Origin of the sequence: Exiguobacterium sp. AB2 (assembly GCF_000696055.1) — a bacterium.
In the GTDB taxonomy this organism is placed as follows: domain Bacteria; phylum Bacillota; class Bacilli; order Exiguobacteriales; family Exiguobacteriaceae; genus Exiguobacterium; species Exiguobacterium alkaliphilum.
The window spans coordinates 1-49,839 of the sequence record NZ_JNAA01000029.1 but is presented as its reverse complement, the minus strand read 5'-3'; the positions used below and the strand labels follow the sequence as shown (position 1 = coordinate 49,839).

Sequence of the window (49,839 nt, the reverse complement as noted above, 5' to 3'; positions counted from 1 at the left end):
AAACAGTACGAGTACGAGCAGACGGATGAGTTCAAGGACTATCGCCGCAAGCGCTTCGCCATCGACGCGAAAAATAGTCAATTGAAGAACCCGCAAGGTCTGGCGCGCAACAAGACGTCAGACCTGAAAGGCATGACGTTACAGGGCGTGATGGCAATCATTGCGGTCAACCTGAAGCGAATCATCGCCCTTCGAAAAGAAAATACAGGATGAGGGCAAGGAAAAAAGAGGGATTGTCCCGACGTGAGTCGGTTCAATCCCCCTTTTTTCTTTTCACGCTCGGATAGAGCGGAGGTTTTTCAGTGCCCTCCACTATGCGGGGCGTCATTTTTGATTACCATCTCCGCTTTTGGCGGAACGACGGATATAAGTTGAAGTGACCGGTCGCATTCCGCTCTGCCGTTCGTTCGGAAATACGTTCTTGGCACGTTTGGCACATATACGTTTTGGCGGGTTTGTTGCGAAGCCGTTTCGCTTCAAACGACCACGAGTCAATCGTTTCGACTTTATCACAAAGAGAGCACTTTACGCGCATGGTCTCACCTTCCTCTTTCTTGATTATAGCATGATTTCACAATAGAAAAGCAGGGAATGAATGAGGTAAGGGCGAAAGCATTTCATATACCCGTGGAGGAGGGGAGTGTATGGCAAGTAAAGCGATGTTTGAGTTGACTGAAGCGCAACAGGGTGCGTTGAACGACATGCCGTTATCGATATTAGTCGCGTTCGACGAAGCGAAGCGATGGCCGACGACACATGCCATCAGTTGGGTGCAAACCCCGACGCGACAGACGATTCGGTTCGCCCTGACGAAAAACTCACATTTAATCACGCTATTGCGACAAGAAAAAACAGCGAGCCTCGTCTTTATCGAAGACGGCTCGGCGTACAACGCGACGTTATCTCCGGTCGCGGAGTTTGAACCTAGTATCGTTCCGGCGCTACACCTTCGCTTTTTCGAAGGGCGGATCGAGGAAGTTCGGAACATCTCGTTTTACGGCGCCATGTTCGGGCAACCGGAAATCATCAAGACGTACGATGTGGAAGCAGCAGAAAAGTTGGACCGTGAAGTCAAGGAAAGCTTGAACTCCTGATCACCAACAATTTGCGAGGGGCGGCAAAGTCTATGAAAAAAACATATGTGCTCGATACGAACGTACTCTTACACGATCCACTCTCTTTATTTCAATTTGATGAGCACGATGTCGTCATCCCGGCGATCGTCTTAGAGGAACTCGATGGGAAGAAGCGAAACATGGATGAGGTCGGTCGCAACGCCCGAGAGACGGCGCGTGTCCTCGACCAACTTCGGACGACCGCGAAACTGCACGACGGGGTGCCGCTCGAAAACGGAGGCCGGTTGTTCGTCGAGATCGGCCATGAACATTCGGTCGATTTTCCGTTCGACGTCATGACGAATGACAACCGGATCTTGACCGTCGCATTAGGACTTATGAAACAATACGAGCACGACCCGAACCGAAAAGTCGTGGTCGTGTCGAAAGATATACTCGTCCGTGTCAAAGCGGACGCCATCGGCATCGAAGCCGAGGACTATTTGACGGACCATATCGTCGATACGACGAACCTGTATGCCGGGTACCGCGAATTTGAGGTCGACCAAACGCTCATCGACGAATTCTATAAAGTGCGTCAATTGCCTGTGTCGGCCATTTCGAAAAATCAGCTGTATCCGAACTCGTTCGTCGTCTTGAAAAGCAACGTCTCGAAAGCGAGCGTTCTCGCCGTCGTCGACGCGTTGCAACCGATCATCCGGCCTTTATCGCTCGATGCCGACCATGTTTGGGGCATCCACCCGCGTAACGTCCAACAACGGATGGCACTCGATTTACTGCTCCGTGATGACATCCCGTTCGTCACGCTGCTCGGTAAAGCCGGGACCGGGAAGACGTTGCTCGCGCTCGCGGCGGGCCTCTCCCTCGTCGAGGACGAACATCGCTTCAACAAGCTCGTCGTCGCGCGGCCGGTCGTCCCGATGGGGAACGATATCGGGTATCTACCGGGCGAGATGGAAGAGAAACTCCGTCCGTGGATGCAACCGATTTATGATAACTTGGAATTTTTATTCAACGCCAATTCAAAAGACGAACTCGGCAATATCTTGGCCGGCATCAAATCGATTCAACTCGAGGCGCTCACGTATATTCGCGGACGCAGCATGCCGGACCAGTTCATCATCATCGATGAGGCGCAGAACTTGACGAAGCATGAGATTAAGACGATTTTAACCCGTGTCGGCGAAAACTCGAAAATCGTCCTCGTCGGCGATCCGTATCAAATCGACCATCCGTACTTGGATGAGTATTCGAACGGGTTGACGTATGCGGTCGAACGATTCAAAGGACAAAACGTGTTCGGTCACGTCCAACTCGTCAAAGGGGAGCGTTCGTCGCTCGCCCGGTTGGCCGCCGACTTGCTATAACAAAAAACGCCGAGCGCGCGCTCGGCGTTTTCAGCTTGTTGACTAACATCAATCGAATCGCTCGTCCTTCCGGCGCCCACGCTTTCCGCAGGCAATCCCGGAGCCGCATCGCGACTCGCGTCGCTGCTGGGTCTCCGTCGGATTGCTCTCCTGCAGGAGTCGGGTCGCCATCTGACGGCCGTTTTTCTATTTCTGTCGCCATGATATCCGAAACGAACGTCGACATCGTACGTCATCCATTCCGTGTCGGGGTGAGTAGATTGAACTCGTTGAACACAAAAAAGACGAATCAAATCGCAAGGGGCGATTTGGTTCGTCAACATCCTGCGCCGAGATAACGTTCGGCGTTTTATTTTGGCTTTGCAACAAGTGAACGAACGTTTGATTTCTCTAAAAATGCGTTCATCAACATGATGAGCCCGGTGACGACGAACAAAGCCGAAAATCCAAAATGGACGACGATTTGAGATCCGAACAACGGACCGAGCAAATTCCCCATAAACTGGGCGGACTGATTGTATGAGAAGATTCGACCTGTGGCGAAGCTCGGCGTATGTTGCCGCAGCAACGACTGTACGGACGGCAGGAGCGCCGCTGTCGCGAACCCGAGACCGAAGCGTAAGAAGACGAGCTGTGTCGTCGATGTGACGAACGCCTGTGGGATGAGGAGCGCGCTATAGACGATGAGCGCCCAAAACAAGATGCGTTCCGCGCCGAAACGGTCCGACCATTGGCCGAGCCGCGGCGCCGAAATCAGGGCGGCGACTCCCGGGGCCGAGGCGACGATTCCAGCAAGAAATGCAAGCGACGTCGTATACGGATTTAACTCCCGGACGTAAAGCGTCAATAACGGGCCGATCGACTGCGTGGAGAACGTGATTAAGAATGTCGTGACAAACAAGCTGAGTATCAGTTGCGGATGGCGAAGCGAGCGAATAATCGATTTCGTCGAATCGAGTTTTTCACGCGCCACGGGTACGAAGTCTTCTTTGACGAATACGAGTGTGATGAGAAACGTCAAGAAGAGCGCACTTCCTGTAAAGAGAAAAACGGATCGAAGCCCAACCCAGTCAGCGAGCAGTCCGCCAATTAGCGGACCGAGGAGACCACCGGTGATGCCACCGGTCGACAACGTACCGAGCGCCCAGCCACTTTTCTCTTTTGGTGTTTGTGAAGCGACAAGCGTGATGCCGGCCGAGATAAATCCGGAGACGGCACCCATTAAGAGCCGAAGCCCGACGAGTTGATAAATGTCTTGGACGAAACTGATGAGCGTCATGACCGTCGCCATCCCAAGACTCGCTCGGATGAGCATCAATTTACGCCCTTTTTGGTCCGCGAGCCTTCCCCATAGCGGGGAGACGAAGGCGGCGACGAGGAACGTGGCACCGAACGCGATGGCCGACCATGTGACGACATCGTCCGGGTCGTGCACACCCAGCTCTTCAATAAAGAGCGGAAGGAACGGCAACACGAGACTCATCGAGGCGGCCGTCAAGAAACTTCCGAGCCAAACGATGATTAAATTCTTTTTCCATAGTGGCACCGTGAGCGTCACTTCCTTTCGAATGAATCTACATAGGATATATCTTACACTTTATGAAGTAAAAAGTCTAAAAAAAGAGAAGGCAAAAGCCTCCTCATCCGTTGCTGCGGACGACGATATGGTCGACCGAGCGAATGCACTGATTGTCATAGAGCACATATACAGGCCCGTCTGTGAGCACTTTGCCGTCCTTTGAGAATTGAAGATAGACACTGCTCGCTTCAGCGAGCGAGAGCGTCAACGTCGTTTCCCCGTAAAAGCTAACGTGAGTCGCGGTCGCGAGCGGTTCGGCGTTTTGTAAAAACGGTGCGAACGGCATGGCGAACGAATCGCGGAGTGCCGCATCTTTATCGGCACGTGACATCGGTTTGTTATGGTCGATTCGAGCGCCTTGTGTCAGCCCCTCATCCCATGCCTTCCCCATTTTGGCATAATAAGCGTCCTGATCGCTTTCGAGTTCGGAATCAAGTGCCTCGACATTTCGCTTGCGCTCGTCAAAAATCCATACGGTCGGGTCGATTGTCAAAGCGTGACGTACAGCCCCGTCTAACGGAAAAATCATTGGTAGTCCCCCTTTATTCACGGTACACTGTTCATTATACAAGGTTTGGCATCAATTTGTGAACAAGACAGAAACTCGCCTTGAATCGCGACTGTACATTGAATTATGATGAATTATAATGTACAGTTGAGTTATGACAAACAGTCTGTCATTGTACGGAGGAGGGGTCGTAGTGGCGACAAATTTGGCTGCAGTCCAACGGGAGCAAGCGCTTCAATTACTTGAAGCCGATGCGGAGAAAATCCGTTGTTTGATTGAAGTGCAGTTAGAAAACCTAAAAATGCCGAAGTGCCCGCTTTATGAAGAGGTGCTTGATACACATATGTTCGGTCTATCACGCCAAATTGATTTTGCGGTCCGTCTTGGACTCATTTCAGACATTGAAGGTAAAGGACTGCTCGATTCATTGGAACAAAAGTTATCCGCGCTCGCGGAAGCTTCAGAACTATGAACCTTATACTCAAACTGTGCAAGCGGCGCTGTTTGAGTATTTTTTTATAATGGTCAATCGGATTGCTGTACATAAGGAAGTGAACAGATGAAAACGAGATTTCAGTATTTTGATTTTACGTTGTTTATCGCCGTGCTCATGCTCGTCGGCATCAGCTCGGTCATGATTTACAGTGCGAGTGTGTGGAACCGAGGGGATTATGCGAATAGTGGCCTATTTTATCGGCAGCTCATCTATGCCGGAATCGGCGTATTCGTTTATTTAGTGGCGACGCTCTTCCGTTATGAGAACTTTCGGAAGACACACATCTTATATGGTCTTTATGCGTTGACGGTCATCCTGTTGTTCGTCACATGGGCGATGCCACCGTTGAACGGTGCCCGGGCATGGCTCGTCGTCGGTGGTTTCACGATGCAACCGGTTGAGATCGCGAAGTTCGCGCTGATCTTATTGCTCGCGAACTACTATCACCGGCTCTGGAACCATGAGCTAAAAGGGCTACCGGGCCGAATCGGACGGGCCGCCATCGTCAAGAAAGGATGGCGTGCTCAAATCGGGGCGTTCTTCCTGATTCCAATCATTTATTATTTCCTCCCGTATGCCATCGCCATCAACGGGCAACCGGACCACGGGGGACTGTTCGTCCTTGGCGCCATCATGTTCATGATGTGGCTCGCGGTCGGGTCACCACTTCGCATCATCATCCCGGCAATTTTGGCAGGGGTCGGCTTCGTCTATGCGATGTATACGTTCGTCTTCACCGATAATCAGGTGAGTCGTGTCGACGTCGTGTTCAATCCGTTTATGGACCCGGAAGGTTACGGGCACCAGTTGCTCATGTCGATTATCTCCATCGTCCATGGCGGACTGACGGGCGTCGGACTCGGGAACAGTTATCAAAAGTATGGATACTTGCCGGAGCCGGAGACGGATTATATCATGTCCATCATCGCGGAAGAGCTCGGCTTCATCGGCGTCGTGACCGTCTTGACGTTACTGTTTTTCATCGCGTTCCGCGCCATCAACATCGCCAATCATACGGACAACCACTTCGCCATGTTCGTCTCCTTCGGGATCGCGGCGCAGTTGATGGTCCAAACGGCCATCAACATCGGGGCGATGTCGGGTTGGTTCCCGGGTACCGGCGTCACGCTTCCGCTCGTCAGTTACGGGGGGACGTCGCTCATCATGACGATGGGTATTCTCGGTGTACTGAGTAGCATCTCGATGCGGAATCGACATCGGGAAGCGACAAGACGGGCTGAAATTCGTGAAAAGTCAGCAGAAAACGTTCAAAGCTCGTCATTGCATGTAGTAAGGTAAGACTGAAAGGACTACTTTTATGGGGGGAATTCATTTGAAACCAATTAGCAAATTACTAGTAGCCAACCGTGGTGAGATTGCCATTCGTGTATTTCGTGCCGCCACAGAGCTCGGCATGCGCACCGTTGCCATCTATTCACAAGAAGATAGCGGATCGTTACACCGCTTCAAAGCCGACGAAGCGTATTTAGTCGGCTTGGATAAAAAGCCAATCGATGCGTATCTCGATATCGAGGACGTCATTCGAATCGCGAAGCAATCGGGAGCTGACGCGATTCACCCGGGCTACGGTTTCTTGTCAGAGAACATCGAACTAGCACGTCGTTGCCGCGAAGAAGGCATCATCTTTGTCGGGCCGAACGAATCCCACTTGCATGCGTTCGGGGACAAGGTTCGGGCCCGTCAAAACGCGATTGCGGCCGGCCTACCGGTCATCCCGGGTTCAGACGGTCCGCTCACATCGTATGAAGACGCCTTGGCGTTCTCAAACGAGCACGGATTCCCGCTCATGGTCAAAGCCGCGATGGGCGGCGGCGGACGCGGCATGCGCGTCATCCGTTCAGAAGCTGAGATGAAAGATTTGATTGAACGTGCCAAGTCAGAAGCGAAGCAAGCGTTCGGTTCGGACGAAGTGTACATAGAGAAACTGGTCGAACGACCAAAACATATCGAGGTCCAAATCCTCGGTGATGACCACGGTAACATCATCCACTTGTTCGAACGCGACTGCTCGGTCCAGCGCCGTCACCAAAAAGTTGTCGAAGTCGCACCGTGTGTGACGCTCTCGGAAGAGTCGCGCCAAGCGATTTGCGACGCGGCCGTCCAGCTGATGCGCCATGTCGGCTACGTGAACGCCGGGACGGTCGAGTTCCTCGTCACAGAAGACGAGTCGTTCTACTTCATCGAGGTCAACCCGCGCATCCAAGTCGAGCATACAATCACCGAGATGGTGACCGGATTCGATATCGTCCAGACGCAACTCATGATCGCGCAAGGCGAGTCGCTCCACGGTGAAATGATTCACATGCCGAAGCAAGAAGATATCAAGTTGCTCGGTTTCGCGATTCAATCGCGCGTCACGTCAGAAGACCCGGCCAACAGTTTCATGCCGGACACCGGGAAGATTATGGCGTATCGTTCACCGGGCGGGTTCGGGGTTCGCCTTGACGGCGGGAACGCTTATGTCGGGGCTGAAATCTCACCATATTATGACTCGCTCCTCGTCAAGTTGTCGACGCATGGGATGACGTTCGAACAAGCTGCTTCGAAGATGGTCCGTAACTTGAACGAGTTCCGGATTCGCGGCATCAAGACGAACATCCCGTTCTTGATTAACGTGATGAAGCACCAGAACTTTATTAGCGGTGACTATAACACGTCGTTCATCGATGAAACGCCGGAACTGTTCGTCTTCCCGAAACGGAAAGACCGTGGAACGAAGTTACTCAACTATATCGGCGACGTCACGGTGAACGGATTCCCGGGCGTCGGATTGAAAGACAAACCAATCAGTCGCTCGGTCCGGATTCCGCACGACCTTCCGGCCGAGGCGAAGCCGGGCTCGAAACAAATCTTGACGGAGCTCGGTCCGACCGGTCTCGCCGATTGGGTCAAACGTCAGCCTGAGCTGTTATTGACCGATACGACGATGCGCGACGCCCATCAGTCGCTCCTCGCGACCCGGATGCGCACGCAAGACATCTTAAATATCGCGGAGCCGACGAGCAAGCTTATGCCGGAACTGTTCTCGGTCGAGGCGTGGGGCGGGGCGACGTTCGATGTGGCGTACCGTTTCTTGTCAGAAGACCCATGGGTCCGACTCATGCGCCTGCGTGAACGGATGCCGAACGTCTTGATTCAAATGCTCTTACGTGGGGCGAACGCCGTCGGATACAAAAACTATGCCGATAACGTCATCGAGAAGTTCGTCCACGAGGCGGCGTATGCCGGTGTCGACGTCTTCCGAATCTTTGATAGTTTGAACAACGTCGAATCGATTCAATTGGCAATCGATGCGACGCTTCCGACAGGGAAAGTCGCCGAGGCGGCAATCTGTTATACAGGTGACTTATATGACGGCAACCGGCCGAAATATCACTTGCCGTATTACGTCGACTTGGCGAAGAAACTCGAAGCGAGCGGGGCCCACATCCTTGCCATCAAGGACATGGCCGGCCTGCTCAAACCGGAATCGGCGTATGCGCTCGTCTCGGCATTGAAAGATGCCGTTGACTTGCCGATCCACTTGCATACGCATGACGCTTCGGGCAACGGAATCTTCACGTACGCCCGGGCGACCGATGCGGGCGTCGATATCGTCGACGTGGCGGCGAGCTCGATGTCAGGGATGACGTCGCAGCCTTCAGGCGGCAGCTTGATTTATGCGCTTGACCATCACGCACGTCAACCGAAAATCGATGCGAAGCATTACGAGGTCATCAGCGACTACTGGCAAGATGTGCGTCATAACTACGAGCCGTTCGAGAGCGACATGCGCGCTTCGAACCCGTCGGTATATGAGCACGAGATGCCGGGCGGACAGTACTCGAACTTGCAGCAACAAGCGAAAGCGGTCGGATTGGGTGACCGTTGGAGCGAAGTGAAGGCGATGTATGCCCGCGTCAACATGTTGTTCGGAGATATCGTCAAAGTAACACCGTCGTCGAAAGTCGTCGGCGACATGGCGCTCTTCATGGTCCAACATAACTTGAGCGAACAAGATGTGATTGATCGCGGTCACCAACTCGACTTCCCGGATTCGGTCGTCGAGATGATGCGTGGCGAGCTCGGGACGCCTCCAGATGGTTTCCCGACCGATGTGCAACAAGCGATCTTGAAAGGGGAGAACCCGCTCGAGGTTCGTCCTGGCAAGTTGATTGAACCGTATAATTTCGAAGCGGCGCGGACGGAGCTGTTCGAGAAGTTCGAACGTCCGGTCACAGACTTCGAGTTGCTCGCCCATGCGCTTTATCCAAAAGTGTATGACGACTACGTCAAACATACGAACACGTACGGTGACGTCTCGGTGCTCGACACGTTGACGTTCTTCTACGGATTGAACGTCGGTGAGACGATTCAAGTCGAGATCGAGACAGGGAAAACGCTCATCATCAAGCTCGTCCAGGTGAGTGCGCCGAACGAGGATGGCATCCGTCTTGTCTCGTACGAGATGAACGGGGTACCGCGTGAAATCGAGATTAAAGACGTGAACGTGAAATCGGCGACGACGAGCCGTCCGAAAGTCGACCGGACGAACCCGAAACAAGTCGGAGCGTCGATGCCGGGCTCAGTGTTGAAAGTACTCGTCGAACCGGGTAGCCGTGTCCACCGCGGGGAGCAACTGCTTGTCACGGAAGCGATGAAGATGGAAACGACCGTCCAAGCCGCTCAGGACGGGGAGATTAAAGCGATCCACATCAAGGAAGGCGACACAATCCAAAGTGACGACTTGTTAATTGAGTTTGTATAATGGGAAGAAGCATAGCATGGCTATGCTTCTTTTTTAGATGGGAGAGGGAAAGATGAGACGAGTTTGTTGGTTCCGGTCCGATTTTCGGTTGCATGACAACCATATGTTGCATCGTGTCTTGAAAGACGCGGAGGAAGGCGATGAAGTGGCGTTCGTGTTTTGGCTGAATCCGAAATACTGCGACCCGTTCGATACGCGGCATGACTATTACTTCTCGACGATGAAGCGTTTCATGGACGAATTAGAAGAACGCGACCTCGGGCTTCATGTGATTGTGGCCGAGACGGAAGATGATTTTGTCGACCAACTCGGAGCGGTGGGGGCGCTTTACTTCAATGCGGAGTATGTCGAGCCGTTCAAACAGCGAGACGACAACGTCATCAAGTTACTCGGGGATGAGGTGCTCGTCGTCCGGTTGCTCGATCGACACTTGTTCGCACCGAACGCCTTCACGAAAAAAGACGGTGATCCCTATAAAGTGTACACTCCGTTCAAAAAGGCGGCCTATGAAGAGGTGCCGCCAAAACCGTATGAAGTGAGTCGTGACAGTTTGAAACGACTTGTGACGTCAAAAAACGAGGTACCGCCTGAACTGAAGAAACAGTTCGACCGGTGCGAGCGGGAATGGAAAGCGCTCGGGGAGACGGCTGCGAAACACCGGTTGACCGACTTCGTGAACGAACGGATCAACCAGTATGACGAGGACCGTGACGTTCCGTCCATCGCCGGGACGAGCCGTCTGTCCCCGTATTTACGGACCGGCGTCTTATCGATTCGGACCGTCGCCGACGCCGTCTTGTCGGCACCGAAGTCGAAAGGACGTGACACGTATTACGACGAACTGTTGTGGCGCGAGTTCTACTACATGATTATGGTCCAATTCCCAGGGCTGAAAGACCGGCCGTTCAACGACAAGTATAAACACCTCGACTGGGAGGACAACGACGAACAGTTCGACCGCTGGTGCCGAGGGGAGACCGGTTATCCGATCGTCGATGCGGCGATGCGCCAAATGAACGAGACGGGTTGGATGCACAACCGTTTACGGATGATTGTCGCCTCGTTCTTATCAAAACATTTGCTCATCGATTGGCGCAAAGGGGAGCGGTATTTCGAACGGAAGTTGATCGACTATGAGGCCGCCTCAAATATCGGGGGCTGGCAATGGGCCGCGTCGGTCGGAACGGATGCGGTTCCATACTTCCGCATCTTTAACCCGACGACGCAGTCGGAGAAGTTCGACAAAGACGGGACGTTCATCCGGAAGTTTGTGCCTGAGCTGGACCATCTCGACGCGAAGGCGATTCATTTCCCTGATGCAAGCGAACGGGACGGGTACGTCGACCCGGTCGTCGACCATAAAGAAGCACGGGCAAGGGCGCTCGAACGCTTTAAAGACGCGCAATAAAAAAGCCTCCCGAATAGACGGAAGGCCAGAGACGGACCAGGTCGCAAAAGCGACTTGGTCCGTTTTCGCATTAGCTGATGTTTTGTTTCGAGGCATCATGACTCGCTTGGGCCCGATACGCATGATACGCCAAGTAGGAGATAATCCCGAAATAGCACGTGATCAAGAAGGCGTGAAGGAGCGGCACGTAAGTCGCGTGCCCGCCGAGAACGATCCACGCCCCGGTGCCGACTTGGAGCATGATGAAGAAGAACGAGGCCCACATGCCACGCTCGACAAGACGGTTCGTCTCACGGCGAGCCAAGTAGAGGACGTAAAGCGTGTAGAAGACGAGCAACGCGGCCATGGCGCGGTGACCCATCTGGACCCACGATTCGAACGTCCATACCTCTTGCGCACAAATCGGCCAGCCGACGCAAGAGTACGTTGCGCCGAGGTGCCGGACGTATGCCCCGGTGTAGACGACGACCATCGTGTAAATCGTCAATCCGTACAGATGGATTTTCAATTTTTCAGACACGGTCTTATGCACCCGTTCTCCCTCGAATAAGAGAATCGTCAAGATAAGTAAGGATGCGAACGAGACGAGCGAGATGCCGAAATGGAGGGCGAGGATCGCGTCCGACTGTTGCCAAATGACGGCGCCGGCTCCGATAATCGACTGAATCAACATGAAGATGAACGCGAGGAACGCGAACACTTTGACGTCGAAGCGGTTTTTCACGACCGCGAACGTCCAAATCGTCAAGGCGATGATCAGCAGTCCTTCAATCCCGGAGACGACCCGGTGACTGTATTCGATCATCGTCTCGACGCTCGGGTTCGTCGGGATCAGTTTCCCGTGACAGAGCGGCCAGTCCGTGCCGCAGCCGTCACCCGAGTCCGTCTTCGTCACGGTTCCACCCATGATGAGGACGAGCATCATCCCGAGGGTGACAAACCCTGAGAATAGTGCGAGTTTTTTATGCATTCGTTACCACCTGCTTTTGAGAAAAATCACGACAATTGCGCCTTGTAAGTTCTTATTTTTTTCGCCATACTTATTATACGGGTTTCAATCCAAAAAACGAAACGGAAAAGCTTGCAATCGCTATCAAAATCGCTATTCTAGTATTAGTAATGGGTTTTTGGTGTGACAATTATCACACGTTCGTCACAAAAAACTCGCTATTTTACAAGCATAAACGACGTATTCTTTTTAAAAATATGGTATCTTTGTTATGAGTTAGGTGTACTTTGCTTATATTGTGTTTTTTTGTGAAAAGAATACGAGGATTTCGTGATTATGTGGGGGGGTCAGTATGACAAAAGTCAACCCAGGAATGACGGTAGAAGTAGAATATACAGAATCCGCCTCATTCCGTGACTATGTTGCTCTCGCAAAAATGGGAATCGTCCGCGCTAACTTATTGTTAGTGTTTGCCGGTTTCTTTGTAGCAGCAACATACCAGAGCGATACGCCCGTACTTTATTTATTTGAAGTATGGCCGCAGCTCTTATTAACCATGTTAGGCAGCGCACTCGTCATCTCCGGGAGTTGTTACCTAAACAACTTCGTGGACCGTGATATCGATTACTTGATGGGACGTACGGACAATCGACCGAGTGTCACCGGGAAAATTTCAGGAGAACGTATTTTACTCCTCGGATTGACGCAACTCGCGGTCGGGACATTCATGTTATTGATTGTGTCGTATGTGGCAGCAGTATTCGGTTTAATCGGGGCATTTTTTTATGTCGTCATCTATACGATGTGGCTGAAACGGACGCACACGTTGAACACGGTCGTCGGCAGTATTTCGGGAGCGGTTCCGCCGCTAATCGGATGGGCCGCAATCGACCCAGCGCTTCATATTGATGCGTGGCTCATGTTCCTCGTCATGTTCTTATGGCAACCGCCGCACTTCCTCGCGCTCGCGATGCGTCGCGTTGAAGAATATCGGGCAGCCGGCATTCCGATGCTTCCTGTCGTGAACGGTTTTGCCATTACGAAACGCCAAATCATTTGGTGGATCGCGACGCTCATTCCAGCATCGCTCCTGTTCATGCACTACGGTACAGTCTACGTGATTATCGCGGCCGTGCTCGGGGGGTACTGGTTGTATCTCGGTTTGAAAGGATTTAAAGCCGAGGACGAAATCAAGTGGGCCAACAAAATGTTCTTTTATTCATTGATTTATTTAGTCGTGTGGATTGTCGCTCTCATGTTGACGGCGTTGCCTTCGTCATGATGGCACGTTTAATCGCACTCACTATATAGATACTTTTGCACATCATTTTGGGAGAAAGTGGGGATTGTTGTGAAATCATTTAAGAAGCTTCTGTTTGGCATCGTCCCGATGATGATGTTTGCACTCCTGTTATCAGGGTGTGGCGTTGAGGGATTGTCTGTATTGCGGCCGATGGGAGAAGGAGCTGAGATTCAGCTTCGCATCATTCTCATCAGTTTGGCACTCATGCTCTTCGTACTCGTCATCGTTACGGTTATTTACGTGTACGTCCTTATAAAGTTCCGTCGGAAAGATGATTCGATTCCGAAGCAAGTGGAAGGAAGTAGTACGCTCGAATTGATTTGGACAGTCGTTCCAATCATCTTACTTATCATTCTCGCTGTACCGACGATTACGACGACCGTCGAGCTCGCGAAAGCGAAAGAAGCGAAAAAAGAAGAAGAAATCAACGTCACGGCGAACCTTTACTGGTGGGAGTTTGAATATCCGAACGCCGGTGTCGTCACAGGTCAAGAACTCGTCATTCCGACTGGTAAACGAGTCGGCATCAACTTGACGTCAAAAGATGTCATCCACTCGTTCTGGGTACCGGCCTTGTCTGGTAAGACCGATACGAACCCAGGACTCGATAATGAGATGTGGCTCCATGCGAACGAACCAGGTACGTTCTACGGGAAATGTGCCGAGCTTTGCGGTCCGTCACACGCCCTCATGGACTTCAAAGTCATCGCGCTCGACCAAGCGGATTACGATCAATGGCTTGAAGACATGAAAGCGAAGCAAGATGAAGACGCGGAACGCCTCACAGCGAACAACGAAAACCTCACAGTCGGCGAAGCCGTATACGTCGAGAGCTGCTTGAGCTGTCACGGTGGTGGGAAAGTTGCGCCGAGTTTGACGAACTATGGGGATCGCGAATGGTTGGCTGGCTACCTCGAGAACAACGAGGAAGAGTTGAAGCAATGGATTCGTGACCCGCAAAGCTTGAAACAAGGCGCGCTCATGCCTGGCTTCACGGAAGGCCAAATCAGTGATGAAGAGTTAGACGCACTCGTTGACTTCTTGTACGATCAGAAGATTGACTAACGGGAAAAGGGGGATTTCACGTGGCACAGACCACTGCATTGCAGCAATCGCGTAAATACAATGGCCTTATGGACTGGATTACGACGGTTGACCACAAAAAGATCGGTATTTTGTATTTGTTCTCAGGGATTTTCTTCCTCCTTCTCGGTGGAATTGAAGCGTTACTCATTCGTTGGCAACTCGTTCGTCCGATGAACGACTTCGTCAGCGGTGAGACGTTTAACCAATTGATCACAATGCACGGAACGACGATGATTTTCCTAGCGGCGATGCCGATGCTCTTCGGTTTCATGAACGCCGTCGTACCGCTTCAAATCGGGGCACGCGACGTCGCGTTCCCGTTCATTAACTCACTTGGATTCTGGTTGTTCTTCTTCGGTGGCGTCATGCTCAACTTGAGCTGGTTCTTCGGCGCTGCACCGAACGCAGGGTGGACGGCTTATGCGCCGCTCTCGACACAACCGGAAGCGACGGGCGTTGACTTCTATGCGCTCGGTCTTCAAATTTCAGGTTTTGGTTCACTCATGGCCGGGATTAACTTCCTCGTCACGATTTTGAACATGCGTGCACCGGGCATGAAGCTCATGCGCATGCCGCTCTTCACATGGACGACGTTCGTCGCTTCGGCTTTGATCGTCTTCGCATTCCCGCCACTTACGGTCGGATTGTTCATGTTGATGTTCGAACGACTGTTCGGAGCCGTTTACTTCAACCCGGCGATGGGCGGAAACGTCATCATCTGGGAACACCTCTTCTGGATTTTCGGTCACCCGGAAGTATACATTTTGATTTTACCGGCTTTCGGTATTTTCTCGGAAATCATCCCGACGTTCGCACGTAAACGCCTCTTCGGTTACACGACGATGGTATTTGCGACGATGCTCATCGGTTTCCTCGGATTCATGGTTTGGGTCCACCATATGTTCACAGTCGGTCTCGGACCGGTTGCCAACTCAATCTTCGCGGTCGCGACGATGGCGATCGCTGTCCCGACCGGGGTTAAAATCTTTAACTGGTTGTTCACGCTCTGGGGCGGCCAAATTAAGTTCAACGTCGCGATGCTTTATTCGGTCGCATTCATTCCATCGTTCCTCGTCGGAGGGATGACAGGGGTCATGCTCTCGGTTGCACCGGCGGATTATCAATACCATGATAGTTACTTCGTTGTCGCTCACTTCCACTACGTAATCGTAGGTGGGGTCGTCTACGGACTGTTTGCTGGACTTTACTACTGGTTCCCGCTCATGTTCGGTAAGGCACTCTCTGAGAAGCTCGGCTATTGGCAGTTCTGGTTGTTCTTTATTGGCTTCCACTTGACGTTCTTCCCTCAACACTTCCTCGGATTGTTCGGGATGCCACGCCGCGTCTTCACATACCTTCCGAACCAAGGGTTTGAAACGATGAACTTACTGTCGACAATCGGTGCCTTCTTCATGGGTGTGTCGACGATCATCTTGCTCGTCGCAGTCGTGAAAGCATTCATGTCGAAACAAGTTGTCAAACCAGACCATTGGGAAGACGGTCGTACATTGGAGTGGACACTTCCCGTACCGACGCCAGAGTACAACTTCGCGCAAACGCCACTCGTCAAAGGTCTCGATACGTTCTGGCTCGAGAAGATGGCTGGCAACAAACGGGTATCTGTCTCTGAACCGGTGACAGACATTCACATGCCGAACAACTCGTTGATTCCGTTCTTCATGTCACTTGGATTGTTCATCGCCGGTCTTGGCGCGATTTTCCAAAAGGACAACATGATCATCGGTTGGTCGCTCATCGCATTCGGTTTACTCATGACATTCGTATCGATGTTCCTCCGTTCATGGATCGACGATCACGGATACTACATTCCAAAATCACAAGTCGAAGCGGATTTGAAAGCGATTCGTGAGAAAGGAGAACAATAAATGGCACATGCAGTTGAAAAACACCTGGTAACCGGCCTTCCGGCCAATCCAGAGAAAGCCACGCTGGATGGGAAAAATAAATATGTGGCCTTCTGGTTCTTCCTTGGTGGAGAGACCGTTCTCTTCGCCTCGCTATTCGGAACGTATGTCGGCCTATTGAACTCTGGTGCGCCAGAGGAACTCCGCTCGTACAATATCTTTGAGATGGGGCTCGTCTTCTTCATGACGATGCTCCTCCTCACGAGTTCGCTTACGAGCGTGCTCGCGATGATGAATATGAAAGCGAACAACCCTGGCCGCATGAAGTTCTGGTTGATCGTCACGCTCGTTCTCGGTGCGGGCTTCCTTGCAGCTGAGATTTACGAGTTCATTCACTACTACCATATCGGTCATACGTTCACGTCGAGCGCGTTTGGTTCAGCGTTCTACACGCTCGTCGGATTCCACGGCGCGCACGTTACGTTCGGTCTGCTCTGGATTGGGACGCTTCTCATCCGGAACTGGAACCGTCCAATCGATGTGTACAACGCACCGAAGTTTTATGTGTCGAGCCTGTATTGGCACTTCATCGATGTCGTCTGGGTTTTCATCTTCTCGATCGTCTATCTCCTAGGGATGGTGAGCTAATATGGAAAAACGTCCAATGAACGAATCGCACAAGCAGTTAGAACTCGAAGTAAAAGCCGAGTCGAAACGCGAATATCAGCTCCAGTTGATCAGTTTCGCCATGATGATTTTACTCACATTCCTAGCGTTCGGCGCTGTGTACGCTGAACTCATGCCGGTGTGGGCGGCGGGTGGTTTCTTGATTATCCTCGCCATCATTCAAGTGTTCTTGCAGTTGTACATGTTCATGCATATGAACAACCGTGGTAACACATGGATCGTTGGGATGATGTGGCTCGGCATTTTTGTCGCCATCATCACGGTAGCGGCACTTCGTTTGCTCATTTGGTAAATGTGACAAAGGATTGAACATCTGTGGAAACACAGATGATTCGGTCCTTTTTGCTTTACTTCAAAAATAAAGGAATAGTAATCTTGAAGTGAACGGTTTCATCGGTTTGGGAGAGAGAAAAGGGGTGAAGGGATGCTCTGGAATACATCAGAGCTACTCAGGCAGTTCGATTGGATGACGCTTTGGAGTCCATTCTTCGGATTGCTCATGGTAGGACTGTACGTCCTGTACGCGGTCGTCACAGAGAAAATGGCGAAGCGGGGATATGAGTCGACCACGTTGTTGCAAAAGTTCAGTATGCTATTTGCCATCGTTTTGTATTACATCGGATTCGGAAGCCCGGTCGACGTGCTCGCGCACATCATCTTCTCGGTGCATATGTTCCAAATGGTGCTCGTCTACGTGCTCGCACCGGCGCTCGTCGTCTACGGGTTGCCGTATTGGGTATTTGAAAAATTATTTAGCTATAAAGTGATTGGGCCGACATTCAAGTTCATGACGAAGCCGCTCATCGCGCTCATCTTGTTCAACGCGTTATTCACGTTGTATCATATGCCATTCATCTTCGATTACGTGTTGACGAATTATGAAGTCCACCGTATTTTCCACGGTGCGCTCGTCGTCTTCAGTTTGACGATGTGGTATCCGGTGATCGCACCGTTCCTCTCAGAGGAAGAAGAAGGCATGTCCGATTTGAAACGGATGGTATACATCATCGCCAACGGGGTGCTTTTGACGCCCGCATGTGCGCTCATCATCTTTAGTCATAATATCCTTTACGATGCGTACACGGACGTCGAGACGTTCGCGACAGTACTCGGCTACTGTATGCCGAACGGCGACGTGTCAGGACTCGATTTGAACGCGCTCATGGGTGCGACGAATAGTGCGCTAGAAGACCAACGCTTCGGCGGGGTATTGATGAAGCTTGGTCAAGAACTCGTCTACGGCTTCTTCTTCGGTTGGACGTTCTTTGGCTGGGTTCGCCGCACGAAGTCGCTCGCGCTCGAGGAAGGCATGTCGTTCTCGCCGCAAGAGCAACAAGAGAAAAAATGAGTTAAGGCAAAGGGGAAACAACGATGAATTATCTTGCATTGATTAGTGTTTCATTCATTGTGCTCAGCGCGATTTTAGTCGCCATCGGCTGGGTCATCATCGCACGGGACCGCCGTGACATCGAGAAGCACAAAAAAGTCATGACGGCCGCAGCGGTGGCCGCCACGACGTTCTTCATTCTTTACGTGTCACGCACCATCTTCGTCGGCAACACGGCGTTCGGCGGTCCGGACAGCATCAAACCATATTATTTGGCGTTCATGATTTTCCATATCTTACTCGCGACGACGGGGGGCGTGCTCGGTTTGATCACGCTCTACCTCGGTTATAAAAACAAAGTCGCAAAACACCGCAAGATTGCCCCGAAAGCCTCGGTCGTCTGGTTCTTCACGGCGATTACCGGTGTCACGGTATACGTTCTCCTCTATGTCGCGTTCGAGCCGGGTGAGACGACGAACGTCTTCCGCGCCATTATCGGAGGGTGACCCAAGAGAGGGGGATGAGGATGAAACGGAACAGTTATATGACGGTCGGTTTGACGGTAGCCGTCCTAATCACCATCGGCGTCGCATCTTATTTCTTATTCTTTAAACAGGACGATTTGCCGGTCATTCAAGAACCGACACCGTTCACACTCACGAATGCACTAGATGGTGAGACGTACAACTCCGACAACGGGAAAGTAAAAGTGATTACGTTCTTTTACACGAACTGTCCGGACATCTGTCCGCTCACGCTCCGGGACTTTATGAAACTCGAGCAAGAGTTGAAGGCCGACGGATTGTATGGGACCGATGTCGAACTCGTCGCCATCACGGTCGACCCGGAAGTCGATACGGTACCGGTGCTTGAAAATTACGGTACCGCCTTTCAAGCGGAACCGACAGGATGGAAAGTGTTGACGGGTGAGAAAGCGGACATCGACCGCATCACGCGCCAGCTTCAATTCTATTATTCGAAGGCGAACAGCGGGCTCGTCACGCACGCCACGACGATGTATATCGTCGATCGACAGCATGACGTGCGGGCCGTCGCGCAAATGGCGACGACAGGAGATCAGCCGGTCGATATCGAATCTATCATGGAGGACGTGAACGTGCTCGTTGCTGAAAAGGAGTGAAGACGATGAACGATACGATGGCTGTGATTGGGAACGATTATTCGTATGGAGATGTGACGATTGCGGAACGGGCGATTGAGGGTTTGATTGCATGTAGTGCAATCGAGTTCGGCTTGGCTGAAGTGAAAGTCGTTTCTTTGTCGAAAGATCGCTACGATTATCAAGTGATCGCACCGCTCTCGCTCGTAGAGGCGGAACGGTTGTACCGTTACATCCGAGATCAATTCGATTTGTTGCTCGGGCAAGTCGACGTGACGATTAACGTCATCGCGACGTAACGAAAGGAAGGGGCCAAAGCGCGGTCCTCGGATTGTTGACGAACAGAATGTTTTCGCTCATCCTCTTGACGCCTCCGCTATCCTAGGGCGAGCAGGGAGCCGCATCGGGTAACGCTGCTGGGTCTCCCTCCGCTCGCTATTGTCTACGGCGCCGTCGGATGAGCGCCGCGAGAGGCCGCCTTTGTGCGGCCTCTCGTCTTTGCGTTTCTTCAATTTTTCTGTCGGGCCGTGCGCCTCGGGACCATTGAACCCAAAGAAGACGAACCGAATCGCAGGTCACGATTCGTCTCATCCACAGCTCGGGGGCAACAGCGTAGTCCTGTTTTCTTTGTACCTATATTTTCCATAAGTGAACTCTGTTATGATTAGGAAAAGAGAAGACTACCAGCACATCCGTTCGATACGAGGAGGAAGAAGGATGGGAAAAGAAGCGTTAGTCGTCATTGATCTTCAAAACGATATTACGAAAAATTACAAAACCGTGATTATAAACGTCAATCACTCGATTGATTGGGCCGTCGAGCATGACGTGCCGGTCGTCTACATCCGTCATGAGAATCTCTCGGCAGGGACGAGGACGTTTAAAACGGGTACTGCGGGGCCGAGCTCGTCCCGGACTTGAAGGTGGTGTCTGACCACGTCTTCACGAAATATAAAGGAAACGCGTTAACGAGCGAAGCGTTCGCAACCTTCATCGAGCAGCATGAAGTCGAGACGTTCTACATCACCGGGGCGGATGCCATCGCCTGCGTGAAGTCGACGTGTTACAACATGCGAAAATCAAACTATGATGTTCAAGTCTTGTCCGATTGTATAACAAGTTATGATCAAAAGAAGATTGCCGAGATGATTCAGTATTATGAAGGGAAAGGCTGCAAGATTATTCGAGTGGAGGACTTACCTGCTTGACTTGGGGGTTGAACATGACGGGATACGGACTCTATAGGGGGTCCTTTTTCGTTGACAGACATTTGTCTTCAAATGAAAAACCCCTTTACGATTAAAGGGGTTTGACTTCTAATGTGTCGGCGAGAGCCGTCAAGCGACGCTCGCAGTCGCGGACAATCTCTTCCGGAAACTCTTCGTCATATTCGACGCCGTGTGGGTAATAGTGTTTCCCGAGAATCGGTGTCAACATTTTTACGACAGCGTGACGGTCCTCGATTTGGCCTTCAATCGCGTAGACCGGTAAGCGAAGGTAGAACGTCTCGCCCGTCGATTGCTTCTCATATTTCATATCATACGTCGCACGCTCATAGTCCCAAGCGCCTTCACGGATGAAATGATGATGATCCATGATCGTCTCGAGCAAACCGAAGCGGATCTCTTTTCCCTCGATGTGGAACTGCTCAAATTTCATCATAATCCCCCTTTTTTCAATAAACCTCATATGTCATCATATCATATCCAAAAACATTGTTGGAATAACGTGTGTTCAAATTGTGAAAAAAAGATGAACGGTCAACGAAGCGTCTCGAGGTAGGCGTCAATCTTCTCTGCCAAGCGGACTCCGAGCGGCATCAGGCCTTCTGAACCGAAGAAGACGTTGAACTCGAGGATATAAAAGCCTTCGGCGGTGACGATGACATCGAACGCCGCGTGGTTGATGTGCAACGTCTTCGCAATCTCGAGCACTTCGTCGACGACGTCTTGCGGGATATCGTCATATGAGAAGTGAGCGCCTTGGGCGACGTTGTTTAGGAACGCCTCGCTGACACGCCAGTAGGCGCCGGCGACGTCTTCGCCGATGATGATGATGCGAAGGTCACGGTCGTTCGGGATATATTCTTGTACGTAGAACGTATCGTGTTTCTCGACATACTCGAGCCAGTCTTGCTCCTGTTTGATGAGCCAGACGCCTTGCCCCATCGACGATTTTGCCGTCTTGGCGACGAACGGATAGGTGAACTCCTCGAGCACGCGTTCAATCGTGTACGCGTTCTTTCCGTAAATGAGGGTCTTTGGGATGCGGTCCGGGAACGTCGCCTTGAACGCCCGCGTCATCTCGATTTTATCGTGGCCGAGGTGATACGTCGCTGGAGACGGATAAATCGGTTTATTTAAACCGTAGATGATGGAATTGACCATCCAATATTCGGGGAACAAGACGAGTTCAGCGGCGCGTACTTTATCGAGTTGGTCAAAGTAGTATTCTGGTTTCGCGTAGTCGGTTTTGATGCCGGCCGAGCGAATCATATTGAACGAGACTTTTTTCATCGGACACCGTGCAGGCACGGTGATTCACTTCCTTTCTGTTCTGAACGCATGAGTCACATTCAATTATAAAGCCGATTGCTCACAGAGGGAATCAATTGTGGTAAAATCATGTCAGAAAGGGTGAAAGCCATGATTATCACTGAACAGACGATCGTACTTCTCGACCAGACCGAAACGTTGGCCGAATGGATTGAGTCGAGCGAGTCGTTCCAAACATATATCACGACGAAGCGGGCACGCCTGGCGTCAGACGAGGCGCGTGACGTAGAGCGTGAGTTTTTACGCATGAAAGAAGATTACGAGTACGTGCAGCGGTTCGGCAAACATCACCCGGACCATGACCGAATCAAAAAAGAGATGCATCTCGTCAAGCGTCGGCTCGACGTCCAACCGGAAGTGGCCGCTTTCAAGAAAGCGGAGCGGAATTTGGACAAACTGCTCGGGGAAGTGAGCGGCTTACTGGCCCACTCCGTATCCCCGAAAATAAAAGTCCCGACGGGCAACCCGTTCTTCGATGAGGGTGGCTGTTCCGGCGGAGGAAGCTGTGGCGGAGGAGGCGGAAGCTGTGGATGTGCTGTCTAACTCGTTTGAGCTGAACGGACGCATCGGCCTTGTCGTGTACGTCCAGTCGCTTAAACAAGTGAAAGTGCTCAGACGATACGCGAACTTGTATTATGTGTCGAAACGGGAGAAGTATGCCTTTTTGTATACGGACTTGGACGGACACGAGGCGGTCATCGAGCAAATGCGGGCGTTGCCGTTCGTCGAGGACGTCGTGCGTAGCGAACGGCCGTTCATCGCCGAGACGTATGCGCCGAAACAGAAATAAAACGAAACAAGATGAAGGTGGCGACACCTTCATCTTTTCTGGTGGGGGAGAGAACCATGCGCGTCATTTCAGGAGAACGCAAAGGGACACGATTAAAAGCGGTCCCGGGGTCGGCGACACGTCCGACGACAGATAAAGTAAAAGAATCGTTATTTAACATCATCGGTCCTTATTTCGCGGGGGGAGACGCGCTCGATTTGTATGCCGGAAGTGGCGGGCTCGGAATCGAAGCGCTCTCCCGTGGCTGTGACCACGCGGTGTTCGTCGACAAGCAGACGAAGGCGATTCAGACGATTCAAGAGAACTTGCGCGTCACGCGCTACGAAGCGAATGCGACCGTTTATCGTCAAGATGCACGACAAGCGCTCGACGAGCTGATCACGAGCGGACGAGAATTCAAGCTCATTTTCATGGATCCACCGTATCACGCCGAAGCACATGAGACGTTTTTGCAGCTCATCGAGGCGAACCACCTCCTGACCGATAACGGGGTCGTCGTCTGCGAACATGGGAGTGAGGCCGAGTTGCCGGAACGTGTCGGGCGACTCGAAAAAATAAAAGTTCAGCGCTACTCAGACGTGATCACGATCAGTTTTTATGAGTACGCATCAACTGAGGAGTGAGAACATGTCCAAACGCATCGCCATCTGTCCAGGAAGCTTTGACCCGATTACGAACGGTCATTTAGATATCATCGAGCGCGCCGCGGCCATCTTTGACGAAGTGATTGTCGCCGTCCTCGAAAACTCGAGCAAAGCACCGTTATTTGACGTCGAGGAGCGGCTCACGCTCATCCGTGACGTGACGACACATTTGCCGAACGTGACGGCCGACGCGTTCGGCGGTTTGCTCGTCGAATACGCCGCCGAGCGGGAAGCGGCGACAATCGTCCGAGGCTTGCGTGCCGTTTCCGACTTTGAGTATGAGTTGCAAATCGCGTCCATTAACAAAAAGTTGAACGAAGACGTCGAGACGCTCTTCATGATGACGAACAGCCAATACTCGTTCCTCAGCTCTTCCATCGTCAAAGAAGTCGCGAAATACGGGGCTTCCGTCAATGAGCTCGTTCCGGTTCAAGTCGAAGAGGCGCTCCGCAGAAAGTTTGAAGCGAGCCGACAACCATGAAGTCGTTAAAAATCGGACTCGGCTTACTCGTCGCCGTGCTCATGTTCTTGTTCGTCCCGTTACCGTATTACATCACGTATCCAGGCGAGGCGACGTCGATTGAACGGTTCATGACGGTCGAAGATGGAGAGAAAGAGCCGGGCGAGCTCATGATGGTCACCATCTCGCAGCGACGGGCGACACCACTGTGGCTCGTCGGGAGCTGGTTCACGCCGTTCACCGAAGCGAGCCCATCGAGCCGTTATTTATATGACGGGGAAGGTGAACGGGACTACGAACGGCGTCAACAGCTGCTCATGGCTTCATCGCAACAAGCGGCGATCCAATATGCCTACGCGCTCGCCGAGGCGGACGTAGACGTCGATTTCAATGGCATGTACGTCTCGGCCCCAATCACCGGGTCGCTCGCTTCGAACGTATTGAAGCCCGGCGACGTGATCACGGCAATCGACGGCCGCGCCTTCATGTCACGACTTGATTTTCTCGATCAAGTGGCGACGTTTGAGGCAGGCGACGAGGTAACACTCACGATTGAACGGGACGGACGGGAACGGGTCGTCACCACGCTCGTCCAACCGCTCGACCGCTCCGGCGATCGGGTCGGTATCGGCATCTATGAACCGTTGCCGGTCCAGGACGTCGTCACGGACCCGTCCGTCGCCTTTGAACTCACGAACGTCGGGGGACCGTCGGCCGGTCTCATGTTCACGCTTGAGATTTATGATCAATTGACGCCGGGTGACTTGGCGAACGGAGAGAGGATTGCCGGGACCGGCACGGTCGATGAGGAAGGGAACGTCGGACCAATTGGTGGGGCGTGGCAAAAGATTGTCGCCGCCGACCGTGCCGGGGCGACCGTGTTCTTCGTGCCGGACGGACCGAACTACGAGGAAGCGAGGTCGTCCCTCGACCGGCTCGAGTCCGACATTGAAGTCGTACCGGTCAAGACGGTCGAAGAGGCGATTCGTTATTTGGAGTCGATGAACTGAGGCGTCTCCCTATATTCGGGCCGGGACAGGCCGAGCGGGAGGCGGTACGCCTCGGTGACGCGCGCCTCGAAGGCGAGGTCAGGGTGGTACTTGCTGAGAAGCGGTACCGTCTTTTTTAATTCGTTCAAGACGCGTCGGCCGACCGGATTGAAGGCGAGGGGACGCACGTAAGGGACGTCATCGAAACGGACGGGCAACTCTGTCCGCTCGAAGTGGATGAGCACCGAGACGAGCGCCCGCTGAATCGCCGTCCGCGTATACCGGCGCGTCAGCATCTTCGAGAGGGCCCGTTCGAACGTCGGTTCCATCCCGGCCTCGATGAGACGCGGCGAGAGCGAGGCGTCGATGCCGACGAGCTGCTCGAGCACGTATTTTGGCGTCGTCCGTAGCTTATATTGAAGCATCGGCCAATAGAGCGACCAATGCGCCATCGACTGACGTTCAAACAGCCTCCGCGTGGCCTCAGGAACCGCCCGGACGCTACCGGCTTCGAGGTAATGGGCGCGGACGCCCGTGGCCGACATGACATCCGAGACGCCGGTGTCGTGATAACCGGCCCCGAGACGCCGGACGGTATGAAGATTGATGGAACTGGCCGCTTGCGCGTAGTGGTAGGCCAAAATATTGTTCGGGAGCGTCAAGTCAAAATCAGGATAAAGGGAAGCGAACGCCGTACTCGATGCCTTCGCCGGGGACAGTCCTTCCTTTAACGCAGATTGGAACGCGTCACGATAGGCTGGTTTCGATTCGATCTCGGACTTGGCGGCCTGCTGAATCGCCGATACGTCACCGCTCTCGCTTCCGAACGACAGTGTCTGGCAATCCATCCGCTCAGCGAGATGGACGGCTGCGCTCGCGAAGCGGTCGGCGCGTTGAACGCCATAGCGGGTCGGGAGTTCGACGACGAGGTCGATTGCCCCGGTCTCGACCGCCGCTCGGGCCCGAGACCACTTGTCGAAGGCGGCCGGTTCGCCGCGCTGGGTGAACTGTCCACTCATGATGGCGATGACGGCTTCGGCCTCGGTCTCGAGCCGGGCGGTTTCCGCTTGATACAGGTGACCGTTGTGAAACGGATTATACTCGGCGATGATGGCCGTCTTTTGCATAAAATTACTCCTTTGCAATGTCGAATGGATTGGTGTAAGATGGATAAGTACGCTTTGACAAAGCGCCGTCGTCAACTGATTTTAGTGTAAAGAAAAAACATTGACAAAACAAGTTGGCCTATCTATAATTCATATTGTTGCAATTGAGGTGATTCGGATGAAATGGTCTATTGCACAGCTACTTAAGCTTCGAAACCAAGGTGACAGTTTTATCGTCGATGAGACGGTCGAACTTCCGGAGCTGACTCAGCTCCATCCGGATATCCGATCGATTCGCCCAGTGCATGTGCATGGGGATGCGTCGTTCACATCTAATCAAGTTACATTCAATCTGAAGATTCAAGGTGACCTGACGTTGCCAGATGCGCGTACGTTAGACGATGTCATGTATGAATTCGATATTGAATCACTCGAGCCTTTCTTTTTGGAGAACGGGCGTTACACGGAGCAATTCGATGACGTCAATTTGCCAGAAGGAAATACGATTGATCTGCGACCGATCGTACGTGAGCTCATCATGTTAGACGTCCCGATGCAAGTGTTCGGGAACGAAACAGACAAAACTCAGGTTGAAGGGGAAGGCTGGGCCCTCGTAGAGGATCAGCTGGACGACCAACCAAAAATTGACCCGCGCCTCGCGGGACTTGCCGACTTGTTCTCGAAAAAAGAGGACGAGAAAGGCTAACTATTCAAGGAGGTGGACAACGATGGCAGTACCATTCCGTAGAACGTCGAAAACTCGCAAACGTCTTCGTCGTACTCACTTCAAACTCAACGTACCTGGTATGAACGAGTGCCCGAACTGTGGCGAAATGAAACTTTCACACCGTGTTTGCAAATCTTGCGGACATTACAACGGTAAAGAAGTAACAAGCAAATAATGCTTGAAGAAGCGGTCTCTTAGGAGGCCGCTTCTTTTTTTATGGTCATCGATTAGGATTGTGGTAAACTCTTTTTGTGTATGACGAGAAGGAGGGTTGCCGATGCGACCGATTGAACGGATAGGCATCATCGGGAACGGGGCCGTCGGCATGTTGATGGCGTCGTTCCTCGCAGAAGAGTATACGGTGACGTTATACGGTCGAAACGGCGAACACGGTGACGTCACAATCGAACGCGTTGGGGTGACGAGCGGGACGGCACGTGTCGTGTCCAAACCGATTCATCTGCTTGACGAGACGGAAGCGGACGTCTTTTTTGTGACGACAAAAGCGCATCACGTGGAAGCGGCGACCGAGCGGTTGACGGGGAACGTGCCCGTGTTTATCTGTGCGAACGGGATTGCCCATCTCGATTATGCAGAACGGCGTGGGTTTCAGCTTGGAGTCGTCGAACACGGTGTGACACGTGACGGGACGACCATCCGCCATAGCGGACTCGGGCGTGTCCGAATCGGCAGCCTGACAGGTATGGAGCCGCTCGTTTTTAGCGCGTCCCCGTTACAGATCGTCTGGGAATCCGATATCCGGCACGTCGTCGTCGAGAAGTTGTTCGCGAACGCCATCATCAATCCGATCACGGCGCTTTGTCGGGTGCCAAACGGTATGGTCGGGCAACCGCCGTGCCGAGACGTCGCACTCGCGATTTATAAGGAATTGACGTCGCTGTTCGACGAGTCCGTACCCTATACATATATCGAGTCGATCATCGAGAAAACGTCGACCAATCGCTCCTCGATGTTACGGGACATAGAAGCCGGCCGACCGACCGAAGTGGACGCTATCCTGACGCCGCTCTTGAAACGGGCGGAGACGCGAGGGGTCGAACTGACGGTCATCCCGCTCATGCAAAAATTGATTATAGGGGCGAGCGCATCGTGTTAGTGTATATCGTTTCATTTCCACTCATCATTTGGTTTATGGTGTATATGATACTTAGAAAAATTATGCCGAAATCGGTCAATACGTTCAAGCTGGTTTGTGATGTCGGCGTCGTGCTCTGGTTTTATGCGTGCGCCGTCCTGTTAGAGGCGATTGTCGGGGATGACCTGTTTTGGTTGTTGCTCGCCGCGTGCGTTGCCATTTTTCCGATTAACGCGATTTGGCAGCGGGTGAGGCATGAGGAAGTCATCTTCACGAAGATGTTTATCCATGGTTGGCGCTTGCTCTTTTTATTGCTCGTCCCGACCCATGCCGTCTTGTTCATCGTCGGCATCGCCAAGCATATGATGTATTGATTGATTGAAAGGAAGTCGTTATACGTGAGGATAGAGTCGCTTGATGCCATGTATGCCTCGTCTTCTCCGATGATTCAAATCGAGGAAGGGTATGCAGATTGGCTTGATTATAAAGGAATGGGTGAGTTGAAGGCGCGGGCAGAAGAGCTCGATGGACGGACGTATCCGCATCGAGAAGCGCTCGCGTCAATCTTACGAACCCAACAAGCCGAGTACGGCCCGCTATCAGAAGCGATGGAGCGAAAGCTTGAAGCGTTCGCGAACGGTGACGCGTATACGATGGTGACCGGACAACAAGTCGGTGTGTTCGGCGGTCCATTGTTCGCGGTGTACAAGCTGTTGACCGTGCTCAAACGGGCCAAACAAGCCGAGGCCGTGTTGAATAAACCGGTATTGCCGATTTTCTGGATGGCGACGGAAGACCATGATTACGCCGAAATCAACCACGTCTTCGTCCCACAACCGATGTCCCGTCAATTCCGAAAAGAAACACTCTCGGTCGTCCCGCTTGCCGGAAAGGCTTCAGTCGGAGAGCTCGAGTTCGATCGGTTGAAAATTGAACTCGTTCAAATGCTACAGCGCATGCTCCTCGCCGAGACGGAGACGGTCCACACCCCTTCTCTCTATCGTGAGCTCGTGGACGTGTTGCAACAGTCGCATTCGTTCGCCCAATTTTTCGGGAAGATGATGCGTCGCTTCGTCGGGCAGGAGTTCCTCCTCTTCGACCCGCATCAAAAAGAAGTGCGGACACTCGGACAGACGGCGTTCGGTCGGCTCATCAAAGGGCACGACGAAGTGAAACAGGCTTTCCTGCAGGCGTACGAACCGGGGATGCCGGAAGTGGAGCTGAACCGAGAAGCGGCACACGTCTTCTATCATGACGGGACGCGTGAGTTGTTGACGAAAGAAGGTGATGTCTTCACGACGAAGCGGGGACATCGATTCACAGAGGTGGAGCTGCTCGCAGAAATCGAAGCGCACCCGGAGCGGTTCTCGAACAACGTCGTCTCGCGTCCGCTCATGCAAGACTATCTGTTCCCGACGCTCGCCTATGTCGCCGGGCCAGGTGAAATCGCCTATTGGCTTCAGTTGCGTCCGTTGTTCCACGTCTTCGGCTGGAAGATGCCGATCCTGCTTCCGCGGCTCGGTGCGGTCCTTCTCTCGTCAAATGATGAGAAGAAGTTACGGCAAGAAGGGGTCGACCTCGCGGAATACTTGGCAACGCCGCTCCCGGACCATGCGTTCGACGATGCGGCTTTCGATGAACAACTGTATAGCTATCGGACGTTAGCCGCGGCGGTCGGCAAAGAAGCGGGGCGTCACGGTCATCGGTTTGAATCGAGCGCGAAACAATTGCTCGAGCGGCTCGCCGACGAGATGCGGGCCGAGGCGAAGCGTGAACAGTATCGGTTGAACGATCGTCGCATCCATCTGTCGACCCGTCTCGTCCCGATGAATGCGCCGCAAGAGCGGATTTGGTCGATGGTGCCGATGTTGAACCGGCACGGTCTCGATTTGTTCAAACGTCTGTTCCGTGCGTATGAAACCTCTGAAATTGAGCGATGTTTAGTTAAATTGTAAGAAAAAGGATGTTTAAAATTTGATTCCCTTGAAAACAGGGAATCTTTTTTCGTTTGTTACCTTTTTGTTTCCTCTTTTCGCTAAAAACGAATGCGGTGCTTGACATTTTTATGATAAAGTAAGTGTAATAAAACAGTTGAAATTTGTAGGTTGAGAGGGTTTTTGTATGTTTGAGCATGAAACGGTTTTAAAAATGGAGTCCATCGAAGGATTGAACATCAAACCGGACGGCATTTATGTCGACTGTACGTTAGGTGGAGCGGGTCATAGCGAAGAGATTGTGAAGCGATTGACGACCGGTCATCTGTACGCGTTCGACCAAGATGACGTCGCACTCGCACATGCGAAAGAGCGATTGGCTCCATATGAAGACCGGGTTACTTTTATAAAGAGCAACTTCGTCCATTTGAAAGACGAGCTTCTCAGTCGCGGTGTGACACAAGTTGACGGCGTCTTATTTGACCTCGGCGTCTCCTCGCCACAACTCGACGAGGCGGAACGAGGGTTCAGTTACAACTTTGACGCGCCGCTCGACATGCGAATGGATCGCTCGAAGCCGTTTTCGGCTTATCACGTCGTAAATGAATGGGCGTTCGGGGACCTTGCCCGCATCTTCTTTACATATGGGGAAGAGAAGTTCTCGAAACAGATTGCCCGAAAGATTGAGCAGGCACGTGCCGAAAAACCGATTGAGACGACGTTCGAACTCGTCGACTTGATTAAAGATGCGATCCCGGCACCGGCACGACGCAAAGGCGGACATCCTGCCAAGCGGACGTTCCAAGCGATTCGTATCGCGGTCAACGATGAATTGAACGTGTTCGACCGCGCCGTGCAAGACGCGATTGACATGCTCGCCATCAACGGCCGCATCTGTGTCATCACGTTCCACTCATTAGAGGACCGGATTTGTAAACAAGTCTTTAAAGAGAAAAGTCAGCATCCGCCGCTTCCGCCAGGGTTGCCGGTCATTCCGAAAGAGTTTGAACCTGAACTTAAACTCATCACCCGAAAGCCGATTACGGCCGGCGGGGAAGAGCTCGAAGACAACCGCCGCGCCCGCTCTGCGAAACTGCGCGTCGCTGAAAAACAAAAATAGACTGTACGTAGGAGGGATACCTGATGCCAGAAGCTGCCCGCAAGGCTTTGCAGCCTCACATTTCACCGAATCGAAATCCGATTCCGCAAGAACGACCGATACCTGCTCCAAAACGACGTACGTTAACTTTGTTCGAAGCTATTTTGTATCCGACCATGATTGGTTCTGTCGTCTTGTTCGGTGGCATCACGGTGTCGAAACATAACGAAGCGTACAACATCATGCGCGACACGGCGTTAATCACGCAAGAGACGAACGCCCTCGCCAAAGAAAATGAAGAATTGAAATATGAGATCGCCCAATTAAGCTCGCCAGAGAGAATCTATGCGATAGCTGAAAAGCTCGGAATGCAGTTCAACGAAAAGAACGTCAAGGTGATTGACAGATGAACTCTCTACAACAGAGTAAAAAAAGAGTGGCGTGGGTAGCGATTGTTTGCTTCACACCACTCTTTTTATTTTTTGTCGGTTGGTTCTTCTATCTATCTGTCTTTCAAACGTACAAAGGTGAGAATATGCTCGCGTTCGCCGAAGAAGAACGGTGGAAAGCGGTCAGCACGTTGAAAGCAGAACGTGGCGAAATCTTTGACCGGTTCGGTCAGCCGATTGCCATCAACATCCCGTCTTACCGGGTCGTGGCGGTCTTGAAGCTCGGCGGCGAGCGCGTCGAAGGAAAGACGCTCATGCCCGAAGAGTTTCCAGAAGCCGCACGCGAACTCGCGAGCGTCATTCCGATGACCGAAGCGGACATCTTAAAACGGCTCGAACAAAACGTCGACCGTGGACAAATCGAGTTCGGTGTCCCCGGACGTGATTTGACGGTCGAGCAAAAAGAAGAGCTTGAAGCGTTCGAGATTCCAGGCATCACGTTCGTCGAGGAACCGAAACGCTATTACCCGAACAAAGTGTTCGCATCAAGCGTCATCGGGTATGCGCAAAAAATCGATCAGAACGGACGAATCGAACTCGTCGGCGAACTCGGGATTGAGAAGTCACTAAACGACATCTTGAGCGAGTCGTATGGACTGACCCGGTTCGAGAAAGATTTGGCCGGTCGTCCGCTCATCGCGAGCGACGAGCAGCTGCGAATCGAGCCGGAAGACGGGGCCGACGTCCAGTTGACGATCGACCACCGGATTCAGCAACTACTCGACACGAAGATGGATGAATTGTATAAAGAGTACGCACCGAAAAATGCGACGGCCATCATCATGGACCCGAAGACGGGTGAGATCGTCGCCTTGTCTGACCGGCCGTCGTTCGACCCGAACACGCGTGAAATCACGTCGTACAGCAACTTTTCCGTCTCGTCACGTTTCGAGCCGGGATCGACGATGAAAATCTTCACCCTCGCCGCGGCGATCAACGAAGGCGTGTTCGATCCGAACGAACTGTACAAGTCCGGCTCTTACACGTATGGACGGACGACGTTCAATGATTACAATATTACCGGATGGGGTACCATCCCTATGGTAGAAGGTGTCTGGCATTCGTCGAACGTCGCATTCTCCATCATGGCAAACGAACGGCTCGGTCTCGGGCGTTACGAAGACTACTTCAACGCCTTCAAGTTCGATCAACGGACAGGCGTCGATTTGCCGGGCGAGGTCAACAGTCAATACGACTTCGACAGCCCGCTCAACGTGCTCATCACCGCATGGGGACAATCGACCGCGGTGACGCCGATGCAAATCTTACAAGCGACGTCGGCGATTGCGACGGATGGGACGATGAAACAGCCCCACGTCATTAAAAAAGTCGTCAATCGCGAGACCGGTGAGACGATTCGGACGACGAACCCGAAAGTCGTCGGCCAACCGATTACGGCCGAGGCGGCCCAAAAGACGCGAGAAGCACTCGACGGGGTCGTCAACAGCGACCTCGGTACCGGGCAACTGTACGCCCTCGAAAACTACCGCGTCATCGGGAAGACGGGAACGGCCCAGATTGCCGAGAACGGGAAGTATTTGAGTGGCCAGTACATTCACTCGTTCGTCGGCATGGCCCCAGAAGAGGATCCGGAGCTCGTCATGTATATCGCCGTCGATCGTCCGAACAGCGACTCGTCGACGACCGGTCCGCGGATCATGGCCCCGTTGTTCAAGGACATCATGGACGTGGCGCTCCGCTATCGGAGCGTCGAGCCGGAGAAGCAAGAGAAAGCGGTCGAGGCCTCAGCGAAGACGACTGCATCCTACATCGACCTCAGTCGGAAGGAAGCAGTCGACACGTCGCGAGAAGCCGCGTTCGCACCGGTCCTTCTCGGTAGTGGCGGTAGTGTGACGGCCCAAAGCCCAGTCGAAGGTCAGTCGTACGTCACGGGCGAACGGTTATTGCTCAAGACCGACGACACGTTCGCGATGCCGAACTTGTCGGGTTGGTCACTCCGAGATGTGAAACGATTGGCAACGTTGTATCAATTGAATTTAGAAATCGACGGGACCGGCTTCGTCACTTCCCAGTCTATCGGGAAAGACAAGCCTGTCAAAACCGGGGCGACACTTAAGGTGAAGCTCCAATCCCCGTCGAATTAACGCAACAGGATCAAGAGGGCCTCGGCTCTCTTTTCCTTTGTCACAGGAGGAAATACGGATGGAACAACTAACGATTCAAACATTGGCCAGCTGGTTCGGTGTGACGATTGAAGACACACGGGAAGTACGCCGAGTGGCGACGGACTCGCGTGATGAGAACGGCGACGGACTATTCGTCCCAATCATCGGGGCGCGCGTCGACGGGCACGACTTTATTGACAAGGCGATCGAGCAAGGCGCCATCGTCACGTTTTGGGAAGAAGGACGGGAACGACCGGAAGGGATCATTGTCATCCCGGTGCCGTCACCGCTCAAGGCACTCCAAGAAGCGGCAGCCCGCTATTTGGCAGAAATCGATCCGCTCGTCGTCGCCATCACCGGTTCGAACGGCAAGACGTCGACGAAAGATATGGTCGCGGTCGTGCTCGAGGAGAAGTTCAAGACGCACAAGACGGCCGGAAACTTTAACTCGGACGTCGGCTTGCCGCTCACGGTGCTCCGCATGCCACGCGATACCGAAGTGGCCGTCCTCGAGATGGGCATGAACGGGTTCGGGCAAATCGAACTGTTGTCGAACATCGCGAAGCCGGACGTCGCGTTCGTCACGAATATCGGTGAGTCGCACGGGGAACAAGTCGGGGGCCGTCAAGGTATCGCGAAAGCGAAACTTGAAATCAAGGCCGGGTTGAAAGAACAAGGCCTCTTGATTGTCGATGCGGATGAGCCGCTTCTATCTGGTCAAGGGTTCCGCGTCGGCTACGCTGACGATGCCGACGGGAAGATCGAGGTCGTCGAGACGACGTTCGACGCGTCGATTTTCCGGTATGATGGCGAGTTGTTCGAACTGAAAGTGCTCGGTGCCCATCAGATTCGAAACGCCGCGTACGCGATTGCGTGTGGCCGTCAGTTCGGGCTCGACCATGCCATGATCCAACGCGGTCTCGACCGGGTCAAGCTGACGACGATGCGCATGGAGAAACAGATGTTCGGGGATGCGCACTTGATTAACGATGCTTATAATGCGAGCCCGACCTCGATGATTGCGGCGATTGAGACGGTAAAGTCGCTCGTTGGATTCTCGCGCCGTGTCCTCGTGCTCGGCGACATGTATGAGCTCGGTGCCGACGAACAGGCGCAACACGTAAAAGTCGGGCATGCCGTCACGGCCCCGGTGACGGATGTCATTTTGATTGGCGACAAGGCGAAATGGATTGCCGAAGGGGTTTCGGACGCGTTCGTCAACGTGACGCACGTCGGGACGGTCGAAGAGGCGAAACCGCTCCTTGGCAGTTATCAACGGCCACAGACTGTGATATTGTTAAAGGCATCGCGAGGACTGGCGCTCGAGCGTCTAGTTCAATAATAGAGAGTAGTGAGGTACGAACATGTTAATTAGTTTAATCGTCTTAATCAGTTCATTATTGACCGTTTTGGTCGTCATGCCGCGCGCGATTCCCACGCTCCGGCAGTTGAAGTTCGGTCAAGAGATTCGGGATGAAGGTCCGGATTGGCATCAAAAGAAATCGGGAACGCCGACGATGGGCGGGATTGTCATCTTGCTCGCGCTCGTTATCGGATTCATCGTCTCGCTCATCTTCGGAGACGCGGTCGCAGGTTTCGGGACGCTCTTGTTCGTCACGCTCGCGTTCGGTGTGATCGGCTTCCTCGACGACTATATTAAAGTCGTGAACAAACGAAACCTCGGTCTGACATCACTTCAAAAGTTGATTGGACAAATTGCCGTCTCGGTCTTGTTCGTCTGGTTCTTGTCACTTGGAGACGGCTTGGATACGACGATTCAAATCCCGTTCACTTCGATCGCGTTTGATACGGGTTGGTTGTATGTCGCCATCGTCATCTTCTGGCTCATCGGGTTCTCGAACGCCGTCAACTTGACGGACGGTCTCGATGGTCTCGTCTCGTTCTCGGCCATCCCGACGTTCGCGTTCTTCGGGATTTATGCGCTCGGGCAAGACGAGACTGGAATCGCCTGGTTCGCCTTCAGTGCGGTCGGGGCACTTCTCGGATTCCTCGTCTTCAACAAATATCCGGCGAAAATCTTCATGGGTGACACGGGATCGCTCGCACTTGGTGGCGCGGTCGCCGGACTTGCGCTCATGTTTAAGCTCGAGCTGTTGCTCGTCTTCGTCGGAATCATCTTCGTCATTGAGACGCTCAGCGTCATCTTGCAAGTCATCTCATTTAAGACGACCGGGAAGCGCATCTTCAAGATGAGCCCGATTCATCACCACTTTGAAATGGTCGGATGGTCGGAATGGCGCATCGTCTTGACGTTCGGTGGAATCAGCTTGATCACGGCAGTGTTGTCGTTACTTCTTATGTAATGGATGGTGGAACAAATGGAAGCACAGTGGAAAGGTAAGCGCGTACTCGTCCTCGGCGCCGCACGCAGCGGCATCGCCGCCGCCACTTATTTGGTAGGTGTCGGGGCGATCGTGACGATGAACACAGGTTCGGAGCCGTCGACAGAAGAGCGGACGAAAGTTGAGCAGTTGGGCATCGCGTCGGTGTTCGGCTCGCACCCACTCGACTTATTGGATGACACAGACGTCATCGTCAAAAATCCGGGAATCCCGTACCATATCCCGCTCCTCCAAGCAGCGATGGATCGAGGCATCCCGATTTATACAGAAGTCGAACTCGCTTATATGGCGACAGACGCTGCGTTCGTCGCCATCACCGGGTCGAACGGGAAGACGACGACGACAACGCTCGTCCACGAACTGTTAAAAGGCGGTGACCGTCCCGTGCACGTGGCGGGAAACATCGGCTTCCCAGCAATCGAGGTGGCGACCCGCGCCAAGCCGGATGATCTCATCGTCATCGAACTGTCGAGCTTTCAACTGATGGGCGTCGAGACGTTCCATCCGAAAGCAGCGGCGCTACTGAACTTATCGGAAGCGCACCTTGATTATCACGGCGACTTTGATTCCTATGCCGATGCGAAGGCAAACTTGTTCCGCAACATGACTTCTTCGGACCGAATCGTCGTCAAAGGAGCCGACGAAGAAGTGATGAAGCGTGTCCCTGACGCGTTACACGCATCGACGTTCGGTTATGATGCCGGCGATGCTTCCGTACGAGACGGCTGGATTACACTTCATGGGGACAACATCGTCCGCGTGTCTGAACTCGCGCTCGGCGGTGCCCATAACGTGGAAAACGTCTTGGCTGCACTGCTCCTCGTCGAACCATTCAACATCCCGCGTGATCATGTTGAGCGTGTGTTGCGCACGTTCGGCGGGGTCGCCCACCGGACGGAGAACGTCGGCCGCGTGCTTGGCCGCCGAGTTTACAACGACTCGAAAGCGACGAACAACGTGGCGACCGAAGCGGCACTTGCCGGTTTCGATGCGCCAGTCGTCTGGCTTTGCGGCGGACTCGAGCGAGGCGCTGACTTGTCTTCACTCGTCCCGGCGATGTCACGTGTCAAAGCGGTCGTCGCGTACGGGGAGACGGCCGAACGGTTCAAGACGCTCGGAGAATCCCAAGGAGTCCCGGCCTTTGCTGTCGAAACATTAGAAGAAGCCGTACCGCTCGCGTTCGAGCAGTCGGCAGAAGAAGACGTGATCTTATTATCGCCAGCTTGCGCAAGTTGGGATCAATACAAGACGTTCGAGGAACGCGGTGCCCATTTCGTCGACCTCGTCCGTTCAATCGAGGAGGCGAGTCGATGAGAGTCATCATTTCAGGAGGCGGGACGGGAGGCCATATTTATCCGGCCCTCGCATTGCTCGACACGTTAAAGGCGCGTCACGACGATTTAGAGGTGCTCTATATCGGAACCGAGACCGGACTCGAGGCCGATCTCGTGCCACGGGCCGGCATCCCGTTCAAATCGATTCGAATCGCCGGGTTGAAGCGGTCATTGTCGCTTGAGAACGTGAAGACGGGCTATTGGTTCTTGAAATCGGTCCGTCAGCTAAGAAAAGAAATGAAGGCGTTCCGTCCGGACGTCGTCATCGGGACAGGCGGTTTCGTGTCCGGGCCGGTCGTGTTCACGGCCCAGCAGTTGGGCATCCCGACAATCCTTCACGAACAAAACAGCATCCCAGGGCTGACGAACAAGTTCTTATCGAAGAAAGCTGACCGTGTCGCGCTGTCGTTCGCCGGGTCCGAGTTACAGTTCCCGGGGGCGAACGTTCGCGTCATCGGCAACCCGCGCGGGAGCGAAGTGTTACAGACAGTCGCCGACCCGACTCAAATCCGAGCGACGTACGGAATCGATGAGCGTCCGATTATCGTCATCTATGGCGGGAGCCGTGGGGCCGAGGCGATTAACCGGGCCGTGCTCGAAGCGATTCCGGAACTGAGCCAACAACCGGTCAACGTACTGTATGTGACCGGGAACGTGCACTATGAGGCGGTCGTCGCCGAAGCGAAGCCGGCGGAAAACGTCCATATCTTGCCATACGTTTACGATATGCCTGCCCTGCTCGCCTGTGCGACGCTCGTCGTGTCACGGGCGGGCGCATCGACAATTTCTGAATTGACGGCGCTCGGTTTGCCGAGCATTTTGATTCCGAGCCCGTATGTCACGGCCGACCATCAAACGAAAAATGCTTCGGCACTCGTTGAGAGCGGAGCTGCCGTCTTGATTCGTGAAGCGGACTTGACGGGGAAAACGCTCGTCGAGAAGATACAGCACGTCTTGGAAAACGAACAACAGATGGCGGAAGCGTCGAAACGGTTAGGGTTCCCGCAAGCCGCGGAATCACTTGCCGCGCTTGTAGAAGAAGTAAGTCGCTAAAGGAGAGGAAGCATGGAGACACGTCAGAACACCGTCCGTAGTTTGGAAGACCGGATTCCATATATGAAAGACCAGCGACGGAAGAAGGCGAACCGTCGATTGTCTGCGATTTTGCTGCTGTTCGCCGTATTGATCGCCCTCGTCGTCTATATGCAGACGTCGGTGTCTGACGTGAAGGCGGTGAACGTGTCTGGCTTGGCTTGGTTGACCGAGTCTTACGTGTTGGAACAAATTGACCTAGACACGACGTCAAAAATCGTCGAAGTGTCTCCTAGCCGACTCGAGACGGCGATTCGTGAACTTCCCGGCGTAAAAGACGTGGAAGTGGATCGAAGTTGGTACAATATCGTCACCATCAAGCTCGAAGAGGAGAAGATGATCGCCTATTCGAGGACGGACGACCGGGAAGTCGTCGTCTTAGCGGACGGCTCGCTTCATCCGACCGGGCAAATCGATGACCCGGCAAAGTTGAAAGACGGGCCGCTCTTGAGACAGTTTGACAAAGAGGCCGATCTTGAGAAAGTGGCCGGTGAGCTCGAGCAGGTCGATGACGCGTTACGGGCGAGAATGTCTGAGATCGTGTTCAAACAACAAGAAGGCGAACCGACACGTTATGAGATTTACATGAACGACGGGAACACGTTGCTCACACCGACGTTCAAACTGAGTCAAACGGTGTCCAAGTACGGTGAAATTTTTGAAAATATCCCTAAAGGACAGCGAGGAACGGTCGTCATGGATGGAGGCTATTATTTCGTCCCATATGAAAAATCGGAAGAATAGTCTGAATTTTTACAGCCCTGCGACATGCCGGGGCTGTTTTTTTATCGTTTGTAATCGAATTGACACCCCAAAACCGCTTAATTTGTAGGATTCTACCTTTTCTCACTATCTTATTTGTTGTAAACTTAGACGTGAGATATCTTGCCGGACCTAACAATATTTTTGGATATCTGTAATATTGTAATGGAAGACTGAAACTGAAATTTTAGCGCGGAGGTGTTTCCCTGTTGGAAGCGAATGGTTATGTAGCCGCATTAGATATTGGAACGTCAGAAATTAAGCTTGTCGTGGGTGAATTGCTCGGGGGAACGCTTAACATTTTGGCAGAAGGTTGTGCTCCGTCTGCAGGAGTAAAACGTGGCGCCGTCGTCGACATCGATAAGACGGTTCAAGCCATCAAACAAGCCGTCGAACATGCCGAAGCGGCACTCGGTGATCAAGTTCGTTCGGTATACGTTGCCATCGAAGGGGAACATATCCAAATTGCCCCATGTCATGGAATCGCCTCGGTCAAACGAGAAGACCAAGAAATTACGGATGCCGACGTGATTGAAGTCATCAATTCGGCACAAGTGATGCGTCTACCCGACGAGATGAGCGTGATTGACGTCATTCCGTCCTCGTTCACGGTCGATCAACAGACCGGCGTCGTGGACCCGCGTGGGATGCTCGGCTATCGGTTAGAGATGCACGGGAAGATGGTGACGGGCTCGAAGACGATCTTACATAGCATCCGTCGTTCGATTGAGCGGGCGGGACTGAAGCTCGACGGATTCGTGCTCGGCAATTTGGCGCTCGGCATGAGTGCCGCTTCTGTGGATGAGATTGACCTTGGGATCGGCTTGATCGACATCGGACACGAGAAGACGACTGTATCTGTCTTCTACCGTGGTGACCTCGTCTATTCTTACATCCTTCCAGTCGGGGGCGATCATATGACGCGCGACTTGGTATACAAGCTCAACTGCAAATACCAAGATGCGAAAGTCGCGAAAGAAGAATATGGTCTTGCGCTTGAAGAAATGGCAGATGCGACTGAAGGATTCTCGTTCACGAACATTAACGGGGAAGTGGCGTATGAGCCGCAAGCTGAAATTAGTTATGTTTTAGAGGCGAGAATAGAGGAAATGTTTACATTGGTGTTGAATAGAGTGCAAAAGGTAGGAGTTCCGGCACTGAGCGGAGGCTATTTGCTCTGTGGTGGCGCCGCTGCCTTGCCTGGCATCCAAGAGCTGGCGACCCGTGTCATGGGTCAAAAGACGAGACTTTATCAACCATCGTCCATCGGTGTCAGACATCCGAAATATGCGACAGCTGTCGGCGTCCTCAAGTACGTGCTCATGAGCGATCACCACGTCTCGAAGCAAAACTTGGAGAAGCCTGAAGAACGCGAAGTCGTCTCGTCGACAACGAAGACAGATCGACAACCGGATGCTGGCGACGAATACGATTCGACAGAGCGCGAATCGAAAAACGGATTCGGACGGTTAATGGAAAAATTATTTGGCGTGTAAGCTGATGCGATTCACAATCGGAAATTACGTAGGGGGATACCTGAATGATGTACTTTGATGAGGCGATTGACGCCGTAGCAAAAATTAAAGTAATTGGAGTCGGTGGCGGCGGTTCAAACGCCGTCAACCGCATGATCGAACACGGCGTGCAAGGTGTCGAGTTCATCGCGGTCAACACGGACGCGCAAGCACTCAACATGTCGAAAGCGGACGTGAAGCTCCAACTCGGTGCGAAATTGACACGCGGACTCGGTGCCGGTGCAAATCCTGATATCGGGAAGAAAGCAGCCGAAGAGAGCCGTGAACAGTTGATCGAAGCGCTTGATGGCGCGGACATGGTCTTCGTCACAGCCGGTATGGGTGGCGGAACGGGTACAGGGGCAGCCCCTGTCATCGCAGAGATTTCGAAAGAAATCGGCGCCTTGACGGTCGGTGTCGTCACGAAACCGTTCATGTTCGAAGGACGCAAGCGGATGCAACATGCCCAACACGGCATTCAAGCGTTCAAAGAAAAAGTTGACACGCTCATCGTCATCCCGAACGACAAGCTTCTTGAAATCGTCGAGCGCAACACGCCGATGATTGAGGCGTTCCGTGAAGCGGATAACGTCTTGCGCCAAGGTGTACAAGGGATCACGGACTTGATTGCCATCCCTGGTCTCATCAACCTCGACTTCGCTGACGTGAAGACGATTATGACTGAAAAAGGCTCGGCCCTTATGGGTGTCGGTGTCGCGACAGGTGAAAACCGTGCCGTTGAAGCCGCGAAGAAAGCCATCTCTTCACCGCTTCTCGAGTCTTCAATCGAAGGCGCGAAAGGCGTGTTGATGAACATCACGGGCGGTCTCAGCCTCAGTCTTTATGAAGTGACGGAAGCGGCTCAAATCGTTCAAAGTGCTGCGGATGAAGAAGTGAACTTGATTTTCGGTTCGGTCATCAATGAAAACTTGAACGACGAGATTATCGTGACGGTCATCGCAACTGAATTTGCAGAAGAAGCACAAGGCTCGAACCCGTTCCTTCAACAGCCGAAGAAACAACCTGAGGCAGAAGTGAAGAAAGAGGCTCAACCGAAAGCGGACTCTGCGCAACAAGAAGAAGGGAACTTCCATAGACCGGTCTATGGTGGTGACGTCCCAGACGAGACGATCAACATCCCAGCGTTCGTAAGACAACGCCGTAACTAAAAAATAGGGGGTGCCGGTTCTCGGCACTTCTTTTTTGTAAAAAAGGAGAACGACATGCGATTGATTCATTCATGGGAAACTGAAACGGAGCGCTACTCGGCCTACGTGACGACCCGCACAGATTGGCACAATGAAGGGAATGTCGGCCTCCACGTCGGAGACGACCGTGCCCTCGTCGTGAAAAACCGAGAACGTTTCTTTATGGACGCCGGTCTTGCGTTAACTGACTCGGTTTGGGCCGACCAAGTTCATGGCAATCGTGTCGCATTCGTCGATACGAACGATCGAGGCAAAGGGGCGTATGATTACGCGGAAGCGATTGAAGCGACAGACGGCCTCGTCACGACGACGGAGGACATGCCGCTCGCCCTCGTCTTCGCCGACTGCGTCCCGCTGTTCTTTTGTGCGAAAGATCATGGCGTCATCGGTATGGCCCATGCAGGTTGGAAAGGAACGGTCGGCAACATCGTCGCCTCGATGACCGATTCGTTCGCCAAGCTCGGGGTGCCCGCTGATGCGATTGACATGGTCGTCGGACCGGCCATCACGGCCGACGCGTATGAGGTCGACCAACGAGTGCTCGACGCCGTCAAAGACGTGTCGGAAGCGGCATATGACGCCGCGGTCACAGATGAGCGAGACGGACATGCGCACTTGTCGCTGCAACAAGTGAATGAGACGCTCGCCGTCGAAAGAAAACTGGACGTCACCCAATCGAACTTGTCGACCGTCTCGGACCGAACGTTTTTCTCGTATCGGAACGGGGATGCGTTAAGTCGATTTGCGGCCGTCCTCGTCAAGGAGAAGAAGTCGTGAGTATAGCGAATAACGTGAAACATGTCAGACAAACCATCGAACAACATCGAGCCGGACAGGACGTGACCCTGATCGCCGTCACCAAATCGGTCGGTCCGGACGTGGCGACCGCCCTTTATAAAGAAGGCGTACGTCATTTCGGAGAAAATCGACCGGAAGGACTGTTGGCAAAGGCAGAAGTGTTGCCAGATGATGCGCTCATCCATTTCATCGGAAGCCTGCAGACGCGTAAAGTGCGACAAATCATCGACCGCGTCGCGGCCATCCACTCACTCGACCGTCTGTCGCTCGCAGAAGAAATCGATAAGCGAGCCAATCGTGTCATCGACTGTTTCGTCCAAGTGAACGTATCGGGCGAGGCATCGAAACATGGGATTGAAAAAGAGGAGGTGCACGCCTTCATCGAGAACTGTAAACAGTATCCGCACATCCGGGTGATCGGTCTCATGACCATGGCACCGTTGACAGAAGATGAGTCGGTACTTCGCGACACGTTCCATCAGTTGCGGACGTTACGCGACGACGTGTTGGCAAAAGGGTACGCTCACGCCCCGTGTACGGAACTGTCGATGGGCATGTCGAATGACTATCCGATTGCCGTCGAAGAAGGCGCATCGTTTGTTCGTATTGGAACCATACTTGTGCAATAATATATCTTAAGGAGGAATCCGTTATGTCAATCAAAAACAAGATGAAAGATTTCTTCGGACTCGAAGAAGAAGAACGGAATGCGTATGAAGGAGAAGAGTATGTCGTCGCCGAGACGAAGCAACAGCCGATGACCGAGCAAATCGTCAAGACAGACGATCGCCCCAAAACGTCAAACAATCTCGTCGCGTTCAACTCGAAGAAAAAAGAACGTTCGAAAGTCGTTCTCGCCGAGCCGCGCGTCTTCGCCGAAGCGCAAGACATTAGCGACCAATTGAAAGAAAACCGCGCTGTCATCGTCAACCTTCAACGCATGTCAAAAGAACAATCTCGTCAAGTCGTCAATTTCTTATCGGGTGTCGTCTACGCGCTCGAAGGGACGATGACGTCGATTGGACATAACACGATTCTATGTACTCCGAACAATATCGAGTTGACGGGGTCGATCTCGAACTTGATTTCGGAGGACGAACTCAATAGTAAAGGATGGTAAGTGAATGAATAACGTAGTAGAAGCTTTAGGAAATACGATTGTTACGCTTCTCGGGTATTATAGCTGGGTGTTAATCGCTTATATTTTGTTGTCGTGGTTCCCGAACGCGCGCGAGTCTAAGTTCGGACAAATCTTGTCTTATTTGTGCGAACCGTTTCTCAACCCGTTCCGCCGCATCATTCCGCCAATCGGCGGCATGCTCGACATCTCGCCAATCGTCGCCTTGTTCGTACTTCGAATGGCGCAGGTTGGGGTGCGAGCGATTTTCGGTCTGTAAATGAGCGTCTTCGACCATTATCGTCCGAGCGAACGGGCGTTCATCGAGCAAGTGCTCGACTGGGTGCAACAAGTCGAGGACAACTACTTGTTCAAACTGACGGACTTTTTAGACCCGCGTGAACAACAAATCGTCAAACAAATCGTCGGGAAGCGTCTGGTGATTTTCGATGACGGTGGTTTTGAAGGAGCGGAACGGCGTCGGCTCATCTTGGCGCCGGACTATTATGAACTCGAGCCGAACGACTTTGAAATCGCAATCCGTCAAATCGACTATCCGACGAAGTTTGTCGACTTGACCCACCGTCAAGTGACGGGCACGCTCTTGAACGCTGGACTGAAGCGTCAGAAGTTTGGCGACGTCGTGTTAGAAGACGGAATCGCTCAATTCGCGACGACCGCCGAGGCAGCCAGTTTCATCGAAATGAACGTCGATCGGGTCGGAAAGGCTCGCATCCGCATTTCAAACGTGGCACCGGAAGCCGTGCTCGTCGTACCGGAGACGAAGTGGACGGAAGAGTTCGGAATCGTCTCATCGCTTCGATTTGATGTCATGGTGAGTGAAGTACTCAACTTATCACGGCAAAAAGCGCAGGCGCTCGTCAAACACGGCGACTGCAAAGTAAACCATAAACAAATCGAGGACGCAAGCTTCGTCTTAGAGCCCGATGATTTAATCTCGATTCGCGGCTACGGTCGAGTGAAATTGACAGCGATTCTCGGCTCGACGAAACGTGAGAAAATAAAAATCCAGTATGGCATCATACGTTGAATTTAGGAGGAAAGTCGAATGGCGTTGACACCGATTGATATTCATAATAAAGAGTTCTCGACTCGTTTTCGCGGGTACGACATCGATGAGGTCAATGAGTTTTTAGATCAAATCATCAAAGAGTTCGAACTGTTGATTCGTGAGAATAGAAGGTATGAAGAACTCGTCAACGATATGCAAGCTCGGATTGACTACTTCTCCTCGATGGAAGACACGTTGAACAAATCGATTATCGTCGCGCAAGAGGCGGCGGAAGAAGTGAAGACGAACGCTGCGAAAGAAGCGAGCCTCATCTTGAAACAGGCGGAGCGCGAAGCACTCGCCCGTGAAGAGGAAGCGGCACGCAAAGAGCAACTCGCCGAGCGCGAGGTCGTCCAAATGTTGAAGAAAGTCGAGCTGTACCGGACACGTTTCCGCGTTCTAGTCGATGCCCAAATGGAGCTGTTGAATAGTACGGAATGGGATACGATCGTCGGGGAGCCCCCGGTCCAAACGGTTCTTGACGATACGACCGAACTTCCGTATAATGACGACGAAGTCATACCAAACAAACATCACGGATAATACACAATACGTCGACTAGGACACGTCGATAAAGTCATACCTACGAAGCGACTTAGGGAAGGTGGGAGCCTAAGAGAAAGACTTTATTCGGTATCCCCTACGAGTGTCGTGCTGAAACGAGTAAGCACGACCGCCTGACCCCGTTATCGGTCGCCAAGAGCGGTCTCGACCTATGTCGAGACTAGTAGGGTGGTACCGCGAGTCGACCAACTCGTCCCTATTTAGGGACGGGTTTTTTTGTTGTCAAAAAATAAGGAGGAGTTTCAATGAACTATAAAGACACCCTATTGATGCCCGAAACAGATTTCGCCATGCGCGGAAACCTGCCGAAACGTGAACCACAAATGCAAGAAGCATGGGAACAGATGGACCTTTATAACCGTGTGCTCGAAAAGAATGCGGGGAAACCACAATACATCTTGCATGACGGCCCGCCGTACGCGAACGGCGACATCCATATGGGGCACGCCCTCAACAAAGTGTTGAAAGACATCATCGTCCGTTTCAAGTCACTCAACGGCTATCAGTCGCCGATGATTCCGGGCTGGGACACGCACGGTCTTCCAATCGAGAACGCGCTCCAAAAAGCTGGTGTCAACCGTAAAGAGATGACGGTCGCCGAATTCCGTGAGAAATGTGCGGCGTATGCGATGGAACAAGTGAACTCGCAGCGCGAACAGTTCAAACGTCTCGGTTTACTCGCAGACTTTGAGAACCCGTACATCACGCTCCTCCCAGAATATGAGGCGGCCCAGATCCGTCTATTCGGGACGATGGCTGAAAAAGGATACATCTATAAAGGGAAGAAACCGGTCTATTGGTCACCTTCTTCAGAGTCGGCCCTCGCCGAAGCGGAAATCGAGTACTATGACAAGAAGTCGCCCGCCATCTATGTGGCGTTCCAAGTCGTCGACGGAAAAGGGGTCCTCGATACGACGGACCATTTCGTCATCTGGACGACGACGCCGTGGACGATTCCGGCCAACCTCGGGATCGCCGTCAGCAATGAATTGACCTATACGCGAATCAACCATGACGGCAAAGGCTATATCGTCGCAGAAAGCCTCGTGGAAGACGTGACGACAGCGCTCGGCTGGACCGACTTCACGGTCGACGGTTCATGGAACGGACAGGCGTTCGAACATATGACGGCGCAACATCCGCTCTACGACCGGACGTCCCTCGTCATGATTGGCGACCACGTCACGGCTGACGCGACAGGTCTCGTCCATACGGCACCAGGACACGGGGAAGACGACTATCGTGTCGGACAAGCGTACGGGCTCGACGTCCTCTGCCCGGTCGATGATCGCGGCTACATGACGGACGAGGCTCCAGGATTTGAAGGGCTCTTCTATGAAGATGCCAACAAACAAATCGGGATGAAGCTCGAAGAGAACGGCTATCTCCTCAACTTGAAGTTCATCAAACACTCGTACCCGCACGACTGGCGTACGAAAAAACCGGTCATCTTCCGTGCGACGCCGCAATGGTTCGCGTCAATCAAAGACTTCCGGAGTGACTTGCTTCGTGAGATCGAAGAAGTGAACTGGGTGCCGGAATGGGGCATGACGCGTCTTTACAACATGGTCCGTGACCGTGGGGACTGGGTCATCAGCCGTCAACGGGCATGGGGTGTGCCAATCCCGATCTTCTACGCGGAAGACGGCACGGAGATCATCACGAACGAAACGATCGACCACGTCGCGAACTTGTTCCGCGAGCATGGCTCGAACGTCTGGTATGAGCGCGAAGCGAAAGACTTGCTCCCAGCAGGGTTCACGCATCCGAACAGCCCGAACGGGGAGTTCCGTAAAGAGCTCGACATTATGGACGTTTGGTTCGACTCGGGCTCGTCACACGCAGGTGTGCTCGAAGAACGCGCCAACCTTCGCCGTCCGGCAGACCTCTACTTGGAAGGGTCAGACCAGTATCGCGGTTGGTTCAACTCGTCGCTCTCGACGGCTGTCGCGACGACCGGGAAAGCGCCGTATCGTACGGTTCTCAGTCACGGATTCGTGCTTGACGGCGACGGACGTAAGATGTCGAAATCGCTCGGCAACACGATCGCGCCGAACGATCTCGTAAAACAATACGGTGCCGAAATCGTCCGTCTTTGGGTGTCGTCGGTCGATTACCAATCTGACGTACGCGCTTCGCACGACAACTTCAAGCAAGTGTCGGAAGTGTACCGGAAAATCCGCAACACGCTCCGTTTCTTACTCGGGAACTTGAACGGGTTCGACCCGTCGATGCGCGTCGCTTTCGAAGACATGCCAGAAGCCGATCAATTCATGGCGACGAAACTCAAGCAGTTGCAGGCGAAAGTCATCAAAGCATACGACACGTTCGACTTCATGGCCGTCTACCACTTGATTCACAACTTCTGTGTCAACGAGTTGTCTTCGTTCTATCTCGACTTCACGAAAGACATCCTCTACATCGAGCGTGAAGATGACGCACGCCGTCGTGCCGTTCAAACGGTCATGTACGATACGGTCATCGCGCTCACGAAGTTGATCGCGCCAATCCTTCCGCACACGGCGGACGAAGTGTGGCAAGAGATTCCGGCGAAGGCAGCCGATAGCGTCTTCTTGTCGGATCTCGATGAAGTCGTCGCGCTCTCAGAAGAAGAGACGGCGTTACTTGCGAAATGGTCGAAGTTCCTCACGTTCCGTAATGACGTGTTGAAAGCGATTGAGATCGCCCGCGGTGAAAAATTGATTGGGAAACCGCTCGAGGCGAAGTTGCTCGTCGCACCGAAGGGTGAGACGAAAGCGTTGCTCGAGACGATCGACAACGTTCGTCAACTGCTCCAAGTGTCGCAACTCGACTATGTCGCGCACGCGGATGTCGATTATGCGACGGCAGAAATCACCGTCACGAAAGCCGACGGTGCCGCCTGTGCCCGTTGTTGGACGTACTCGACGGAGCTTGGTCAACATGCCGAGCATCCAGAGCTTTGCCCGCGCTGTACGGAAGTCATCGCATAAGCCGGACCGGAGTGACGAACGTCCACTCCGGCTTCTTATGACGTGAAAGGAGAATTTGATGAAGCGCTATTACGGATTGGCCCTATTTCTCATCGTGCTCGATCAAGTGACGAAGTGGATCGTCGTCCAGACGATGACGATTGGACAGTCGATTGAACTCATTCCAGGCTGGCTCTATTTGACGTCTTACCGCAATAAAGGAGCGGCTTGGGGCATGCTCGAAGGACAGATGACGTTCTTCTTTATCGTCACGGCCATAGTCGTCGTCGGCTTGATTTACTTCCTGCATAAAGAAGTGAACGGATTCAACTTGCTCGGCTATAGCGTCGGGTTACTGCTTGGCGGAGCAATCGGGAACTTCATCGACCGACTGTTCCGAGGAGAAGTCGTCGATTTCGTCGATACGTATCCGTTCGGCTACAACTTCCCGATTTTTAACGTCGCCGATATGGCGCTCACGTTCGGTGTCATCTTTATGGTCATCGGCGTCTTGTTCGAAGAAAAACTAAACAAAGAAAGGGGACATGCGTAATGGAAACATTCACATTTGTCGCCGAAGAAAAGGCACGAATCGATAAATGGATGAGTGAACGGAGCGATTGGTCCCGTTCGCAAATTCAAGATTGGATTAAAGCGGGCGACCTGCTCGTGAACGGTCAAGCCGTGAAACCGAACTATAAACTACAAATCGGCGACGAGATCATCGTCAACGTACCGGAAGCGGTCGAGCTTGAAGTCTTACCGGAAGACATCCCGCTCGAGATCGTCTATGAGGATGAGGACGTCATCGTCGTCAACAAGGCACGTGGCATGGTCGTCCATCCGGCGGCCGGTCACACGTCAGGGACGCTCGTCAACGCGCTCCTTTACCATTGTGATGACTTGTCAGGCATCAACGGCGTCAAACGTCCCGGCATCGTTCACCGCATCGATAAAGACACGACCGGCCTCTTGATGGTCGCCAAAAACGACTTGGCTCACGAGTCGCTCGCGACGCAGTTGAAAGACCGTAAAATCAAGCGTGAATACATCGCGCTCGTCCACGGGGAACTCGTCCATGAGCTCGGCACGATTGAGGCACCGATCGGACGCGACACGAACGACCGCCAGCGTATGACCGTGACGGATAAGAACGCGAAAGAAGCGGTGACACACTTCCGTCTGCTTGAGCGTTACAAAGACTTCACGCTCGTCGAGTGTAAACTCGAGACGGGACGGACGCACCAAATTCGCGTCCACATGCGCTACATCGGTCACCCGCTCGCCGGAGACCCGAAATATGGGCCGCGCCGGACGATTCAATTGAACGGTCAGGCGCTTCACGCGGCGACGCTTGGGTTCTTCCATCCGCGGACGAACGAATGGCTCGAATTCGAGGCGAAGCTCCCGGCCGACTTCGAGACAGAACTTGCCAAATTGGACAAAATCGAGAAAACGCGTTGACATTCCGCTCATTCCGATTTATAGTCTAGAAAGCATAACACCTTTAAACCCAGTCCAGAGAGGCTGTGAAAGGAATGTGGCCGCGC

Annotated in this window: 54 protein-coding genes; 47 read left to right on the top strand and 7 right to left on the bottom strand. The window is 52.9% G+C overall.

Going from position 1 to position 49,839, the window contains the following annotated elements; translation table 11 throughout:
- Positions 1-213: transposase (locus tag DI14_RS04390; protein WP_034805714.1), on the top strand; the 213-nt coding region annotated here is incomplete at its 5' end.
- A 121-nt stretch (positions 214-334) separates the two neighbouring features.
- Here the strand turns inward: DI14_RS04390 and DI14_RS04385 are convergent.
- Positions 335-535 (bottom strand): YlaI family protein, encoded by a 201-nt coding sequence (locus DI14_RS04385; protein WP_024369989.1) that lies wholly within the window; start codon positions 533-535, stop codon positions 335-337.
- Positions 536-644: 109 nt separating this feature from the next.
- Here DI14_RS04385 and DI14_RS04380 point away from each other — a divergent pair, with 109 nt between their 5' ends.
- Together DI14_RS04380 and DI14_RS04375 are read left to right on the top strand one after the other, a co-directional pair.
- Complete coding sequence (locus DI14_RS04380; RefSeq protein ID WP_034805713.1) at positions 645-1,094, top strand: hypothetical protein; 450 nt, start codon at positions 645-647, stop codon at positions 1,092-1,094.
- Positions 1,095-1,126: 32 nt separating this feature from the next.
- On the top strand, positions 1,127-2,443 hold the full coding sequence (locus DI14_RS04375) for a PhoH family protein (RefSeq protein WP_034805711.1): 1,317 nt from the start codon (positions 1,127-1,129) through the stop codon (positions 2,441-2,443).
- A 349-nt stretch (positions 2,444-2,792) separates the two neighbouring features.
- On the opposite strand, the gene DI14_RS04370 is transcribed toward DI14_RS04375, so the two are convergent.
- The gene (locus DI14_RS04370; RefSeq protein ID WP_034805709.1) at positions 2,793-3,989 is read right to left on the bottom strand and encodes a multidrug efflux MFS transporter; all 1,197 of its coding nucleotides are present in this window, start codon (positions 3,987-3,989) and stop codon (positions 2,793-2,795) included.
- A gap of 94 nt (positions 3,990-4,083) precedes the next feature.
- Positions 4,084-4,551, bottom strand: coding sequence for a hypothetical protein (locus DI14_RS04365; RefSeq protein WP_034805706.1), 468 nt, complete (start codon positions 4,549-4,551; stop codon positions 4,084-4,086).
- 172 nt (positions 4,552-4,723) lie between these two features.
- Here DI14_RS04365 and DI14_RS04360 point away from each other — a divergent pair, with 172 nt between their 5' ends.
- The 4 genes from DI14_RS04360 to DI14_RS04345 all read left to right on the top strand — a co-directional run bounded on the left by DI14_RS04360 (position 4,724) and on the right by DI14_RS04345 (position 11,202).
- Positions 4,724-5,002 (top strand): YlaN family protein, encoded by a 279-nt coding sequence (locus DI14_RS04360; protein ID WP_034805704.1) that lies wholly within the window; start codon positions 4,724-4,726, stop codon positions 5,000-5,002.
- Positions 5,003-5,089: 87 nt separating this feature from the next.
- Entirely contained in the window at positions 5,090-6,325 is a 1,236-nt protein-coding gene (locus tag DI14_RS04355) for an FtsW/RodA/SpoVE family cell cycle protein (RefSeq protein WP_034805701.1), read from the top strand.
- Positions 6,326-6,353: 28 nt separating this feature from the next.
- Positions 6,354-9,794 (top strand): pyruvate carboxylase, encoded by a 3,441-nt coding sequence (locus DI14_RS04350; RefSeq protein WP_369792696.1) that lies wholly within the window; start codon positions 6,354-6,356, stop codon positions 9,792-9,794.
- 52 nt (positions 9,795-9,846) lie between these two features.
- Entirely contained in the window at positions 9,847-11,202 is a 1,356-nt protein-coding gene (locus tag DI14_RS04345) for a deoxyribodipyrimidine photo-lyase (RefSeq protein WP_034805695.1), read from the top strand.
- Between the two features lie 70 nt (positions 11,203-11,272).
- On the opposite strand, the gene DI14_RS04340 is transcribed toward DI14_RS04345, so the two are convergent.
- Complete coding sequence (locus DI14_RS04340; RefSeq protein ID WP_034805692.1) at positions 11,273-12,172, bottom strand: heme A synthase; 900 nt, start codon at positions 12,170-12,172, stop codon at positions 11,273-11,275.
- A 331-nt stretch (positions 12,173-12,503) separates the two neighbouring features.
- On the opposite strand from DI14_RS04340, the gene cyoE reads away from it, so the two are divergent.
- The 11 genes from cyoE (at position 12,504) to DI14_RS15665 (ending at position 20,747) form a co-directional block, all read left to right on the top strand.
- The gene (gene cyoE / locus DI14_RS04335; RefSeq protein ID WP_034805689.1) at positions 12,504-13,433 is read left to right on the top strand and encodes a heme o synthase; all 930 of its coding nucleotides are present in this window, start codon (positions 12,504-12,506) and stop codon (positions 13,431-13,433) included.
- Positions 13,434-13,541: 108 nt separating this feature from the next.
- Complete coding sequence (gene coxB / locus DI14_RS04330; protein WP_034805720.1) at positions 13,542-14,519, top strand: cytochrome c oxidase subunit II; 978 nt, start codon at positions 13,542-13,544, stop codon at positions 14,517-14,519.
- A gap of 68 nt (positions 14,520-14,587) precedes the next feature.
- Entirely contained in the window at positions 14,588-16,426 is a 1,839-nt protein-coding gene (ctaD, locus tag DI14_RS04325) for a cytochrome c oxidase subunit I (protein WP_051622557.1), read from the top strand.
- Positions 16,427-17,053 (top strand): cytochrome c oxidase subunit 3, encoded by a 627-nt coding sequence (locus DI14_RS04320; RefSeq protein WP_034805686.1) that lies wholly within the window; start codon positions 16,427-16,429, stop codon positions 17,051-17,053. It begins immediately after the preceding gene.
- A 1-nt stretch (position 17,054) separates the two neighbouring features.
- Positions 17,055-17,384 (top strand): cytochrome C oxidase subunit IV family protein, encoded by a 330-nt coding sequence (locus tag DI14_RS04315; RefSeq protein WP_034805683.1) that lies wholly within the window; start codon positions 17,055-17,057, stop codon positions 17,382-17,384.
- A 132-nt stretch (positions 17,385-17,516) separates the two neighbouring features.
- Complete coding sequence (locus DI14_RS04310; protein WP_034805680.1) at positions 17,517-18,440, top strand: cytochrome c oxidase assembly protein; 924 nt, start codon at positions 17,517-17,519, stop codon at positions 18,438-18,440.
- 23 nt (positions 18,441-18,463) lie between these two features.
- A complete protein-coding gene (locus DI14_RS04305) occupies positions 18,464-18,925 on the top strand; it encodes a DUF420 domain-containing protein (protein ID WP_034805677.1) in 462 nt (153 codons plus the stop codon).
- Positions 18,926-18,945: 20 nt separating this feature from the next.
- Entirely contained in the window at positions 18,946-19,560 is a 615-nt protein-coding gene (locus DI14_RS04300; RefSeq protein WP_034805675.1) for an SCO family protein, read from the top strand.
- Positions 19,561-19,565: 5 nt separating this feature from the next.
- The gene (locus DI14_RS04295; RefSeq protein WP_034805672.1) at positions 19,566-19,838 is read left to right on the top strand and encodes a hypothetical protein; all 273 of its coding nucleotides are present in this window, start codon (positions 19,566-19,568) and stop codon (positions 19,836-19,838) included.
- Positions 19,839-20,256: 418 nt separating this feature from the next.
- The gene (locus DI14_RS15670; RefSeq protein ID WP_255344257.1) at positions 20,257-20,460 is read left to right on the top strand and encodes an isochorismatase family protein; all 204 of its coding nucleotides are present in this window, start codon (positions 20,257-20,259) and stop codon (positions 20,458-20,460) included.
- Positions 20,461-20,462: 2 nt separating this feature from the next.
- Positions 20,463-20,747, top strand: coding sequence for a cysteine hydrolase family protein (locus DI14_RS15665; RefSeq protein ID WP_255344258.1), 285 nt, complete (start codon positions 20,463-20,465; stop codon positions 20,745-20,747).
- Positions 20,748-20,838: 91 nt separating this feature from the next.
- Here the strand turns inward: DI14_RS15665 and DI14_RS04285 are convergent, their stop codons facing one another.
- Both DI14_RS04285 and DI14_RS04280 read right to left on the bottom strand, forming a co-directional pair.
- The gene (locus DI14_RS04285) at positions 20,839-21,198 is read right to left on the bottom strand and encodes a YugN family protein (protein WP_034805655.1); all 360 of its coding nucleotides are present in this window, start codon (positions 21,196-21,198) and stop codon (positions 20,839-20,841) included.
- A gap of 101 nt (positions 21,199-21,299) precedes the next feature.
- Positions 21,300-22,073 (bottom strand): RimK family alpha-L-glutamate ligase, encoded by a 774-nt coding sequence (locus tag DI14_RS04280; RefSeq protein ID WP_235193391.1) that lies wholly within the window; start codon positions 22,071-22,073, stop codon positions 21,300-21,302.
- A gap of 111 nt (positions 22,074-22,184) precedes the next feature.
- Between DI14_RS04280 and DI14_RS04275 the strand changes: the two genes are divergently transcribed.
- Genes DI14_RS04275 through DI14_RS04255 form a run of 5 tightly spaced genes read left to right on the top strand, consistent with a single transcriptional unit; the run spans position 22,185 to position 24,998 of the window.
- Positions 22,185-22,637 (top strand): YlbF family regulator, encoded by a 453-nt coding sequence (locus tag DI14_RS04275; protein WP_034805649.1) that lies wholly within the window; start codon positions 22,185-22,187, stop codon positions 22,635-22,637.
- Entirely contained in the window at positions 22,621-22,884 is a 264-nt protein-coding gene (locus tag DI14_RS04270; protein ID WP_051622553.1) for a YlbG family protein, read from the top strand. Before DI14_RS04275 ends, DI14_RS04270 begins: the two co-directional genes overlap by 17 nt.
- 56 nt (positions 22,885-22,940) lie before the next feature.
- The gene (gene rsmD / locus DI14_RS04265) at positions 22,941-23,507 is read left to right on the top strand and encodes a 16S rRNA (guanine(966)-N(2))-methyltransferase RsmD (RefSeq protein WP_034805646.1); all 567 of its coding nucleotides are present in this window, start codon (positions 22,941-22,943) and stop codon (positions 23,505-23,507) included.
- Positions 23,508-23,511: 4 nt separating this feature from the next.
- Positions 23,512-24,009, top strand: a complete 498-nt coding sequence (gene coaD, locus DI14_RS04260) for a pantetheine-phosphate adenylyltransferase (protein WP_034805643.1) — start codon at positions 23,512-23,514, stop codon at positions 24,007-24,009.
- On the top strand, positions 24,006-24,998 hold the full coding sequence (locus DI14_RS04255) for a SepM family pheromone-processing serine protease (protein ID WP_034805640.1): 993 nt from the start codon (positions 24,006-24,008) through the stop codon (positions 24,996-24,998). The genes coaD and DI14_RS04255 overlap by 4 nt, the downstream gene beginning before the upstream one ends.
- Here DI14_RS04255 and DI14_RS04250 read toward each other — a convergent pair.
- The gene (locus DI14_RS04250) at positions 24,977-26,104 is read right to left on the bottom strand and encodes a nucleotidyltransferase family protein (protein ID WP_034805637.1); all 1,128 of its coding nucleotides are present in this window, start codon (positions 26,102-26,104) and stop codon (positions 24,977-24,979) included. The genes DI14_RS04255 and DI14_RS04250 overlap by 22 nt on opposite strands.
- Positions 26,105-26,261: 157 nt before the next feature.
- On the opposite strand from DI14_RS04250, the gene DI14_RS04245 reads away from it, so the two are divergent.
- From DI14_RS04245 to DI14_RS04135, 24 genes are all read left to right on the top strand, one after another.
- Complete coding sequence (locus DI14_RS04245) at positions 26,262-26,789, top strand: DUF177 domain-containing protein (protein ID WP_034805635.1); 528 nt, start codon at positions 26,262-26,264, stop codon at positions 26,787-26,789.
- A 22-nt stretch (positions 26,790-26,811) separates the two neighbouring features.
- Positions 26,812-26,985 carry a 50S ribosomal protein L32 gene (gene rpmF / locus DI14_RS15165; protein WP_015881300.1) on the top strand — a complete coding sequence of 58 codons (174 nt, stop codon included), beginning with the start codon at positions 26,812-26,814 and terminating at the stop codon, positions 26,983-26,985.
- A gap of 102 nt (positions 26,986-27,087) precedes the next feature.
- Positions 27,088-27,927, top strand: a complete 840-nt coding sequence (locus DI14_RS04240; protein WP_034805631.1) for a ketopantoate reductase C-terminal domain-containing protein — start codon at positions 27,088-27,090, stop codon at positions 27,925-27,927.
- Positions 27,921-28,280, top strand: a complete 360-nt coding sequence (locus DI14_RS04235) for a DUF3397 domain-containing protein (RefSeq protein ID WP_034805628.1) — start codon at positions 27,921-27,923, stop codon at positions 28,278-28,280. The genes DI14_RS04240 and DI14_RS04235 overlap by 7 nt, the downstream gene beginning before the upstream one ends.
- Before the next feature lie 24 nt (positions 28,281-28,304).
- Positions 28,305-29,861: a bacillithiol biosynthesis cysteine-adding enzyme BshC gene (gene bshC, locus DI14_RS04230; RefSeq protein ID WP_034805627.1), complete on the top strand. Its 1,557-nt coding sequence runs from the start codon at positions 28,305-28,307 to the stop codon at positions 29,859-29,861.
- Positions 29,862-30,027: 166 nt separating this feature from the next.
- Positions 30,028-30,960 carry a 16S rRNA (cytosine(1402)-N(4))-methyltransferase RsmH gene (gene rsmH / locus DI14_RS04225; RefSeq protein ID WP_034805624.1) on the top strand — a complete coding sequence of 311 codons (933 nt, stop codon included), beginning with the start codon at positions 30,028-30,030 and terminating at the stop codon, positions 30,958-30,960.
- 23 nt (positions 30,961-30,983) lie between these two features.
- Entirely contained in the window at positions 30,984-31,349 is a 366-nt protein-coding gene (gene ftsL / locus DI14_RS04220; RefSeq protein ID WP_034805621.1) for a cell division protein FtsL, read from the top strand.
- Positions 31,346-33,493: a penicillin-binding transpeptidase domain-containing protein gene (locus DI14_RS04215; protein WP_034805618.1), complete on the top strand. Its 2,148-nt coding sequence runs from the start codon at positions 31,346-31,348 to the stop codon at positions 33,491-33,493. Before ftsL ends, DI14_RS04215 begins: the two co-directional genes overlap by 4 nt.
- A 58-nt stretch (positions 33,494-33,551) precedes the next feature.
- Positions 33,552-34,856 (top strand): UDP-N-acetylmuramoyl-tripeptide--D-alanyl-D-alanine ligase, encoded by a 1,305-nt coding sequence (gene murF, locus DI14_RS04210; protein ID WP_034805615.1) that lies wholly within the window; start codon positions 33,552-33,554, stop codon positions 34,854-34,856.
- Positions 34,857-34,878: 22 nt separating this feature from the next.
- Positions 34,879-35,838, top strand: a complete 960-nt coding sequence (mraY, locus tag DI14_RS04205) for a phospho-N-acetylmuramoyl-pentapeptide-transferase (protein ID WP_034805612.1) — start codon at positions 34,879-34,881, stop codon at positions 35,836-35,838.
- Positions 35,839-35,853: 15 nt separating this feature from the next.
- Positions 35,854-37,191: a UDP-N-acetylmuramoyl-L-alanine--D-glutamate ligase gene (murD, locus tag DI14_RS04200; protein WP_034805609.1), complete on the top strand. Its 1,338-nt coding sequence runs from the start codon at positions 35,854-35,856 to the stop codon at positions 37,189-37,191.
- The gene (gene murG / locus DI14_RS04195) at positions 37,188-38,264 is read left to right on the top strand and encodes an undecaprenyldiphospho-muramoylpentapeptide beta-N-acetylglucosaminyltransferase (RefSeq protein WP_034805606.1); all 1,077 of its coding nucleotides are present in this window, start codon (positions 37,188-37,190) and stop codon (positions 38,262-38,264) included. The genes murD and murG overlap by 4 nt, the downstream gene beginning before the upstream one ends.
- A 12-nt stretch (positions 38,265-38,276) precedes the next feature.
- Complete coding sequence (locus DI14_RS04190) at positions 38,277-39,047, top strand: cell division protein FtsQ/DivIB (protein ID WP_034805603.1); 771 nt, start codon at positions 38,277-38,279, stop codon at positions 39,045-39,047.
- A gap of 227 nt (positions 39,048-39,274) precedes the next feature.
- A complete protein-coding gene (gene ftsA / locus DI14_RS04185; protein ID WP_034805600.1) occupies positions 39,275-40,561 on the top strand; it encodes a cell division protein FtsA in 1,287 nt (428 codons plus the stop codon).
- Between the two features lie 44 nt (positions 40,562-40,605).
- The gene (ftsZ, locus tag DI14_RS04180; protein ID WP_034805598.1) at positions 40,606-41,748 is read left to right on the top strand and encodes a cell division protein FtsZ; all 1,143 of its coding nucleotides are present in this window, start codon (positions 40,606-40,608) and stop codon (positions 41,746-41,748) included.
- Between the two features lie 54 nt (positions 41,749-41,802).
- The gene (pgeF, locus tag DI14_RS04175; protein ID WP_034805595.1) at positions 41,803-42,564 is read left to right on the top strand and encodes a peptidoglycan editing factor PgeF; all 762 of its coding nucleotides are present in this window, start codon (positions 41,803-41,805) and stop codon (positions 42,562-42,564) included.
- Positions 42,561-43,214: a YggS family pyridoxal phosphate-dependent enzyme gene (locus DI14_RS04170; RefSeq protein ID WP_034805591.1), complete on the top strand. Its 654-nt coding sequence runs from the start codon at positions 42,561-42,563 to the stop codon at positions 43,212-43,214. The genes pgeF and DI14_RS04170 overlap by 4 nt, the downstream gene beginning before the upstream one ends.
- Before the next feature lie 23 nt (positions 43,215-43,237).
- Complete coding sequence (locus DI14_RS04165; RefSeq protein ID WP_034805588.1) at positions 43,238-43,705, top strand: cell division protein SepF; 468 nt, start codon at positions 43,238-43,240, stop codon at positions 43,703-43,705.
- Positions 43,706-43,709: 4 nt separating this feature from the next.
- Positions 43,710-43,982, top strand: coding sequence for a YggT family protein (locus DI14_RS04160; protein WP_034805585.1), 273 nt, complete (start codon positions 43,710-43,712; stop codon positions 43,980-43,982).
- Positions 43,983-44,753, top strand: coding sequence for an RNA-binding protein (locus DI14_RS04155; RefSeq protein ID WP_034805582.1), 771 nt, complete (start codon positions 43,983-43,985; stop codon positions 44,751-44,753).
- Between the two features lie 18 nt (positions 44,754-44,771).
- Positions 44,772-45,317 carry a DivIVA domain-containing protein gene (locus DI14_RS04150; protein WP_024370036.1) on the top strand — a complete coding sequence of 182 codons (546 nt, stop codon included), beginning with the start codon at positions 44,772-44,774 and terminating at the stop codon, positions 45,315-45,317.
- Between the two features lie 266 nt (positions 45,318-45,583).
- Positions 45,584-48,310, top strand: a complete 2,727-nt coding sequence (gene ileS / locus DI14_RS04145; protein WP_034805579.1) for an isoleucine--tRNA ligase — start codon at positions 45,584-45,586, stop codon at positions 48,308-48,310.
- Between the two features lie 58 nt (positions 48,311-48,368).
- Positions 48,369-48,842 (top strand): signal peptidase II, encoded by a 474-nt coding sequence (gene lspA, locus DI14_RS04140; protein ID WP_034805576.1) that lies wholly within the window; start codon positions 48,369-48,371, stop codon positions 48,840-48,842.
- Positions 48,842-49,753: an RluA family pseudouridine synthase gene (locus tag DI14_RS04135; protein ID WP_034805573.1), complete on the top strand. Its 912-nt coding sequence runs from the start codon at positions 48,842-48,844 to the stop codon at positions 49,751-49,753. Before lspA ends, DI14_RS04135 begins: the two co-directional genes overlap by 1 nt.
- Positions 49,754-49,839 lie beyond the last annotated feature (86 nt).

Bases quoted from the DNA above. Each gene is read 5' to 3' on its own strand.
- DI14_RS04315 (WP_034805683.1), top strand. From the start codon at position 17,055: ATGGAAAAACGTCCAATGAACGAATCGCACAAGCAGTTAGAACTCGAA.
- rsmD (WP_034805646.1), top strand. From the start codon at position 22,941: ATGCGCGTCATTTCAGGAGAACGCAAAGGGACACGATTAAAAGCGGTC.
- DI14_RS04365 (WP_034805706.1), bottom strand. From the start codon at position 4,551: ATGATTTTTCCGTTAGACGGGGCTGTACGTCACGCTTTGACAATCGAC.
- coxB (WP_034805720.1), top strand. From the start codon at position 13,542: ATGATGATGTTTGCACTCCTGTTATCAGGGTGTGGCGTTGAGGGATTG.
- DI14_RS04320 (WP_034805686.1), top strand. From the start codon at position 16,427: ATGGCACATGCAGTTGAAAAACACCTGGTAACCGGCCTTCCGGCCAAT.
- DI14_RS04295 (WP_034805672.1), top strand. From the start codon at position 19,566: ATGAACGATACGATGGCTGTGATTGGGAACGATTATTCGTATGGAGAT.
- ftsZ (WP_034805598.1), top strand. From the start codon at position 40,606: ATGATGTACTTTGATGAGGCGATTGACGCCGTAGCAAAAATTAAAGTA.
- ctaD (WP_051622557.1), top strand. From the start codon at position 14,588: ATGGACTGGATTACGACGGTTGACCACAAAAAGATCGGTATTTTGTAT.
- ftsL (WP_034805621.1), top strand. From the start codon at position 30,984: ATGCCAGAAGCTGCCCGCAAGGCTTTGCAGCCTCACATTTCACCGAAT.
- pgeF (WP_034805595.1), top strand. From the start codon at position 41,803: ATGCGATTGATTCATTCATGGGAAACTGAAACGGAGCGCTACTCGGCC.
- DI14_RS04190 (WP_034805603.1), top strand. From the start codon at position 38,277: ATGGAGACACGTCAGAACACCGTCCGTAGTTTGGAAGACCGGATTCCA.
- DI14_RS04305 (WP_034805677.1), top strand. From the start codon at position 18,464: ATGAATTATCTTGCATTGATTAGTGTTTCATTCATTGTGCTCAGCGCG.
- DI14_RS04285 (WP_034805655.1), bottom strand. From the start codon at position 21,198: ATGAAATTTGAGCAGTTCCACATCGAGGGAAAAGAGATCCGCTTCGGT.
- cyoE (WP_034805689.1), top strand. From the start codon at position 12,504: ATGACAAAAGTCAACCCAGGAATGACGGTAGAAGTAGAATATACAGAA.
- DI14_RS04345 (WP_034805695.1), top strand. From the start codon at position 9,847: ATGAGACGAGTTTGTTGGTTCCGGTCCGATTTTCGGTTGCATGACAAC.
- DI14_RS04255 (WP_034805640.1), top strand. From the start codon at position 24,006: ATGAAGTCGTTAAAAATCGGACTCGGCTTACTCGTCGCCGTGCTCATG.
- rsmH (WP_034805624.1), top strand. From the start codon at position 30,028: ATGTTTGAGCATGAAACGGTTTTAAAAATGGAGTCCATCGAAGGATTG.
- DI14_RS04310 (WP_034805680.1), top strand. From the start codon at position 17,517: ATGCTCTGGAATACATCAGAGCTACTCAGGCAGTTCGATTGGATGACG.
- DI14_RS04165 (WP_034805588.1), top strand. From the start codon at position 43,238: ATGTCAATCAAAAACAAGATGAAAGATTTCTTCGGACTCGAAGAAGAA.
- DI14_RS04275 (WP_034805649.1), top strand. From the start codon at position 22,185: ATGATTATCACTGAACAGACGATCGTACTTCTCGACCAGACCGAAACG.
- DI14_RS04250 (WP_034805637.1), bottom strand. From the start codon at position 26,104: ATGCAAAAGACGGCCATCATCGCCGAGTATAATCCGTTTCACAACGGT.
- DI14_RS04385 (WP_024369989.1), bottom strand. From the start codon at position 535: ATGCGCGTAAAGTGCTCTCTTTGTGATAAAGTCGAAACGATTGACTCG.
- DI14_RS04160 (WP_034805585.1), top strand. From the start codon at position 43,710: ATGAATAACGTAGTAGAAGCTTTAGGAAATACGATTGTTACGCTTCTC.
- DI14_RS04215 (WP_034805618.1), top strand. From the start codon at position 31,346: ATGAACTCTCTACAACAGAGTAAAAAAAGAGTGGCGTGGGTAGCGATT.
- DI14_RS15670 (WP_255344257.1), top strand. From the start codon at position 20,257: ATGGGAAAAGAAGCGTTAGTCGTCATTGATCTTCAAAACGATATTACG.
- DI14_RS04135 (WP_034805573.1), top strand. From the start codon at position 48,842: ATGGAAACATTCACATTTGTCGCCGAAGAAAAGGCACGAATCGATAAA.
- lspA (WP_034805576.1), top strand. From the start codon at position 48,369: ATGAAGCGCTATTACGGATTGGCCCTATTTCTCATCGTGCTCGATCAA.
- coaD (WP_034805643.1), top strand. From the start codon at position 23,512: ATGTCCAAACGCATCGCCATCTGTCCAGGAAGCTTTGACCCGATTACG.
- DI14_RS04380 (WP_034805713.1), top strand. From the start codon at position 645: ATGGCAAGTAAAGCGATGTTTGAGTTGACTGAAGCGCAACAGGGTGCG.
- ileS (WP_034805579.1), top strand. From the start codon at position 45,584: ATGAACTATAAAGACACCCTATTGATGCCCGAAACAGATTTCGCCATG.
- murF (WP_034805615.1), top strand. From the start codon at position 33,552: ATGGAACAACTAACGATTCAAACATTGGCCAGCTGGTTCGGTGTGACG.
- DI14_RS04340 (WP_034805692.1), bottom strand. From the start codon at position 12,172: ATGCATAAAAAACTCGCACTATTCTCAGGGTTTGTCACCCTCGGGATG.
- mraY (WP_034805612.1), top strand. From the start codon at position 34,879: ATGTTAATTAGTTTAATCGTCTTAATCAGTTCATTATTGACCGTTTTG.
- DI14_RS04245 (WP_034805635.1), top strand. From the start codon at position 26,262: ATGAAATGGTCTATTGCACAGCTACTTAAGCTTCGAAACCAAGGTGAC.
- DI14_RS04150 (WP_024370036.1), top strand. From the start codon at position 44,772: ATGGCGTTGACACCGATTGATATTCATAATAAAGAGTTCTCGACTCGT.
- DI14_RS04375 (WP_034805711.1), top strand. From the start codon at position 1,127: ATGAAAAAAACATATGTGCTCGATACGAACGTACTCTTACACGATCCA.
- murD (WP_034805609.1), top strand. From the start codon at position 35,854: ATGGAAGCACAGTGGAAAGGTAAGCGCGTACTCGTCCTCGGCGCCGCA.
- DI14_RS04155 (WP_034805582.1), top strand. From the start codon at position 43,983: ATGAGCGTCTTCGACCATTATCGTCCGAGCGAACGGGCGTTCATCGAG.
- murG (WP_034805606.1), top strand. From the start codon at position 37,188: ATGAGAGTCATCATTTCAGGAGGCGGGACGGGAGGCCATATTTATCCG.
- rpmF (WP_015881300.1), top strand. From the start codon at position 26,812: ATGGCAGTACCATTCCGTAGAACGTCGAAAACTCGCAAACGTCTTCGT.
- DI14_RS04355 (WP_034805701.1), top strand. From the start codon at position 5,090: ATGAAAACGAGATTTCAGTATTTTGATTTTACGTTGTTTATCGCCGTG.
- DI14_RS04300 (WP_034805675.1), top strand. From the start codon at position 18,946: ATGAAACGGAACAGTTATATGACGGTCGGTTTGACGGTAGCCGTCCTA.
- DI14_RS04240 (WP_034805631.1), top strand. From the start codon at position 27,088: ATGCGACCGATTGAACGGATAGGCATCATCGGGAACGGGGCCGTCGGC.